Genomic DNA, 57671 nt, shown 5'->3' with positions numbered 1-57671 from the left:
CCACAACCAATAGCAAAGCCGCCATAGCTGCCATAGGTAAATAAGCCAATACCGGCGCCAATACCAACAAGGCCAATAACACCACCAGCGCATGGATCATGCCTGCTATGGGCGACTGAGCACCTGCCCGCACATTAGCTGCCGAGCGGGCTAAAGCAGCTGTTGCAGTAAAGCCGCCTAAAAAAGGCGCTACTATATTGCCTATGCCCTGGCCCAATAATTCACTGTTAGCGCTGTGTCTGCGCCCTGTCATACCATCCAAAACTACGGCACAAAGCAAAGACTCAATAGCGCCTAACATGGCCATTGCAAAAGCTGCAGCCAATAAGTCTTTTACCATTTGGGTGCTGAACTGCAGTGCCTGGCCATCAGGGCCTGCCTGTAACCAGGGCCAGGTCAGCTCGGGTAATACAGCGGGAATGCCCTGTCCTTGCGAGCCATCAGGCAACAGATAACTAAATCGACTGCCTATGGTATCCATCTCCAATCCAAAATGAGCCAGCGCTAAAGCCAAAGCTGTCGCTATCACTATGGCTGGTAAATGCGGTGGCAAGGGTAATTTGAGTTTTGGCCAGAGCCACATCACAGCTAAAGTAACAGCAGCGACCAGCAAGGACGGCCAGTGCAGTTCAGGCATAGCTAAAGACAGCTGCTGTAATTTTTCCAGATAATGTTGTGACAGCTTGTCTATCGGTAAACCAAAGACGTCTTTCATTTGCAAAGTAGCAATGACCACAGCAATACCGCTGGTAAAACCTAAAGTCACAGCTTCAGGGATGTATTCAATAAAACGGCCAAAACGCATGGCCGCCATGATAATCAGCATCACTCCAGACAAAATGGTGGCAAGCAGCAAGCCCGCTAAACCATAACTTTGGGCTACAGGGTACAAAATAACCACAAAAGCGGCAGTAGGCCCGCTGATGCTGTAGCGCGAGCCACCGGTCAGGGCTATCAGAAAACCTGCGATTACAGCGGTATACAAACCATATTGCGGCGGCACGCCACTGGCAATAGCGAGCGCCATCGCCAGCGGAATAGCAATAATACCCACTGTGATACCAGCCAGCAGATCCAGCTTAAAAGCACCAAAGCTATAACCTTCGGCCAGACATTCCCGCAGCGCATGACCGATACGCAAAGAAAACAAATAAGAGCGGTGCGACATCTGAATCCGTCCGGTAGTAAAACACAAGCTGAGTGTAACTAAGTCTAGCTGCTAAGGTGTTGATCTAGTGTAAAGATTCAGGCCTTTGGGACTAAAGTATAAGTCTGAACCGGCTGATAGAGGACACCCTGTTCAGTGCTGATGGAATGGTACAAAGCCACTTCTGTACAAAGCAGGCTTAAAGGTTTAACCGCAAATGGGAAAACAGCTGCAGACTGAAACTTACGTGCAAGGGTGACATGAGGCACAAAAATTTCCGGTGCAGGGGCATTCAGAAAAGGCAAAGCCAGCTGCTGCAGTTGCTGTTGTAATAAAGTCAGAGTTTCAGTAGGTTGAGAGATAGCCAGATATAATACTTTGGCCTGCCTGAACTGATCCAGCGCGTCAAAACAGAGCTCAAAAGGCGGCAGCTGGCGCAGCAATTTCAGGCTTTGTGACCATAACTGCTGTTGCACAGCTAAAGGTTGCTGGCCTAAAAACACCAGCGTCAGATGCAGATTGTTAATCGGGTGCCATTTGGCATCTGCACTCAGTTCAGGCTGCTGATAATGCTGTAATAGCTGTTGTTGTTCCGTGCTGAACTTCAGACTTAAAAAACATCTGTCAGTTATGTTGCCTGTCATCTTATTCATACAAAAACGCCAGCTATGGATGCTGGCGTTAGTTTAACTCTGTGGATCAGATCACGCGACTGCGACCTGAGGTCTTACACCTAACAAATGACAAATAGCATAACTCAATTCGCAGCGGTTTAAGGTGTAGAAGTGGAAATGATTCACTCCCTCACGGCTTAATACTTTCACCATATCCATGGCTATATTGGCAGCCACCAGATTACGGGTGGTTGCGTCTTGATCCAATCCTTCATAGGCTTTGTTCATCCAGCCAGGTATAGCTACATTGGTCATGGTGGCGAATTTGGTCAGTTGCTGGAAGTTCGTCACAGGTAAAATGCCCGGTACAATTTCCACATCTATACCAATAGCGGCACAGCGGTCGCGGTAGCGTAAGTATTTTTCCGGTTCAAAAAAGAACTGGGTAATAGCACGGGATGCACCGGCATCAATTTTGCGTTTTAAGTTCAGTAAATCAAACTGAGCATTCGGCGATTCAGGGTGTACTTCAGGGTATGCCGCCACTGAAATATCAAAATCCGCCACTGAACGTAAAATTTCGACTAAATCCGCGGCGTACAAAGCTGGTTTTTCTTTATTGCCAGGCGGCAAATCACCACGCAAAGCGACAATATGACGAATGCCATTGTCCCAGTAGTCTTTGGCAATACGCTCAAGTTCGCTACGGCTGGCATCGACGCAGGTTAAATGCGGTGCCGCTATTAAACCGGTACGCTGTTTAATCGACTTAATAATGTCGTGTGTACGGTCACGTTCACCTGAGTTTGCGCCATAAGTCACAGAAACAAAAGAAGGTGCCAAAGGCGCTAAACGTTCAATCGATTGCCATAAAGTGTTTTCCATCTGCTCTGTTTTTGGCGGGAAAAACTCAAAGCTGACGTTGACCTTGCCTGCAACATCCTGCAGGTTGCGGTTAATAGATTCTAAATACTGTGCGCTGACAAAAGACATATTATTTCTCACTTCACCCAGGCTGCGGCCTGAGCCTGACTATGTTTAGCTGCTTTGGCAGCGGCAATTTTTTGTTTGGCTAAAATGGCTAAATCGGCATGTACACCACCAGCCGTCACCTGACGACCAGCGCCAGGGCCTTTTAACACTAATGGATTCTGTTGATACCAGTCGGACTCAATGACAAAAATATTGTCACAAGGCAAAATGGCCGCCAGCGGGTCAGTCTGCTCTACAGCTACTAAAGACACCTGTGCTTTGGCCTTGCCTGCTTCTATTCTTAAATCGGCGACATAACGTAACACTTTACCCGCCGCCTGAGCTTTGTGCTGTAGCGTAGCTAATTCCTGATCAAGAACTTCACGCCCGGCCCAGAAGCCTTCAATACTGCCACCACTTAAAGAAGCGGGTAACAAAGGCTCCAATTCAATCTGATCAATATCCAAAGCTAAATCCAGTTCACGGGCCAGCACCAGCAATTTACGTTGTACATCTTTACCTGATAAATCGTCCCGTGGATCAGGTTCAGTTAAACCTAAGTGTTGAGCTTCCAACACAAAGTCGGAAAAAGCTTTGCTGCCGTCAAATTTCGCCAGTAACCAGGATAAAGTACCGGAGAAAATACCGCTGATGCGATGCACTGTATCGCCGCTGCTTCTCAATTCCTGCAATAAACGTTGTACAGGTAAACCGGCTCCTACTGTGGTATTACTTAGCCACTGCACCTGCTGCTGTTCCGCCGCTTGTTTGATCTGCTGATACTGCGCCAAAGGCAAAGTCACCCCTTGTTTATTGGCACTGATTAAATCTAAACCTGCATGAATAAACTGCGGATAACGTTCGGCAAAAGCACGGCTTGGGGTTAAATCCACAAGCACTTTAGGTTCAGGCAACTGCGTAAGTGCCAATTCCAGCTCTGCTTCAGTATAAGCAGGAGCCAAAGACAGTGCCTGTTGCCAGTGATGGATATCAATTTTTTCAGCAAAAAGCGCCTGACGGGAATTAAATAAACCAGCCAGTTTTAAATTGATCTGACCAGAAAAAGCTTGTTGCTGCTTCGCCAATAAAGCTAAAAACTCAGCGCCCACATTACCAGTGCCTGCCACGACTATATTCAGTTGTACTTGAGTTGGCAGTAATAATTGATGTAGCTCAGTCAGTTCCAAAGATGTTAAAGCGCTTTGGAACAACCACAACGCCAGCTGTTCGTCTTCAAAACTAAAAGTTGCTTGCTGACGGTCTAACCAACGACCAGCTGCAGCATTGACTTGTTTTTGCTGGCGGGCTGCAGGTTTCACCCAAACCACTGCATGAAAGGCCTGAGGATTCACCCGTGCAAAGACCTGCTGACCGGCCAGATAACTTAACAAGGTATCCACCTGATTGCTGGCCACTATCCACTGATCCGCAGCTTTAGGTGCTGCAAAGACGGTAATTTGTAAGGCGGAAGCCACAGCTGCAGCACTTAATTTACAACTTGCAGGAACAGTGACTAAAGCAGCCTGTGCTAAGTCAGTTAAAAATTGTACTTCAATAGCGGCTTGCTGGCTGACTTTACAGCCTGGATGATTTGGCTCAAAACTGCTGCGAACTATTAAATCGGCAGGCGCATCCAATAAAGGACTCAAAGTTTTGGCATGCAATACCGGATTACCCAACTGGGCCAAAGTTAAGGCCTGTTGCCATGGCACCTGACGGTAAGCCCGGGCCGAAGGCACTTTACGAGGGTCAGCACTGTAAATTGCATCCACATCAGTCCAGATATGAATAGCCTGAGCTTTAACAAGGCGGCCTACAATAGTAGCGGAGTAGTCGCTACCATTACGGCCTAAGGTGATGCTGTTGCCTTGTAAATCACGGGCTATATAACCAGTCACTACTTTAATGCCAGAGGTTTCAAAAGGCGCCAGCCATGAAGAAGACACTTCGTAGTGCACTTCACTGCCGTCCAGACGTAAAAAATCACGGGCATCTATAGCGCATGCTTTTAAGCCTTGCTGACTCAATAAAGCCGCCAATAGTTGACTGGATAAACGCTCACCTATCGCCAATACATCGTTAAACTGAGCACTAGCTAAAAAGCCAGGCACTTCCGCTAACCAACTTTGTACTCTGCCGGTTAGAGTCGCAGCATTCTGTTCATTTAAAGTACGCTGAATGAGCAGGCTCAGCTTTTCAGTCAGTTGCTGTAACAATGTCGCAAAAAGCTCTGGCTGCTCACGGCTGTCGATTAAAGCCAATAACTCATCTGTGGTGTCACCAGGTGCGGATACCACCACCCAGGCTTCTGGTTCTTTTGCCACAATAGCGGCGACTGCAGAAAAACGCTCAGCACTGGCTAAGCTGCTGCCGCCAAATTTATGCACTGTGTTTTGATTCTTCACTGTACTGCTCATAAAATTCACCATAAAACACTAAGTGCCGGATTTAATCTGAATTGTTGCTGTTCGTTTTTTGCTAAGGCTGCATCTGCTGTTGCTGGCTCTGACTGAACTTTTTCTGTTGGGTTGTTTTGCTTTATAGCTGCATCTACTGCAGCAAAAGCCTGTGCCAGATCGGCGATCAAATCCTGAATATCTTCAATACCCACAGATAAACGAATTAAGGTTGGGCCTATGCCAGCCGCTTTTTGTGTGGCGGCATCTAAAGAGGCGTGAGTCATAGAACCAGGGTGGCAAATTAAGCTTTCAATGCCACCTAAAGACTGTGCCAGAGTGAAACACTGCAGGGCTTCAAAAAATACAGCTAAGTAGACTTCATCGGCGGCCAGATCAAAACTCAGCATGGAACCAAAACCATGTTGCTGTGCTTTGGCAATGGCATGACCCGGATGATCTTTTAAGCCAGGGTAATAGACACGGTCAACCAGCGGCTGTTTTTGCAAGAAATCGACCACCAGCTCTGCATTGTGCTGATGTTGTTTAATACGAGGCAATAAAGTCCGCAGGCCACGTAAAGTCTGGTAGGCATCAAAAGCACCACCAGTTACACCTAAACAATTCGCCCACCATTTCAGCTCATCACCTACGGCAGCGTCTTTGGTGATTAAAGCACCACCTACTATGTCGCTATGGCCATTAATAAATTTAGTGGTTGAATGAACCACTATGTCAGCACCTAAGGCTATAGGGTTTTGCAAAGCAGGTGATAAGAAGGTGTTATCCACCACCAGGATAGCATTTAGTGTTTTTGCCAATTCAGCCGTAGCTTTGACATCGGTAATTTGCAGCAGCGGATTACTTGGGGTTTCGACCCAAATCATTTTAGGCTGTGCTGCTTTAATTTGTTCTGCCCAGTCAGCTTGCTGGAAATTAACCACTACCAGTTGAAAGGCTTTTTTGCGAGTGGCCAAATTCAGGAATAAACGATAGCTGCCACCATAACAATCATGGGGGATCACTAAGGTATCTTCCGGGCTAATCAATTGCAGCGCCAGCAGGCAGGCTGACATGCCAGTGCCAGTGATTAAACCTTTAGCACCGCCTTCCAGTTCTGCCAGGGCATCACCTAATAAATCCCGTGTTGGGTTATTCGAGCGCGAATAATCATATTTGCCCGGCTGCTTAAAGGCTTTGAGTTCATAAGTTGAGGTTAAATACAAAGGTGGCGTAACAGCACCATAAGCAGAGTCCTGCGCTATTCCGGCACGGGCAGCTACTGTGGCTGAGTGTTGTTTGCTCATAAAAAACCTCAAATTTAGATGTTTAGACGTCTAAAAGTATACTCAGCAAAACTAAGAAGTCAAAACATTTAGACGTCTATACGATTAAATCTTGCACAGTGTTTGTACTCGGGAGTATAAAGAAGTAAAATTTCGTTTAATTACGTGTACGTGCGCGACAACGTAGCAAAGGTCAACAGACCATATAACTAAATTCAATCAAGGTATCCCTATGGCAAAGTGGAATGGTGAGTATGTTCACCCTTATGCGGAACACGGAAAGAAGTCCGAACAGGTGAAAAAGATTACAGTCTCTATCCCGTTGAACGTATTAAAAGTGTTAACAGATGAAAGAACCCGCCGTCAGGTAAATAACCTGCGTCATGCCACCAACAGCGAATTATTGTGCGAAGCTTTTCTGCATGCCTTCACTGGTCAGCCTTTGCCTGCCGATGAAGATTTACGCAAAGACAATCCACACCAAATTCCTGTGGAAGTGCGTAATATTTTAACCAGTATGGGTAAGCCAATTCCTGTGATCCAGGAAGCGGAATCAGACGAAGAATAAATAAAACTGGGGCCTGAGTTCTGACTCAGGCCCCAGGTATACCCAAAGTAATTGGAGTTGCAGGGAGGCGACAAGAGTGTGAGACCCCAGGAGCATAGTTTACCTATGTGACTGGGGCGAGAGCTCGAAGTCAACAAAGCTGCAGCTTCAAGTACGAAGGGTATTACTGCATATAATTTTCAGGCATGGGCAAACGAGCCACTCCTGAGGCCACGGCCGCTTCTGCGACTGCGCGGGCAACGCGGGATAATAAACGTGGGTCCATTGGCTTTGGAATAATATAGTCTGCACCAAACTCCAGTGTATCAACCTGAGCAGCTGTTAACACAGCCTGCGATACCGGCTCTTTAGCGATAGAGCGAATAGCCTGCACTGCAGCAAGTTTCATTTCGTCGTTAATCACCTTGGCGCGAACATCCAAAGCACCACGGAAAATGAAAGGGAAACACAAGACATTGTTGACCTGATTCGGATAATCAGAGCGGCCTGTCGCCATAATTAAATCACTACGCTGAGCATGCGCCAGTTCAGGCTTAATTTCCGGATCCGGGTTAGAGCAGGCAAAAATAACAGGTTTATCAGCCATTAGTTTTAAGGCTGCTGCTGGCAGAGCATCTGGTCCTGACACACCAACAAACACATCGGCGCCTTCCATTGCCTCTTCCAGTGTGCGCTTGTCCGTGTTATTAGCAAACAGCTCTTTGTATTTGTTTAAATCGTTACGGCGGGTGTGGATCACACCTTTGGTATCGAGCATATAAATATGTTCACGCTTAGCGCCACATTTGATCAACAGCTCCATACAGGCAATAGCGGCTGCACCAGCACCTAAACAAACGATCACCACTTTGCTGATGTCTTTACCCTGAATTTCCAAAGCGTTCAGCAAACCTGCGGCTGTGACTATGGCTGTGCCGTGTTGGTCATCATGAAATACCGGAATATTGCAACGCCGGATCAGCTCTTTTTCAATCTCAAAGCACTCAGGCGATTTAATGTCTTCAAGATTAATGCCACCAAAGGTATCGGCTATATTGGCTACGGTATCAATAAACTCTTCAGTAGTACGGTGAGTGACTTCAATATCGATGGAGTCTAATCCGGCAAAACGCTTAAACAGCAGAGCTTTACCTTCCATCACTGGTTTAGAGGCCATAGGGCCTAAGTTACCTAAACCTAAAATGGCAGTGCCATTGGTGATCACAGCCACCAGATTGCCTTTGCCTGTGTACTTGTAGACATCATCAATGTTATTCGCTATTTCACGCACAGGCTCAGCCACACCTGGGCTGTAAGCCAAAGCGAGATCTCTGACTGTTTCAGCAGGTTTACTGATTTCAATACTGATTTTGCCTGGTTTAGGCTCGGCGTGATACTTAAGCGCCTGTTCTCGAAAGTCTGACATAGGTAAGAGGTTCCATGAGTAAGTATGCCCTGTGGGCTGTTATCTTCTATTTGCCATGAGCTGTGGTGCAACCCAAAAAGGTGGCTCATTCTAAAGAGCAAGCCTGTCCTTTAGAACCACTAATTTTCAGATCGTACCAGTGAGACACCACAGTACTGCAGAACTCATTCCAATGTTTTCACCGTGCCGTCAGGCGCTTTTGTAGGGTATGCCTGTCCGGCTCAGACTGCTGAAAACTTCAACAACAGAGCTCTACACGTCTGTTATAACAAGTTTTATGCAGTGCGCCAAGCGCTAAAATCAAACTGATCTGACCAGAGGCAGGCAAAATGATAAAGCATGCAGTTTTATGCCATCTTTAGCCGGATAATTTTGATAAAAAACTGCTTAGCCATGCAAGCAAGGAGAAAGGATTTTAGATAAATCGAATAAAATCAAATAGATAATCAAGAATGCGAGCAAATAATAAGCAAACAGTTTATGCAGAATAAATCTTTATTTCTGTTTCAAAAAAGAAAGGCCGGAAACCGGCCTTTCTTGACAGCTATAATCCCGTCATTAAAGCGAAGGAGTATTCTCACCTTCTTTTTCAATCACTTCAGGTAATAAATCTTCACGGCATGCGCCTAACAACACAGCAACAGAACTTGCTACGTAAATTGAAGAATAAGTACCAATGGCAATACCAAACAACAAGGCGGCAGCAAAACCATGCAACAAAGGGCCGCCTAAATAAAACAGTGCAACCAGCGACAAAGCTGTGGTACCTGATGTAATAGTAGTACGGCTCAATGTGGAGGTAATAGCTTCATTCACCGTCTCTTCGACTGTAGCTTCACGCAGTTTACGGAACATCTCCCGGATACGGTCAAATACCACTATGGTGTCGTTGATTGAGTAACCCACCAGCGCTAATAAGGCCGCTAATACGGTTAAATCAAACTCCATACCTGTGATCGAAAACATACCTACAGTGATGATCACGTCGTGAATTAACGCCACAACGGAGCCTACTGAATACCGCCATTCAAAGCGGAAGGCCACATACATCATGATGCCGATAAAAGAGGCTAATAAAGCCAACATACCGTCATCTTTCAGTTCATCACCTATAGCAGCACCAACAACCTCCACACGGCGCTTGGTGACTTCACCTTCTTCCACTTTCTGGATAGAAGCAATAATCTGCTCACCCACCACAGCCTGGTCTACATCGTCGCGTGGTGCGATACGGATCATCACTTCAGTCGAGGTACCAAAATACTGCACCACCGCATCAGGAAAACCATCAGCAGCTAAGGCAGTTCGTATTTTTGGCAAGTCAGCCTGTTGCTCAAAACCAGCCTCAACCACTATACCGCCGGTAAAATCCAGACCAAAGTTAATGCCTTTGGTGAAAATACTGAATAACGCACCAACGACCAGCAACAAAGAAAATATGATGGCTGGCGATTTGAAACGCATAAAGTTAAGCGGTTCTTTAAAATCAAGAAACTTCATCATAATTCCTTATATAGGTAGTTTTTCAACTTTACGGCCACCCCAAATCAGATTGACAAACAATCTGGACACGGTCACAGCAGTAAAGATAGAGGTGATAATACCTATGGCTAAAGTCACGGCAAAACCTTTGACCGGGCCAGAACCTAAACCAAACAGAATCAACGCCACTAAAAAGGTGGTGAAGTTGGAGTCGGTAATAGTGGCAAAAGCTCTGTTATAGCCTTCATGAATGGCTTGTTGTACGGAACGACCATTGGCCAGTTCTTCACGAATGCGCTCGTTAATCAGTACGTTGGCATCAATAGCCATACCTATGGTTAATAAGATACCGGCCATACCAGGCAAGGTCAGAGTAGCGCCAGGCACCATAGACAACACACCAATCAACAGTACCACATTGCTGGCTAATGCCAGGTTAGCGACCACCCCTACCCACTTGTAGTAGAAGGCTATAAAAATAACAGTCAGCAACATACCCACCATAATAGCGTTGGTACCCAGCTCAATGTTTTCCTGACCCAGGCTTGGGCCTATGGTGCGTTCTTCGACAATCTGAATAGGAGCAATCAAAGCACCGGCACGTAATAACAAGGCCAGGTTTTGTGCTTCAGCCGGGCTGTCTACACCAGTAATACGGAAACTGCGACCTAAACGCGCCTGAATAGTAGCCACGTTGATCACTTCTTCTTTTTTCTCAAGGATAGTGCGTCCCTGTGCATCTTTTTTGTCGGTAGGCTTGTATTCAATAAAAACAGTAGCCATCGACTTACCAATAGCTTCTTTGGTCGCCTGCGAGAAGGTATTGCCGCCTTTGGCATCCAGATCAATATTCACCTGAGGACGGCTGTATTCATCGAAGCTGCTGTTGGCACCAATAATATGGTTACCTGTCAGCATCACTCGTTTTTGCAGCAACACGGGACGTCCAGCACGGTCATTGTACAACTGCGCATTAGGTGGCACACGGCCTTCTATCGCACTTTGCAAATCCCCAGCTTCGTCTACCATACGGAATTCAAGAGTGGCAGTTGCACCTAAAATTTCTTTGGCGCGGGCAGTGTCCTGCACACCTGGCAATTGAACCACAATACGTTCAGCGCCCTGACGTTGCACTAAAGGTTCAGCCACCCCAATAGCATTAACACGGTTGCGAATAATAGTGATGTTTTGGGCTACCGCATCTTCACGTAATGCTTTTACTTTGATTTCACTAAAACCGGCGGTCAATGTCAGATCATCGGTTTCAGTAAAAGTCATGTCGCGGTCTTTACCACTTAACAAGGTTCTGGCCGCAGCTAAATCGTCAGCGGTACGGAAACTCAGATTCACCTTTAAATTAGGCACATCAGCAGTCACAGCGCGGTAACGAATTTTGGCTTCACGCAGATCAGTACGGTACACCAGCACTAAATCATTGACGTTTTTTTCCATAGCGGTTTTCATATCCACTTCCATCAGGAAGTGCACACCACCACGCAAGTCCAGACCCAACTTCATTGGAGCTGCACCTATAGCATCCAGCCAGGCTGGTGTTGCCGGAGCGAGATTTAATGCAGTAACGAAGTTGTCGCCTAACGTCTTATTGGCAACTTCACGTGCTTTTAACTGATCTTCAGTGTTTAAAAAGCGAACCAGCACCTGGCCTTTTTCCAATACAGCTGACTTAGGTGTTAACCCTTGTTCAGTAAAAGCTTTTTGCAATTCATCCACGGTTTGCTGAGTGACATCAGCACCACGGCTTGCATTGATTTGTATGGACGGATCATTGGGATACAAATTCGGCAGGGCGTACAGCATGCTGACGCCCATCACGATGATCACCACTAAGTACCGCCAGATGGAATTCTGGTTTAACACATTAAAATCCTTTTACAGTGATTTCATCGTGCCTTTCGGCAGTACGGCAGCGATAGCAGATTTCTGCACTGTGACTTCGGTGGTCTCGTTTAATGCGATAGCAACAAAATCTTTATCGTCAGCAATTTTTGCAATACGGCCAACTAAACCACCTTGGGTTAAGACTTCATCGCCTTTGCCTAACGCAGACATCAGATTTTTATGCTCTTTTACACGTTTAGCTTGCGGGCGGTAGATCAGGAAATAAAAGATCAAACCAAAGGCAGCTAACATAATCAGTAAATCCCAACCACCACCTGCAGGTGCTGTAGCTGGTGCGTTGGCGTATGCATTGGAAATAAATAAACTCATCACATGTCCCCTAAAGTTTTAAATTAAAAGTTTTAAAAATGAAATCTTATTGTTCTAAAAGGCTTGCTTCCAGCGGCGGCACATCCATGCCCCTTTTCTGGTAAAACTCAGCCACAAATTCTTCCAGCTTTTGTTCAGCAATAGCTGCACGCAAACTTTGCATTAATTTCTGGTAATGATGCAGATTGTGGATGGTATTCAGGCGCGCACCCAAAATCTCATTGCATCTGTCCAGATGATGTAGATATGACCGGGAATAATTTTTACAAGTGTAGCAATCACATTCTGCATCTAAAGTAGAGGGATCGTCCTTGTGTTTTGCATTGCGGATCTTAATCACACCGGTACTGACAAACAAATGGCCATTACGGGCATTACGGGTTGGCATGACACAGTCAAACATATCTATACCACGACGCACCGCTTCCACTATGTCTTCCGGTTTGCCTACCCCCATCAAATAACGAGGCTTGTGCTGTGGCATCTGACCTGTGGTGTGGTTAAGGATTTTAATCATATCCTCTTTCGGCTCACCCACAGACAAACCACCAATGGCATAACCATCAAAACCAATATCTTCAAGACCTTGCAAGGAGATGTCACGCAGTTCAGGGTACATACCGCCCTGAATAATGCCAAACAAAGCGGATGGGTTATCACCGTGTTCATCTTTGCTGCGTTTAGCCCAGCGCAGAGACATTTCCATCGACTTTTTCGCTTGCTGCTCTGTGGCAGGGTACGGCGTACATTCGTCAAAAATCATCACTATGTCTGAGCCTAAATCACGTTGCACCTGCATAGAACGCTCAGGAGTTAACAGGATTTTTTCGCCGTTCAAAGGCGAACGAAAGGTCACACCTTCTTCTTTTATTTTGCGTAGCTCACCTAAACTGAACACCTGAAAACCACCAGAGTCAGTCAAAATAGGTTTGTGCCAGTGCATAAAATCATGCAAATCACCGTGTTTTTTGATGATTTCAGTGCCAGGACGCAGCATTAAATGGAAGGTATTGCCTAAGCAGATTTGTGCACCAGTGGCTTCCAGTTCTTCAGGCGTCATGCCTTTGACTGTGCCATAAGTGCCCACAGGCATAAATGCAGGAGTTTCAACAATGCCGCGCTCGAATACAAGACGGCCACGACGGGCTTTGCCGTCGGTTTTTAATAATTCAAATTTCACGTTCTACCTCAGTCTCTGCCAGAAAAACAGTCCGGCTTTTTTCGCGCCCGATTGTAGCAGAACAAAAGGCCAAACCCCACCTTTAAGCAGCACCGCCCTGTCATTGAAGCCTGAGTATCAATGACCAGAGGCGACATTAAGGAGGATTTAGAGGATCAGCATCGCATCGCCATAGGAATAAAAACGATACTCCTGCTCTATCGCAGTTTGATAGGCCTGCATTACATAGTCTTTTTGACTAAAAGCACTGACCAGCATAATCAATGTGGATTCTGGCAAATGAAAGTTAGTGACCAAACCATCAATCACCTGAAACTGGTAACCCGGGTAGATAAATATTTTAGTGTCGCCGCTGTATGGCTGTAAGTCTTTGCCTTGCTGTAATGCAATTTGAGCCGCAGATTCCAGAGAACGCACCGATGTAGTCCCCACAGCCACTACTCTGTTACCACGCGCTTTACAGGCATGAATAGCATCTACCACGGCCTGCTCGACTTCGATGTATTCAGCATGCATCTGGTGATCCAGCACATTATCCACCCGCACCGGCTGAAAAGTACCAGCCCCAACATGCAAAGTGACATAAGCGAACTCTATGCCTTTGGCTTTCAGCTCTGCCAGTAAAGGCTCATCAAAATGCAAACCCGCTGTTGGCGCTGCTACAGCACCAGGTTTCTGGTTATAAACAGTCTGATAACGCTGCTTGTCTTCGTCGCTGTCTGGTCTGTCTATGTAAGGTGGCAACGGCATATGGCCCAACCTGTCTAACATAGTCAATAAAGGCTCTTCCCCTAACAGCTCCAGCTCAAACAAGGTATCGTGGCGCTGCAGCATTTTTAGGTGGGTGTTGTCATCGACCAGAATAATGCTATCTGGCTTAGGGGCCTTACTGGCGCGTACATGCGCCAAAAAGCGCTGAGTATCGAGCACCCGCTCCACCAGAATTTCTACTTTGCCACCCGATTCTTTTTGACCGAATAAGCGGGCTGGGATCACCCGGGTATTGTTAAATACCAATAAATCGCCGCTATTGAGTTGTCCAGGCAAATCAGTGAACACCAGATGGGATAACTCACCAGTCCGGCGCTGCATTTTTAATAAACGACTGCTGGAACGTTCTGCTTTAGGAAAACGTGCGATTAGCTGCTCTGGCAGCTCAAAAGAAAAGTCTTTAACTTGCATAAATATAATCCGCTAGTCCGCTTTACCGACAAACTTTAAAAACCGGCATCTACACCGATACGAAATGCACTTTGCAGCGCGGCGGCAGTCTACAAAGATGTTTTTTTCAATACAAGCTATTTTTCGCCACAACAGCAATGAGCAAAATTTCAGCTAAGCTTTGGAAAAGCTCAAGGACAAAACCGCATGATGTATCGCCTTACTGTACTTTTGTTTTGCTTTTTCATAGTGCAATCCGCCGTGGCGGAGCAAAAAGCACAGTCACAGCTTCAGATCAGCACCCCTGTCTGGCCTGGTTTTACGAATGCTGATGGTACTGGTGCTTATGCAGATTTGTTTCAGCTGATTTACCCAAAAGATCAGACAGAACTGGTGTGGCATTTCAGTAACTTTGGTCGCGCCATCCATCTGGTGCAGCAAGGTAAACATCATGTGGTACCAGGCTTGTCCGCCTATGAAGCCGGCAATGAGCATCAAGGATTACTGCTGTCTGCCCACCCCTTTGATTTTGATTTAATAGTTGCCATTTACGATCCAACACATACGGCGCTGCCGCAACTGGAGCTGCTGAAACAGCATAAACTGGCCTGGGATTTAGCATACGACTTACATCTGGTATTAGGCCTGCCGGAAAAAGGCTATGAGGTACTGGATATCAAGCAAGGCCTGGAGCTGGTTAAAAATCGCCGGGTTGATATTTATCTGGCGGAAAAAAGTGAATTGCATCAGTACTTAAGAGGTGAAAGTGCTGTGCAGCTGCAACCTTTGCGTTATCAGGAACTGTTGCGTGATCCCATTTATCTGGCCTTTGCTGACACTGAATCAGGCCGTTTATTTAAAGCCTTGTGGGATAAGCGTTTTCTTTCGCTGTACAAAACAGGTCAGCTGAAACAGTTTTATCAAACCTATCCCCAACTGACCTTGCCTCAATTGCCCTGAACTTAGAGAAAACCTGTCTTTAGTCACCGCATTTTTGTTGCAGTACTTCAGAGATTAACTGCGCCATCTGACGGTAACTGCGTAACTTGCTGGACGTAGGACGCCAGGCGACACCAATATCACGGTAGGCTTGGCCAGAGCCTGGTTTCTGAGCCACTAACTCAGTGCCACGCAACAAACCGCTGTTAATCGCCATCTGCGGCATAAAAGTCACACCCAGTTTGTTATTGACCATCTGACTTAAGGTATGCAGGCTAGTGGCAAAAAAAGGATTTACTTTGCGATTGTCATCCAGCTCGCAGGCTTTTACTGCATGGCCTGTCATACAATGCTCACGCTCCAACAGAAAAATACTTTCATCCGGCCACTGGCTGATGTCTTGCTGAAAACCACGGTCCAGCCAGTCTTTATGCAATACCAGCTTAAAAGGGTCTTGTGCCAGCACTTCGGTATGCAAAGTGCCAGTGTCATAAGGCAGAGCCAGTAACACTAAGTCTAACCGCCCTTCAATCAACGACTGTAACGAGTTTTCAGTGGTGTCTTCCCGCAGTAATAACTGCAGTTCAGGAAAACGTTCACGCGATAGCGCCATCACTTCACTCAATACAAAAGGCGCAATGGTAGGGATACAACCTAAACGCAAAGGACCCGCCATCGGCTTACCCTGACATTTGGCAAATTCGGTCAGCTCTTCACACTGTTCCACTATATAACGGGCCTGGCGCACCACATCTTCACCCAAAGGGGTGAAAATAAAGGTTTTATGATCACGCTCCAGCAACTGCGCGTTCATGGTTTCTTCTAAGTTGGCGATGGCCGCACTTAAGGTGGACTGACCTATATAACAAGCTTCAGCAGCACGACCAAAATGCTGGTGTTCATGCAAAGCCAGAAGGTATTGCAATTGCTTAATACTGGGCACACGTTTCATCTTTTATTCCGATGATCAAAATCAATTAAAACCAATTTAATCGAATAAAACCCAAAAGCAAAGCGACAAGCTGTTAATTTGCGACAGAACCCCAGAAGCTGCGAAGTATAGCCTGGCAATGTTTAAGTGAGCTGCAAAGGAGTTTTACGGGTATAAAAAATCCCGGGAAAAGCCGGGATTTTTGATCAAACAACAGAAGGGATCAGACGCTAAATATCGCTTTGATAATATAGAAAAATACGATAGCCAAAGCGGCGCCCACAGGTAAAGTCACTACCCAGGAAATAAAGATATTACGCACTACACCTAAATTCAGCGCAGCAATACCACGTGCTAAACCTACACCTAATACAGCACCCACTAAAGTTTGAGTGGTCGAGATAGGTAAACCAGTACCTGAAGCTATCACCACAGTAGTAGCGGCAGACAACTCAGCAGCAAAACCACGGCTTGGGGTTAAATGAGTAATAGCAGTGCCCACAGTTTTAATGACTTTGGCGCCTAAAGTGGCTAAACCAATCACAATACCTACAGCACCTAAAGGTAAAATCCACCAGTCCAGTTTGGCTTTACCTGCAATTTCACCACCAGACTGGATCACGCTGACAACAGCAGCCAAAGGTCCAATAGCATTAGCTACATCGTTAGAACCGTGTGCAAAGGCCATACAACAAGCCGTGGTGATCATCAGAATACCGAAGATTTTTTCCACGTTAGTAAAATGCATTTCTTTATCAGCTTGTGGGTCTATATGCACCCTGCTAATCGCTACTTTACCAATGACCCCCACCACCAGAGCTATGCCACCACAAATCCAGATGTTTTGCTCAGTGGTTAAATTTAACCCAACATGAGTTAAACCTTTAGTCACAGTCACCAAAGCCATCATCAGCGCTGCAAAAGCCATATAAAAAGGCACATATTTTTTTGCATTAGCCAGCGGATTATCGGTATCAAAAATTAAACGCTGGGCACTCATAAAAATTAAGTAGGCCAGAATACCTGCCAGTACAGGGGTAACCACCCAACTGCCCACTATACCGCCTACTTTGCCCCACTCCACTGCATCTACACCCACGCCTACAGCGGCAAAACCAATAATGGCACCAACAATAGAGTGGGTCGTGGACACAGGCCAGCCATAATAAGAGGCCACCAGCAACCAGGTGCCTGCAGCCAACAAGGCTGCTATCATGCCAAATACCATTAACTCTGGCGCTGACGCAAAGTGAACAGGATCAACAATGCCACTGCGAATGGTAGAAGTTACAGAACCACCCGCTAAATAGGCGCCGGCAAACTCAAAAATAGCAGCAATAAAAATCGCTTGTTTCACAGTTAAAGCTTTGGATCCTACTGAGGTCCCCATGGCGTTTGCCACGTCGTTGGCACCTACACCATAAGCCATAATAAAGCCAAATACAGCGGCTACGATAATCAGCGTATAGCCGTACGTAGTTAAAATATCCATGTTTGAATTACCTTAAGAATTAACGAGCCAACATGATTTCAAGACGTGAACCTACTTTCAAAGCAGAGTCAGCCAAATCGCCAACCCACTCCAGAGTGCGGTACAGAAACATCACATCAACCGGATTCATTTCGGCTTCAGATTTACGCACAAATTTACGCAAACTGATCTGCAACTGGTCGGTATCATGCTCGATTTCATCGATACGTTCGACCATTTTGATCACTAAGTCGACTTCGCGGCCACGAAAACCAGTTTCCAACAGCTCATCCAGTTCATTGATTGCTTCACATGCAAGTTCGACAGCATCGATACAGCGCTGCAGATAAGCTTTAAATTCCGCCTGAATAGGAGCAGGAATTTCCAGCTCACGACCTAAAACACGGCCTGTGATGTCTTTGGCTTTGTTGGCAATTTTATCCTGCTGCGAAACCAGCTCCAATAAGTCCGTTCTTTCAACAGGTAAAAACAGCCCACGTGGCAAATGCACACGGATATCACGTTTTAAATTGTCGGCATCCTTTTCCAACGTCACAATAGATTTGCGAACTTCAGCCGCTTTATCCCAATCCTTCAAAAACACTGCATCAAAAAATGGCAGCAGCAACAAGCTGGCATCAAATACCTTTTTGATATGTTCTTCCAATGGCTTGATAGGGGATTTTGCGAAAACCGCCAAAAAGTGATTTGGCATAATGAGTGTGCCTCTTGTTGTTGAGTTGACGAAAGTCGGCGCGCATTGTACTGCAATCAAAGTGTAATAAAAACGACTTAAAAGGCCAGAGTATAAAAAGCCTGATAAAACATAGGTTTTATCAGGCTTTTATGACAACTAAATGCTGAAAATTTTTAACTGCGGGCGTCTTGCTCTAATTTTTCATCATCACTGTGGCGCACGTCTTTGCCTTTGACCAGGAAGACTATGTATTCAGCCACGTTTTTACAACGGTCGCCAATACGTTCCATAGAACGGGCAGACCACAATACATTCATGATCTTAGGAATAGAACGTGGATCTTCCATCATGTAGGTCATTAATTGACGGGTGATGGCTTCGTATTCACGGTCTACTTTTTTGTCTTCGCGGTGCACTGCTAAAGCGGCTTCCACGTCCATACGGGCAAAAGCGTCCAATACATCGTGCAACATCTGAGCGACATGGCGGCCCATATTATCCAGATTCACCAGTAAATCCTGCTGAGCACTGTTAAAGGACTCCAATGCAACTTTAGCGATACGTTCGGCTTCATCACCAATACGTTCTAAGTCAGAAATGGTTTTGATAATAGCCATAATCAGGCGTAAATCGCTGGCTGCAGGCTGGCGTTTGGCAATGATACGAGTGCATTCGTGGTCAATTTTAATTTCCCAGTCGTTTACTTTCACATCATTGGCGATCACCTGACGGGCTAAATCAGCATCACTGCTGGCAATAGCATTCAGCGCATCAGCCAGTTGTTGCTCAATTAAGCCACCCATTGCCATCACATGGTTACGGACTTGCTCAATTTCTTCATTAAACTGACTGGAAATGTGCTTCGTTAAATTCATTTTGTCCATCGCTCTCTCCTCGTGGGGGCTAATCCGTTAACCAAAACGGCCTGTGATGTAATCTTCAGTTTGTTGCTGCGATGGATTGGTGAACATCTTATTGGTGGCATCAAACTCAATTAAATCACCCATATACATAAATGCAGTATAGTCGGATACACGGGCTGCCTGCTGCATATTGTGGGTAACAATCACGATAGTGTATTTATCTTTGAGCTCATAAATCAGTTCTTCAATTTTCAGCGTGGAAATTGGATCCAAAGCTGAAGCCGGCTCATCGAGTAATAGCACTTCAGGTTCAATCGCAATAGCTCGTGCTATGACTAAACGTTGTTGCTGACCACCAGATAAACCAAAGGCATTGTCATGCAAACGGTCTTTCACTTCGTTCCACAAAGCTGCGCCTTTTAATGAAGTTTCGACCACCTCATCCAGGATACGTTTATCTTTGACGCCTTGCAGACGCAGGCCATAAGCCACGTTTTCATAAATGCTTTTTGGGAATGGGTTAGGTTTCTGGAATACCATGCCGACCTGACGGCGTAACTCAGCCACGTCAATTTTCGGGTCATAGATATTCTGACCATCCATTAAAATCTGCCCTTCAATGCGGCAGATATCCACTAAGTCGTTCATCCGGTTAAAACAGCGCAGCAAGGTGGATTTACCACAACCTGAAGGGCCGATAAAAGCCGTGACGCGTTTTTCCGGGATCGTCATATTGACGCTTTTTAATGCCAGCGAATCTGCGTAATAGAGTTTCAGATCATTGACCTGAAGTTTGATTTTTTCTTCCGACAGTTTCAATTCATTTTCTACCGGTGGAGCAGTTAATTTATCTTGATTCATCTTCGTTACCATTCTATGAAATTCTGTGACTAAAGGCCTGCCACGCAGGCCTGCTGCTATCTAATCTGTATCGCTGCGGTATTTCTCACGTAATCTGTTACGCATATATATAGCCGCCATATTCAGCACCACAATCAATAACACCAGCACCAGTGCTGTGGCATAGAGCAACGGACGCGAAGCTTCAACGTTTGGACTCTGGAAACCCACATCAAAGACGTGGAAACCTAAGTGCATGATCTTCTGGTCTAAATGAATAAATGGGAAATTGCCATCTATAGGTAAAGTAGGCGCCAGTTTCACTACACCTACCAGCATCAGAGGTGCAACTTCACCGGCAGCACGGGCCACTGCTAAGATTAAACCCGTCATCATAGCCGGAGTGGCCAGCGGCACTACCACTTTCCATAAAGTTTCAGATTTGGTCGCACCTAAGGCCAAACTACCCATACGAATAGTACTTGGAATACGGGATAAGCCCTCTTCTGTCGATACAATGACGACAGGCAGAGTTAACAATGCCAGGGTCAAAGACGCCCAGAATAAACCCGGAGTACCAAAAGTCGGGCTTGGTAAAGCTTCAGGGTAAAACAGCTGATCGATGCTGCCGCCCATAATGTACACAAAGAAACCTAAACCAAAAACACCGTACACAATAGAAGGGACACCAGCCAGGTTATAGACCGAAATCCGGATGATCTTCAGCAGTGGCCCTTGTTTTGCGTATTCACGCAGATAAATGGCCGCCAGCACACCAAAAGGCGTGACGATAATAGCCATCAGTATGACCATAGTGACAGTACCAAAAATAGCAGGGAATATACCGCCTTCGGTATTGGCTTCCCGTGGCTCTTCCGTCAGAAAAGTGCCAATGCCACTAAAGTAATGTCTGGTTTTTTGCCAGACAGACATATCGTTTGGTGCAAAAGCATTGACGATATTCGCCAGTGAAATGGTTACTTCCCTACCTTCTGCAGAACGCGCCACTAAGTTGTCACGATTAGACTCCGCACGCAGTTGATCCAGTTTTTGTTGGATCACGGCGTATTCATCGTTCAGAATTTTGTTTTCTGCTTCGGCCTGAGCTTTGAATTCTGCCATTTTAGCGTCAGACACCTTATCCAGAACCAGACGACGTTCGGTTAAACGTAACTTCTCAATCTGGTTATTGATGCGGCTGATGTCATTTTTTTCGATATCTTTCATCTGCTGAAAAATACCGTTAGCGCGTTTTACCCGTTTTAACAACTCAGGCCACATAGCGTCGCCTTCAGCAATCAGGGTATCGCCTTCATTCAGCTTCAGTGGAAAACCATAAAAATTACCACGCTCACGACGCTCCAGCGCAATAGCGCCTTGAGGTGCTGTCCAGCCGGTGATTTCATAATCCATATACCAGGAGAAATCCCGGCCATACAGATCGCGGTTACCTACTTTGACCAGATAACGGGTGACAGCTTCCAGTTCTGCCGGCACAGTAGCACCAGATTCACGCAGCATCACAGCAGACACTGTTTCAGCACGAACCAGCTCACCCATAATGACTTTTTTCTGACCAGACTCAGGCGACCATTCAGTCTGCTGTATATCCGCTGGCCAGAAGTGACTGCCACCACGCACGACAATCAGACCCAACACACCTATCACCATCACCAGACATAAAGCAATGGCACCAGCGTTTAACCAAATCCAGGGAGTCCCTGATCTGAACCAGGCTCTTACGCCAAATAAAGATTTCATCAAAGTGCCCCTTAATTACAGATTGCTGAAGCGTTGACGCAAACGCTGCCGTATGACTTCGGCGAGGGTATTAAATACAAAGGTAAAGACAAACAACACCAAAGCAGCAAGGAACAACACACGGAAGTGAGTGCTGCCAACGGCTGTCTCAGGTAACTCCACCGCTATATTGGCGGATAAAGTACGCATACCTTCGAAGATATTAAAGTTCACTACCGGGCTGTTGCCCGTGGCCATCAGCACTATCATGGTTTCACCCACAGCACGGCCAAAACCCACCATCACTGCAGCAAAAACACCAGGACTGGCTGTGGGTAATACCACACCCACCATGGTTTGCCATGGTGTCGCCCCCAAAGCTAAAGAACCCTGAGTTAAATGGCGAGGTACGTTAAAAATGGCATCTTCAGCAATAGAGAAGATATTTGGGATTACAGCAAAGCCCATAGCTATACCAACAATCAGCGCATTACGCTGGTCATAGTTAATGCCATTGTCGGTAAACCACTGGCGTAAGCTGCCATCAAAAAAGGCGTTGTCGATGACAGGACTTGCACTGACAGCCAGATAACCAAATAAGATAATTACAGGAACTAAAAACGCAGCTTCCCAGCCCAAACCAAAACGATTGCGAATAGATTCAGGCATATAACGCCACAAATAAGCAGCTGCAAGCATCATAAAAGGCATCAGAAACAGGATAGCGAACACAGCGCTTAAATACTCTTCCACAAAAGGTGCCAACCATAAACCAGCTAAAAAGCCGAGGATCACTGTTGGTAAGGCCGCCATAATTTCGATGGTAGGTTTCACTTTGCCACGCAGTACAGGCGTCATAAAGTAAGCGACATAAATAGCGCTCATGATGGCCAGAGGGGTAGCAAACAACATGGCAAAAAATGCGGCTTTTAAAGTACCTAAAGCTAAAGGCACCATGCTCATTTTGGCTTCAAATTCATCTGAACCGGCAGAAGCTTGCCAAATGTATTTGGCTTCATCACGGCCTTCGTACCAGACTTCATTCCACAGCGCTCTGTAAGACACGTCCGGATGAGCATTATCCAAATCAAACTTATGCATCAGACCTTTGTTGTCCAGCAACAGGAAATTGGTATTGATAGGAGAAATAGCAATTTGTTTTGCCATCAGCTCATCATCAAAAGCATCTAAAAACAAAGTGCGGGCTGAAGTGCCGTAATGAATGCCCAGATGACCTTTGTCATCTATGGCCATAAAACCTTTACGGGAATATTCAGCTTCAATCTGAGTAATAGCACCAGGGTGTCGCTTAAAATCACGAATTTGTTTTAAGTCGAAGTTATTGTGCTGGTCCCGCACTAAAAACCACTGGGTTAATTCACCTTTGGATGACCCCACAATCAAAGACACAGTACCGACCAGAAACTCAATGGCGGTGATCTGTTCACCTGACTTCACCGCATTGACGCTTTGTACTAAACGCGCCTGCTCCGGATTGTTGATGGCATAATAATGAATTTGGCCTGTCTTATCCGCAACAAACAGATTCTGAAAGGTATTGTCGATCAAGATTCTGTTGGCTGAAGCTGGTGCATCAGGCAAGGTGTAATCGGTGCGAACCACTGTAGTTTCACCGGTCAGAAATACAGTTTCTGCCACCATATTTGACAACACTAAACGACCGTCAGCCGTATAAGCGCTCAACATCCGGTTTTCGTCTTTTTCCTGTATGGCAATAGCCACTAAAGCCTGACCTTGAGCATCGACCTGCACAGGTGCTTCACCTAAGGGGTAACTGACCTTCGGATTGATTTGACGTTTATCATTTGGATAACTCAACAGATATTCATGTTTGGCAATCAGTGCCTGACCGTTGGATAAGCCCAAAATGATAGTGCCGGTACGAGGGTCAGCTTTAGCAAAGGTAGTTACAGTGACATCAGCGGGTAAAGCCAATTGCACTTGTTGCTTCAGCTCACCTGTGTCCGCGTTAAAAAACTGCAGCTTTGCATCTGCTGTCACAGTTAAGCCTATCTCACCATAACGCTCTATATTGCTATACAGAGGTTCTGCAGATGGACTTTGATAGCTGGCTTTCTGATCCACTGAGGCTGAGGAAAACAAAGGCCCCACTTCAGAAAACAGATAAACAAATATAGTGGCAAAAGCCAGCACCACACTGATGCCGGCAAAGCTGATGCCATATTTGGAGATTTTATCTTTAACAGAGCGCCAGCGCCGTAAACGGGCACGACGTTCACCAGTTGGCAGTAAAGAACGCGGCGAATCACCGGCTGACTGCTGACTTGGATGGGTTGAGTGCATAGTTGCTATACCACCAGTTACTTTTAGATGCAGGCAACTATAGTAGAGTTTTATGACGGAAATATTACAGAGTGGTTTTTTGTCATATAAATGACACAAACAGAGCTAAGCGGGAAAGATCACACTATTGTTTTCAATAGAAAAAACAAGGCACCCTGAAGGTGCCTTGTTTTAATTAATAGAACTTATTTTATACCCAGGTCAGCCAGAGCTTTAGCTGCTACTGAAGCTGGTACCGGAACATAACCGTCGTGTGCTACTACGTCCTGACCATTTTTTGACATCACAAAACGCACGAACTCACGCTCTAAAGGTAACATTTCTTTGTTTGGGTGCTTGTTCACATAGACATACAGGAAACGTGATAAAGGGTATTTACCGTCTAAAGCGTGATCCGCATTTGGCGCATAAAACGGCTCGCCTTCTTTTTTCGCCAAAGGTAAAGCTTTTACGCTTGAGGTGATATAGCCAATACCTGAGTAACCAATACCGTTGATAGACTCGCTGATCCCCTGCACTACAGAAGCAGAACCTGGTTGTTCGTTGATGCTGGATTTAAAGTCGCCGCCACATAAGGCCACATCTTTAAAGTAACCGTAAGTTCCTGATACTGCATTGCGGCTGTACATTGTGAAATCACGGTTGGCCCATGCGCCTTCCATACCTAACTGGCCCCAGCGTGTCACATCTTCTTTATAACCACATTTACGGGTTGCAGAGAAAATGGCATCTACCTGAGCAATAGTCAGACCTTTTAAAGGGTTGTCTTTGTTCACATACACAGCCAATAAGTCGATAGCCACTGGAATAGCCATTGGTTTGTAGCCGTATTTGGCTTCAAATTCCTGCACTTCTGATGGCTTCATAGCACGGCTCATAGGGCCAAAGTTAGAGGTGCCTTCAGTTAAAGCTGTAGGAGCAGTAGAAGAACCTGCGCCCTGGATTTGGATATTCACGTTTGGATATTGTTTACGGAATTCTTCAGCCCATTTCGTCATCAGGTTGTTTAACGTATCAGAACCTATGCTGGAAATGTTGCCTGAAACACCAGTAGATTTTACGTAAGCAGGCAAATTCGGGTCTGCTTCGATAATGGCAGCCTGGGCTGTCAGGCCTAAAGTGGCTGCAATAAGACTGATTGAAGTTAATAATTTTGCTACTTTCACGTTGCTCTCCTCACAACAGACAAAGGCCTGTTCGTGGTTCAGGTTGTTTTCTGGGTCCTATCATAAGAAAGAAATATGACACTAATATGACGAAACAAAAGAACATCTTTTGAGCTACAACAATTTTTTTTTACTCAACAGGGAGATTTGCGACGACTTGACTGTCAAAAACTGGCCGGACGTCTACAATGGGGTAAGCCAAATCTGGCTAACTCACTGTTTTTTCAAAGGTGTTTTGCATTTTTATCAGTTTTCAGATGTTTCCGGGAGTAAGGTTGTATGAAGCAGTTAATTTTAACCGTTATAGGTCGGGATAAAGCAGGTTTAGTCGAACAACTGGCTACAGTGATCACCAGTCATCAAGGCAACTGGATGGCCAGTAATTTAAGTCATTTAGGGGGCTACTTCGCTGGTATATTGCAACTGGAAGTGTCTGAAGATCATGTATTTGCGTTAACAACAGAGCTTGAACGCATGTCAGACCTGGATATAAAAATTCAGCAAGGTTTAGACTGTGCAATTCATCCGGATAAACAGCTGCAATTTGTGATTACAGGCAACGACAGACCAGGCATAGTGCGAGAGCTATCCAGCGTGATGAAACACAAAGGCGCCAACATTATTCATTTTGAAAGTTCTAAACAAAGTGCACCCAACTGGGGTGTGCCGTTGTTTCACGCTATAGCCACAGTAGAGCTGCCTGCCGATCTGAATAAAGATGAAGTGGTCAAAGCGCTGGAAGCTATAGCTTCGGACGTAGTGGTTGATATTGAACACTAACCCTGCTGAAAAAAATATCCCTGTATTAAAGGATCAGACCCTTGATCCTTTCATCAGTCTGTCATAAAACTGCCATAGAGTAGCTCCCGAACCCGATCAGGAGCGCGTTATGGTCTTTGCAGAGTTAAAACATACTGTGAGCGATACGAATTATTTTCCCCGCGAATTAAGCTGGCTGGCCTTTAATGGCCGTGTGCTGCAGGAAGCTGCAGATGAACGCAACCCACTGATTGAACGGTTGCGTTTTTTAGGTATCTATTCCAACAACATGGATGAGTTTTTCCGGGTTCGGGTGGCTGATGTTAAGCGCCGTATTTTACTGAAAAAATACCACGCCAATGAGCAGGAAGATGCCGAACAGTTGCTGCATGATATTCAACATATAGTGATGAAGCTGGGCGAACGTTTTAATAAAATTTATGACGACTTACTGCAAGCACTGCGCAAATACAACATTGAGCTGATTGACAACTACAAGCTGACCGACGCCCAGGCTCAGTGGGTTCGTAGTTTCTACCGCAGTGAAGTACAGCGTCATATTTCTCCTATTATTTTATCCGCTGAAGAAGTCAAACTGGCTAAACATTTACAAGACAATGCCACTTACCTGATGGTGGAAATGACTGGCTCCAATAAAGCTGAGTACGCCATAGTGCAGGTACCTACCGACGTGATGTCACGTTTTGTTGAGTTGCCGCTGCATTTAAATAAAAGCAAAAAGAAAGGCCGCTACCGTCGCCAGATCATTTTGCTTGACGACATCATCATGTACTGCCTGAAAGACTTATTTGATGGATTTTTTGATTTTTGTGAAATTCAGGCATTTTCACTGAAACTGACCCGCGACGCTGAATACAATATCAGCGATACACTGGACCAGTCGTTAATAGACAAAATGTCCAAGGGCATTAAACAGCGGCTGAAATCAGAGCCAGTGCGTATGGTTTATGATGCACATATGCCTGAACATATGCTAAAAATGCTGAAAAAATTGCTGGGCTACAGCTCCTATGACTCTTTAATACCTGGTGGTAAGTACCGTAATTTTAAAGACTTTATTGGTTTTCCAAACATAGGCCACCCGTCTTTAGAATTCCCGCCTATGCCAGTGCTGAAAAGCCCGGAGTTTGAACGCCATACCACAAGTTTTGAAGCCATTCGAACTTCGGATATTTTGCTGTATTACCCTTATCACAGCTTCAGTTATTTCACTGAATGGGTACGTCAGGCTTCTTTTGATCCAAAAGTCAGCAGCATCAAAATGACGATGTATCGTGTCGCTAAAAATTCACGAGTCATTAACTCACTGCTTGATGCGGTGCGTAATGGCAAAAAAGTGACTGTAGTGGTGGAATTAAAAGCCCGTTTTGATGAAGAAAATAATATCAACTGGGCACGCCGCATGACGGAGGCAGGCATTGAAGTGATCTTTGGCCTGCAAACCTTAAAAATCCACTCTAAGCTGTGTTTAATCACCAGACAGGAAAAAGGCAAAACCGTGAAGTTTGCCCATATAGGCACTGGTAACTTTAACGAAAAAACCGCCCGTATTTATACCGACATGAGCTTGTTCACCTGCCATAGTGAAATTTGTGATGAAGTGGATCAGGTATTTGAATTTATTCAGTACAGCTACAAAGCATTTCAGTTTAACCACTTGATGGTATCACCAACCTGGAGCCGGCCTAAACTTTGTGCCTTAATAGAACGGGAAACCAGTTTTGCCACATCAGGCAGAAAAGCTGAAATCACATTAAAAATCAACAACCTGGTTGACAATCAAATTGTTGATTTACTCTATAAAGCCAGTATGGCCGGAGTGAAAATCCGCATTATAGTACGGGGTATGTGCTCGCTTATTCCTGGTGTTAAAGGCATGAGTGACAATATTCATGTCATTAGTGTACTGGACAGATTCCTTGAACATGCCCGGATTTATGTGTTTAACAATGGCGGCGATACTGATCTGTATATCTCGTCGGCTGACTGGATGACCCGTAATCTGGATCAACGCGTCGAAGTGGGTGTGCCTATTTATGATGCAGCCATTAAACAGCAAATTATGACGACCCTGGATATTCAGTGGCATGACAATGTCAAAGCGCGCATTATCGATAAAGAGCAAAGCAACCACTATGTAAAAAGAGGCAATAAGCGTAGCATTCGCTCCCAACAGGAAATCTACGATTATTTTGCTCAGTTGCAGCAATCCACTCAGGCCAGCTTATGACCCACTGGACCAGCACAGACACGACAGATGCACAAAAAGCCGCTTATATGGCGGCCGTTGATTTAGGCTCTAACAGCTTTCATATGGTCATAGCTCGTGTGGTCGATGGCGCTTTGCAGCTGTTGCACCGCGAAAAGCAAAAAGTGCAGCTGGCTGAAGGTTTAACAGAAGAGTTATTGTTAACCGAAGAAGCCATGTTGCGTGGTTTGGCTGTACTGAGTCAGTTTGCCGATACCTTAAAGCCTGTACCCATTGAATCGGTGCGGGTTATCGCGACTTACACCTTAAGGCGTGCAAAAAACAGCGCTATGTTTTTACGCCGGGCTCAGGAGGTTTTCCCTTTTCCTATCGAAGTGATTTCAGGTCAGGAAGAAGCCCGTTTTATTTATCAGGGTGTGGCGCATTTTGAGCATTATCAGGGGCGTCGACTGGTGATGGACATTGGGGGTGGCAGTACCGAATTTGCCATAGGCGAAGGCTTTTTACCGATCAGGCTGGCCAGTCGCAATATGGGTTGTGTCAGTTATGCCCAGTTTCATTTCCCCAATGGTCGCATCAGTGCAAAAAAGTTCGAACGATCTATTTTACAAGCCGAACAGGAACTGGAGCCTATAGTCTCAGCTTACCGCGAAACCGGCTGGCAACAAGCGGTCGGCACTTCAGGTACTATCAAAACCATTCGCGATATTATTATTGGTTTAGGCTGGCATCCGGCCTGCATTGAGCTCGAACACCTGCTGCAATTAAAAGACTTGCTGATCGCTCAGGAAAACAGTTTGCAGCTGGATTTACCTGGTTTAGCAGATGATCGTAAGTTACTGATTTGCTCTGGTTTAGCTATTTTAATTGCCGCTTTTAATATGCTTGGCATTTCTCAGATGTATTATGTCGACGCAGCGCTTCGTGAAGGGGTGTTGTATGAAATGAGTGACAGGCTGCATCACCATGACATTCGTGAACACACTATTCAGAGTCTGATTAAAAGATACAGCATTGATACCAGTCAGGCTGACAGAGTTCGAAACACAGCTTTGGAATTGTTTGCTCAGCTGCGCCATAGTTGGCAGTTGACCGATGAACTGGCTGACTTATTAAGCTGGGCAGCCACAGTTTACGAAATAGGCCTGCATATCAATTCGTCCAGCGTACAGCGGCACTCGTCTTACATTTTAAAAAATGCCAACTTACCGGGGTTTAACCAGGAACAACAGCAGTTAATAGCCACGCTGGTGCGCTCGCATCGTCGCAAAATTAAAACTGAAGATCTGTCGCAGTTTTATCTGTACAGCTCAAGTACAGTGGTGTCTTTACTGGTGTTGTTGCGTCTGGCTGTGTTACTGAATCAAAAACGCCGTAACGACTTCTTGCCTGAACTTAGAGCTCAAGGGAAAAATCAGCAATTAACGCTGCAATTACCTAAAGAATGGCTGGAGCAACAAGCTTTATTGGTCGCTGATCTGCAACAGGAGCAATTACATCTGAAAAAGATTGCCTTTGTACTCGACTGTCCGTATTTAGTAGAGTGCAGTTTACAAAGTCCGGGTTTTGATTCATCCAGTGCGGATGAAGAGTAGTTATTTCATACCCGGGGTCCAGAGACAGAAAGGAACAGTTACAGATGCCACAGATTTTTAGTAACGACGCCATTAGCAGAGCTTTATTGCTGATTATCCTCGGTGCAGGAGTATTCTTTTTTATAGGTTTTCTGGTTCCTGTACTGGCAGCTCTCATTATTTGCTTTGCCAGCTGGCCTTTGTATCGCCACTTGCTGAACTATTGCCGCAATAACTCCACTTTAGCCGCCAGTGTGGCCATCATTGCTATCGTTTTAGGTCTGGTGATCCCGCTGGTGATGGTGTTTAGTTATGCCATGGACGAGATACGAGCCTGGATTGAGTGGTTAAAACACGCCAATGAACATGGCGCCGCCGTACCTGAATGGCTCAGAGCTTTGCCCGGCGTCGGTGAAACCTTAGCTGTCTATTGGCAAACCTACTTAGCTGAACCTCATCAATTGGGGCAAATAGTGAGTTTAGTCAGCGGTGAACAAATCAGTGGTATATCCAAATGGGTATTAAATTTCAGCTGGACTGCAGCCGGCTTAATGCTGACCTTATTATTTATGCTGATCACTTTGTTTTTTTTATATAAAGACGGTGAGCGCATCGCCTGGCAACTGGATACTGTAGGTGAACGCATTTTACCTGAGCGCTGGAACCGCTTCTCCCGCGTGGTACCTGCGACTGTCAGCTCAACTGTCATTGGCATGACTATTATTGCGATTGGTGAAGGGGTGATCTTAGGCATTGCCTACTGGATAGCTGGTGTGCCCTCTCCTGTAGCTTTTGGGGTCTTAACAGGCTTTATGGCACTTATTCCGGGTGGCGCACCTTTGTCTTTTACCTTAATTTCGATTTATCTGGTGGGCACTGGTGATTTAACAGCTGGTGTTGGTTTGTTTTTATGGGGCAGTATCGAACTTTTTATTGTTGATAAAACCATCAGACCAACTCTGGTCGGTGGGCCAGTCAAACTGCCTTTTTTACCGACCTTTTTTGGTTTAATTGGCGGCGTGCAAACTATGGGCATGGTGGGTCTGTTTGTTGGCCCTGTACTGATGGCTTTGCTGGTTGCGATCTGGCGGGAATGGCTCAGAGCACCACAGTACGAAGAATCCTCACTGACAGAGCAGGTGAAATCAGAGCAAAGCTGATAGCTATAGTGCCCTTTTAGTGAAACATCAGATCATTTTTCTATTGAGCCTGGGCTTAGCCCAGCTTTTGTTAGACATAACAGCTGTCCGACCTTAAACTGCGTGCGATTTTAATCATCTGTATGGACCCATATGACTATTCTGGAAATTATTGTATTAGCTTTACTGCAAGGCTTTACCGAATTTTTACCTATTTCAAGTTCAGCTCATCTGATTTTACCTTCACAGTTACTCGGCTGGAGTGATCAGGGGCTGGCGTTTGATGTGGCAGTGCATTTAGGCACACTGGCTGCTGTACTGCATTATTTTCGCCGTGATGTAGGTCTTATCAGTGTCAGTTGGGTTGGCAGCCTTAAAGGGCAACACGACCAACACAGCCGCTTGGGCTGGCTGATTATTCTGGCCACTATACCTGCAGCTTTGTTTGGGTTGCTGATCAAAGACTTTATTGAAATCTATGCCCGCTCCTCTTTGGTTATAGCAAGTACAACTATTATCTTTGGTTTGTTGTTGTGGTACGCCGATGCAAAAGCCAAACAAATCAAACAAACTGACCAGTTGACGGTAAGAGATGTGATTATTATTGGTCTGGCCCAGGCTATAGCCCTGATCCCCGGAACCTCACGTTCAGGTATTACCATGACAGCAGGTCTGCTGCTGGGATTAACCCGACAAGCGGCAGCACGTTTCTCTTTTTTGATTTCTATCCCTATCATTCTGCTGGCCGGTGGTTATCAAACACTGAAATTACTGAAAAGCGAACAGGCTGTCGACTGGACAGCTTTAGGTTTAGGAACTGTGCTTAGCTTTATCTCGGCTTACGTCTGTATTCATTTTTTTCTTAAAGTGATAGAAAAAATGGGCATGATGCCTTTTGTGATCTACCGTTTAGCTTTAGGTGTGTTTCTGCTGGCCTTTGTGTTTTATTTCTGATCGCTGATTTCTGTTTCCGGCAAAGTGTCGCAAGGCACTTTGCTTTTTAAGCTTCAGCCAGTATGGTAGTGACTTCACCCAGAAGGAACTCCCATGTTGCGAACTGTTTTTTGTGTTCTGCTGGCCAGCACTTTTTCAGCTCAGGCCAGCACAGATTTAAAACCCCGGACCGAAACTGCTATTCAAAAAATCCAGCCAGAAATGCTGCAATGGCGCCGTCATTTCCATCAATACCCTGAGTTGTCGAACCGCGAAGTCAATACAGCGAAGAAAGTAGCAGCACATTTAAAATCTCTTGGTTTAGAAGTACAAACCGGCATAGCTCATCATGGCGTCCTGGGCGTATTAAAAGGCGCTAAACCTGGCCCGACAGTGGCTTTGCGCGCAGATATGGATGCGCTGCCTGTGACAGAGCAGGTGGATTTACCTTTTGCCTCTAAAGTACGCAGCACTTTTAATGGTCAGGACGTAGGTGTGATGCATGCCTGTGGTCACGATGCTCATACGGCTATGCTGATGGCGACTGCCTCAGTGTTGACAGAGCTTAGAGCTGAACTGGCCGGTACTATTCTGTTTGTGTTTCAGCCCGCCGAAGAAGGCCCGCCTGCTGGTGAAGAAGGTGGCGCTAAGCTGATGCTCAAAGAAGGCGTCTTTGCCACATACAAACCTGATGCCATTTTTGGTCTGCATGTCTGGCCTGGTCCTGCCGGCCAGTTACAGGTGAAAAGTGAAGGCATAATGGCGGCGGCAGACAGTTTTAATATCATTGTCAAAGGCAAGCAGGTGCATGGTTCAAGCCCCTGGCGTGGAGTGGATCCTATAGCTGTGACAGGACAATTGATCACTGCTTTACACCAGATCCCAGCCCGCCAGCTGGATGTGACCCAGGCCCCTGCCGTGCTGTCTGTTGGTCAGGTGCATGGCGGTGTGCGTTGGAACATTATTCCGGATGATGTGAAACTCGAGGGCACTATCCGGACTTTTGATCCACAAATGCGCGAGCAGCTACTGCAAAAAATGCAGCATACCTCTGAACATATAGCAGCCGCCAGCGGTGCCACAGCTGAATTTCATAACCATAGCTTTGCAGCTGTGACCTGGAATGATGCCACACTGACTGAATGGGCTATGCCAAGCTTACGCTGGGCAGCAGGCAAGGCCGGGGTTGCGCCAATTAAACCTATTACTGCCTCGGAAGACTTTTCGTTTTTCCAGCAAGAAGTACCGGGCGTGTTTTTCTTTTTAGGCATAGCCCCGGAAAATACTCCGGTGGAACAAACAGCGCCTAACCATTCGCCACTGTTTCAGGTGAATGAACAAGCACTGGAAAATGGCGTTCGGGCGTTAACAGCTCTGGCGCTTGACTATCTGGCTAACCCGGCAAAAACAGATAAGAAAGACTAAACAGTAAGCTCATCACCACAGCGGCAAAAGCAAAAACTTTGCCGCTGCATTGTTTTAGATCCTGCCAACAGGTTAAAAGTCCAGTCACCAGCATGGCGAAAATCAGACAACTTTGCGACAACAGCACAGCGGCCTGACTGAACCAGACAGGTACTGAAAAAACCATGGTCAGCAGCAGAACAGCCACAAAAACCAAAACAAACCAGGGAAAGACAAAACCCTCCTTGTTTTTACTGTTAACACTGAGCAGCAGCAAAAATGGCACCAGTAAACAGACCCTGAATAACTTGGCGATCACCGCCTGTGGCGCATCCTGCCCTAACTGACTGCCTGCGGCCACAGCCTGTGAGACTTCAGGTGCTGTGCTGCCAATCAGCCAGGCCAATTGCGCTTCCGGCAACCAGCCACTTTGCATCAGCACCGCATAGGCCAGCAACGACAGCAACCCCATCAACAGCACCATGGCCAGACTTTGAGTTAAAGTCGCCTGCCCGCTTTGCCGTACAGACCAGGTGGCAAAAATAGCTGAAGTACCACAAAAACTTAAGCCACAACTAATCAAAAGCACCAGCTCTTTCGGTAGTTTTAATACTTTGACCCCAAGCCAGAGCGCAGCGCTCAGCACCAGCAGAACTAAAACAACCAGCTGCACTAAAGCCAGCGGACTGGTGTGCATTACCAGTTCAGGCTCAACACTAAAGGCAAACAGAACTATGCCCAAACGTAAAGCCTTTTGCTGCCAACTGCCGATCGTATCCAGCCTGGACGCCAGTAACCGACGGGGCTGAATGGAGAATAGTGGCAACACAAAAGCAGCCACTAAGCCCAGTATCAAAGCGACAAAAACCGGACTGATCAGATGCTGTAACTCAGGCACAGCCAAATAACATACATGCAGTAACAAGCTAAGCAGCAATACGACCAGCATAGGAATTCATCTTAGTGTAAGTGACAGCGCTATTGTACTGAGTGTTAAAAATAAGAATAATGGATTAATCTTATTCATCAAATTAGATAAACAAATGAATTATCCCAGTCCACGCCACTGGTTATTGTTGGATGCAATTTGCCGGCAGCATAGTTTAACCAAAGCAGCCGACCAACTGGCATTAAGCCAGTCAGCGGCCAGCCAGGCATTAAAAGAGCTGGAACAACGACTGGGCCATCAGCTATTTCTGCGTCAGGGACGGCAGTTAATCCCAACCCAACATACGCTGGATCTGTTACCAAAATTACAGCTGTTGCTTGAACTGCAGCAAGAACTGGTTCACTCAAACCCCGACAAAGGTCAGCTACGGCTGGTCGCCAGTGAAACAGTAGGTTGTTATTTATTGCCCGCTTTATTGGCACAATTTACTGCCTTGCACCCTCAGATTGATTTTACACTGCGACTTTGCAACAGCAGTGAAGTGCTGCATCTGATGCATCAACAGCAAGCGCAACTGGGTTTTATCGAAGGACCAGTGTTGAGTGCTGAATTTGATATCCGCCACTGGCGGCAGGATCTGACGGTACTCATAGGCCACCCTAAGCTGCATCAGAATTTATCAGCAGAGCAATTACTGGCTGAGCGCTGGATAGTGCGGGAACAAGGTTCCGGCACCCGCGCCGTACTAGAACATGAACTGGCCCGTTTACATTGGGCACCGAACACCCTGCTGGAACTGGAACGGCCTGAAGCTATTAAGCAGGCGGTAAAACAAGGTTTGGGTATAGGCTGTTTGCCTATGCTGGCTGTACAGGACGAAATCAAAGCAGGACAGTTGGTTTTACTGCAAAGTCCTTTGCGGCTGCAACGGCATTTCAGACTGGTTCAACATAAACATTATCAGCCTGCACTGCTGCAAAAGTTTCTGCACTTTCTGCAGCAGGCAGTACCTGCTAACGAACTTTAATAGCTTTACGTTTTGGCAGGTTTTCAGCAGGTAAACTAAACGAGAAGCTGCTGCCTTTTTTCGGCTCACTGAAAATCATCAATTTGCTGTTATGGCGTTGCAACACATGCTTCACGATAGCTAAACCTAAACCTGTGCCGCCTGTAGCACGGGCTCTGGCCTGATCAACCCGGTAAAAACGTTCGGTCAGCCGTTTCACATGCTGAGGTGCTATACCTTCTCCATTGTCACTGACACTAAACACAGCTTTTTGATGCTGCCGCACCCAACTGACCTGGATCTCTCCGCCATTGGGGGTGTATTTAATCGCATTGGTGATCAGGTTAGAAAAAGCACTACGTAACTCTTCACGAATACCGGAGACCAACAAACCAGGTTCAATTGAAAAACTGATCTGATGCTGCTTTTCCCGATTTAAGGTGTTTGACTCCTGCTCCAGCATCGCCAGCATGGCAGGCACATCAATGTGATCTTCAAACTGCACTTTGGCTGCGGCTTCAATACGTGACAAGGTCAGTAATTGCTGCACCAGAGCATCCATACGTTTGGTTTGCTCCAGCATCACAGTATGGGCCTTTAACCAAATACCCTCATTCGGCAGATTGTCTGCGTCCATCACTTCCAGATAGCCCTGCAATACGGTGAGCGGCGTACGTAATTCATGCGAGACATTGGCCACAAAATCTTTGCGTACCTGCTCCAGCAGTTTTAACTGGGTGACATCCCGCACTATCAGTAAGTGCTGATCGTCGCCGTATTGCAGCATACGGTATTCCAGCACCAAATCTTCATTAACCGGAGAAGACAACTCCAGTGGCTGATCAAATTGTTTTTGCTGAATATAAGTCTGAAATTCCGGGTTACGGATCAGGTTATCAATACGCTGACGTTCATCCTGCGGCCAGCGTAAACCAACCAACTGCTGCGCCAGTTTATTACACCAGATAATGGTCCAGTCACTGTTGAGCACCACTATGGCATCAGGCAAGGCTTCAGCGCCATCCCGAAAACGGCGGATCAGAGCACGTAACTCTTTATTTTTTTTGCGGGCTTTGCGCTGACGATAATAAATGCCATCAAAAACTTGCTGCCAGCTGCCATCACCTGCTGGTGGCGTGAGTTTTTTATCGCGCCATAGCCATTTATCCAATACAAAAATATGCCGGTAATTCCAGCCAAGCAGTAAGACAGAGGCGGTAAATAAAGCAGGAAACAGCAGGTCAAACAGCCAGCCGATTAATGCAACAATAAAAAATAAAAGGAAGATTTTACTGAAAATCTTCCTTTTAGATAATAACAAACGCATAACACTCACTTATAGGTTATTTGGCAGAGAAACGATAACCCGAACCCCGTACAGTTTGCACTAAACGGTCATGCCCAGCCAGCGAAATGGCTTTACGTAAACGGCGTATATGCACATCTACTGTTCTGTCTTCGACATACACATTAGTACCCCAGACATGATCCAGCAACTGTTCACGGCTGTAAACACGCTCAGGATGGGTCATAAAAAAGTGTAATAAACGGAATTCGGTAGGCCCCATATCTACAGCTTGCTCAGCCGCAGTGACACGGTGTGATACAGGGTCCAGCTTTAAGCCCTGCACTTCAATCACATCGTCCAGGCTGGTTGGCGCAACACGGCGGATCACAGCTTTAATGCGAGCCATCAGCTCTTTTGGTGAAAATGGCTTGGTGACATAGTCATCAGCGCCCACTTCCAGACCGCGGACCTTATCTTCTTCTTCACCACGGGCTGTGATCATAATGATCGGAATAGTACGGGTCAGTTCGTGTCCTTTCATTTTTTTTGCAAACTGAATACCGCTGCCACCAGGCAACATCCAATCCAGCAACACTAAATCCGGATAAGGTTCTACTAACATATTCACAGCCGAATCAAAATCTTCAGCTGTACTGGCCTGATAGCCATTTTGTTCCAGCACAAAACACAACATGTCACGGATCGGTGCTTCATCTTCTACAACCAGGATTTTTCTAGACATAACCCTCTACCAATTCAAGCCAATTTACTGATTGTGACCAGTATGGCGTTAGTTTATGACATTTTTATGAAAGAGAAACAAGCATTCTGCCTTGTACTGACCAGCTCAGCTGTTCATTACACAAAGCTGCTCTGGTTTTACCAGCTGTTTTCAATGGAAATAAAAAACAATCAATCTGCTTACATTTTTCTAATCCAGAAAAATGTCTTTCAGATGACACTTTGATGAACCTTTTTTGACGAGACTGCCGCTAGTCCGCGCCAGCCGTGGCCTGCACTGAAAGTTCAATCTCTTTGTCTGTCACTGTAATAAAACAGTCATTAAGCCTGAGTATGGTTGGCCCCAGCTTTTTATAACAACAGCATTCCTGTTCGTACTTATTGGAGATTGAGTAATGGCTTTACGTAAATTTTTAAAATTGAGCGCAATCGCCTCAGCTTTAGTATTGGCTGGTTGCGGTGGCGGTGATATCAATATCAACACTGGCAATGGTAACAACGGCAACAACGGTGGCGGTACTCCTCCACCTCCAACCAGTGCTTGCCCTGCCTTTGCAACTCAGGCCTCAGCGTTAGCCGGTGTAACCACTCCAGTCTGTGAAATTAAAGGCACAATCACCAGTGATATCACTTTAACAGCAGATATCGCCTGGTCTTTGTCTGGCAAAGTGACTGTGGGTAACGACAACGCTAACAGCGCCACTTTAACTATTCAGCCAGGCACTAAAGTTTTTGGTAAAAGTGGCGCTGACTATTTAGTAGTAGCCCGTGGTTCAAAAATTCAGGCTGTTGGTACTGCGACTAGCCCAATCATCATGACGTCAGTCAACGACATGTTAGGTTTATCTGATGACGAATCCACAGCTGAATGGGGTGGCTTAGTTTTATTAGGTAAAGCTCCAACCAATAAATGTGATCAGGCCAACCTCGCAACCTGCCAGGTTGAATCTGAAGGTGAAGCTGGTCCATACGGCGGCAATAACCCTGACGATAGCAGCGGTGCATTAAAATACGTACAGGTACGTTACGCTGGTTTTGAAGTTATCCCGGACAACGAATTAAACGGTATTACTTTTGCGGGTGTAGGTCGTGGCACTAAGGTTGAATACATTCAGGTTCACAACAACCTGGATGACGGTGTAGAGTTTTTCGGCGGTACAGTCGATGCTAAATATGTAGTGTTAACAGGTAACCGTGATGACTCTTTAGACTGGGCTGACGGCTGGACTGGCCGTATGCAACACGTATTAATCCGTCATAACCCAAACAATACCAAGGCTAACCGTGGTATTGAAGCGGATAACCAGTCAGGCAATTTTACCGCAACACCTATCAGCAAACCGAAGATTGCCAACGTCACTATTATTGGTAATAACTTTGATGGTGATGAAGATTCAGAAGGTATTTTATTACGAGCTGGTACTTCGGCTGAGCTGTATAACATCATCGTCACTGGCCCGGAAAAAATGGGTGAGTGTTTTGAAATTAATACTACAGAAACAGCTAACTTCGCCAATAGCGGTGATTTAATTTTCCGCAACTCCATTATCGATTGTGCAGAACCTTTTGCCAATATCAGAGATTCAGCCGGTAATGTCACTTTTAACGCCAGAACCTGGTTTGAATCTCAACCAAATAACTTAGTGGGCGACGCTTTATTAGGTGGTTATATCCCGGCACCTAACTCTCCTGCTTTAGGCAATGGTTACAATGTATCTAACTTCGTTGATGGTTGGTTTGACAACGTCAATTACATAGGTGCATTTGATGGCACCACGGACTGGACAAAGGGCTGGACAGTTTCTTTGCATCAGGACGATGGTATCAACTTAAAATCCTGCCCAACAGGTACTACTGAAGTCGCCAGCTTAACGGGTCGTTTAAACTGCCAGTTAACAGGTGATGTCACCACCAACGTCACTTTAGCAGCTGGCGCTGACTATGTACTAAGCGGCCGCGTACGTATTGGTACTGATAACGCTATCAGCGCGACTTTAACAGTGCAGCCTGGCGTAACTATTTACGGTAAATCAGGTGCTGATTTCCTGGTGGTTACCCGTGGCTCAAAAATTATGGCCGAAGGTACTGCAGCTAACCCTATCACTATGACTTCTGTACAGGATGTGATTGGTTCACCCACAGAAGCAGGTCAGTGGGGCGGCTTAGTGCTTTTAGGCAAAGCACCAACCAACAAATGTAATCAGGCTGATTTAGCCAACTGTTCAGTAGAATCTGAAGGTGATGCAGGCCCATACGGTGGTCCTAATTCAGCAGATAGCAGCGGTTCTCTGAACTATGTCATTGTTAAACATGCTGGTTATGAAGTTATACCGGATAACGAATTAAACGGTATTACTTTTGGTGGTGTAGGTTCAGGCACTAAGTGCTCAAACATTCAGGTGCACCAGAACGTTGATGACGGTGTGGAGTTCTTCGGTGGTAGCGTCAGCTGTAAAAACGTAGTACTGACGGATAACGGCGACGACTCTTTAGACTGGGCTGATGGCTGGAACGGTAAAATGCAGTTTGTGTTAGTAAAACATGCAGCTGATGGCGCTAAAGCGAACCGTGGTATTGAAGGAGATAACCAGTCAGGTAACTTCACTGCTCTGCCAGTATCTAACCCTATCATTGCCAATATGACCATTATCGGCAACACCTTCGACGGTGACGATGATTCAGAAGGTGTCTTGCTGCGTGCCGGTACTAACGCTCAGTTAGCCAACTTTGTCATCACTGGCCCGGCTGGCATGGGTGAATGTCTGGAAATAGAGTCAAACGAATCTCGTGCTTTAGCAGCAGCTGGCAGCTTAACCATGACCAACTCTGTTATTGCCTGCCCGACTGAAGCAGTGAAAGGCACTGTTGCAACAGGCGTCACTACAGAAGCCTGGTTCCTGGGACAAACAGCCAACAAACTGGCGGCAAGTCAGGCTGACGTATTAAAAGGCATTTTCACCATAGATACGACTCCGGCGAAAGATATGAAAACTGTTGATGCCTTCTTCGACACGGTCAACTTTGTTGGTGCCGTATCAGAAAGCAATAACTGGACTGCTGGCTGGGCTGTAGGTCTGGACGACTAAGACCACCATAAACTGCCGGCTCGCTGGCAGTTTTGAATTCACTTAGTGCCGGGCCTCCCTTGGATAAGCCCGGCACATTGATGTACGAATTAGCTGATAGGACCAAGTTCAAATGAGCAGCAAGCAAAGTTTTAAAATCAGTCAGGTTGGCCGTAGCGTGCTTCTGGCTTTAGCCGCCACAGCAAGCATAGTGCCTGTATCTGCCCAGGAAACTCCTGCACAACCAGCAGAACAGGAACAGGCCGTTGAGCGTATTGAAGTATCAGGTCGTCTGATGAGTTCAGCCGCTTCCGCTGCTGCAGAGCGCCGTGAACAACCTTATGTCGCAGAATTATTGGGCATGGAGCAAATCTCCAGAGCAGGCGACAGCAATGCAGCTACGGCTCTTCGCCGGGTGACAGGTTTAACTTTAGTTAAAGACAAATTTATTTATGTGCGTGGTTTAGGGGAACGTTATTCCAGTACCTTATTAAACGGCGCTATGGTACCAAGCCCGGATCCAACCCGGAACGTTATTCCGCTGGATATGTTCCCGGCCGGTATTATTGAAAGTTTAGTAGTGCAAAAAGCCTATTCACCTGAACTGCCAGCTGCTTTTGGTGGTGGTAATGTTAATATCCGTACCGCTGCCATTCCATTGCAACCGAGCTTTAATGTCTCTGTAGGCACAGGCTACAGCAGTCTGAATAGCGGTAAAGCCTATAGCTACAAAGGCGGTGGTGATGACTGGATGGGCAGCGATGATGGTACCCGTGCTATGTCTCCGGATCTGCGCGCAGCTTTGGATCAATACGGCACTATTAACCAGATTAATATAGCTGAAGCTTTAGGTGGCATTAATGCCGGCAACCTGGCTAAAGCCGGAACTATAGTGCGTGAACTGGGTTTAGCTTTTAACCGCGATATAGACGTACAACGCGAAAGCATCAAGCCTGACTTTGATGGCGGTGTATCTTTTGGTAATAAATTTGATATTGGTTCATCGGTTTTTGGTGTCATGGCTGGTGTCAGCTATGACAGATCCACTCAGAATATCGAAGAGCAGGAAAGGTATTTTTCAGTTTCTGGCGATAATTTAGTCCCATTGAATTTATATGATGATATCAAGGGCACAGAGCATCAGGTGAAATTGTCTGGTATGCTGAACTTTGGTTTAGAACTGGATGAAAACCACCGTTTTGAAACAGCGTCTATTTATCTGCGTGATACCAAAGATGAAATCAAAGTAAAAAACGGTGACAGCATTGAAACCATCAATGAAGCCAACCGTTTTAACACAGACACCTCCCTGCGTTACGAAGAACGTTCAATGTTCAGTAACCAAATCCGTGGCCGCCATATGCTGCCATGGTTATACGATATCAGTCTTGACTGGCAGTACACGGACGCTAAAGCAGAACGTGATGCGCCAGGCGAGGTTGAATACCGTTATCTGAACGAAACTCAGGCTGATGGCTCTGTGACCTCTTTCCTGCGCCGCAACCAGAATGCGGTTAACTACAGCTTCGGCAAAATGGAAGATAACACTGAAAATGCCAGCTGGAATGCCAAACTGCCCTTTACTTTAGGTAAAGCGGAGATGACGCTGAACGGCGGTTATTCATACTTTGAGCGGACCCGTGAATCTGAAACCAACCTGTTTAACTTCAATACAGTAGGTTATAGCCTGCAACAACTAGGGCAGAATTTCTCAGAGATCTTCTCTGATGCAAACATACGTAACACCGCCAATGGTTTTCAGGTATCTAACGTCACCACTCAGGCCGATGACTATATAGCAGCGCAGATGATCGATGCAGCTTACATTGGCATGGAAATGAACTATGACTACCTGTACCGCTTAAACTTTGGTGTACGTTATGAAGACTTCCGTCAGATTTCTGTTCCATTAGATGGGAAAGGGGAAGTCAGTGGCAATATCGAAGATTTCCCGTTAGAAGAAGACGGCTTTTATCCGTCTTTATCCTTAACCTGGTTTGCCAGTGAAGATTTACAGGCCCGTTTTGGTTACAGCAAAACCGTAGTACGCCCTGACTTACGTGAAGTCACGCCAGTCCTCTTTATCGACCCATTGACGGACTTCAAAGTCACAGGTTTTTCAGGCCTGCAAACAACAGACATCAGTAGTTATGATGCCCGTTTAGAGTGGTATTACGACGAAAGTAACTACAGTGTGGGTGTGTTCTACAAAGATCTGGACAAACCAATTGAATCCATTGAATTAAGTGGTTCAGACGGTAACTTACTGATGTCGTTCCGGAACGGTGACACAGGTAAAGTTTACGGTGTGGAAGCGGAATTCCTGCAGCAGTTGAATATGCTTGAAGGCAATAACTGGCTGGATAACTTCTTTGTGGCCGGTAACTTTACCTACAGCGAGTCTGAAATTACCATTCAGCCTTTTGCCGGTACTAACCTGACCAATCTGAAGCGCCCATTAAGTGGTCACTCCAAACATGTAGTGAACTTCCAGTTAGGCTTCGATTCTGACGACGATAAGCACAACGCGACTTTAACTTACAACGTGTTCGGCAAACGTATCGCTTTTGCCGGTGTGAACTCGAAAGATGATGCCTATGAGCAACCCTTTAACTCACTGGATTTTGTCTATTCATACACGCCGTTTGAATCCACATCAATCAAACTGTCAATGAAAAACCTGTTGGATGAAGATGTTGAAATCACTCAGCAAGGCGAGTTATTACAGCGCCGGGTTGAAGGCCAAAGCTACGGTTTAAGCTTCAGCTATAAATACTAAGTTATTGTTTTGAAGTCTGAAAAAGGGCAGAACGTCAGTTCTGCCTTTTTTTATTAACTGACATTAGTGCATCAGTTGTTCTATCGCTTCCGGCTTATTATGAATAGCAAACTTATCCACTAAAGTTGCACTGGCATGATTGAGCCCTATCACTTCAACCTCAACCCCTGCTTTACGGAATTTTAAAATCACTTTATCCAACGAACTGACGGCTGTGATATCCCAAAAATGCGCATGAGTTAAGTCAACTTGCACTGTCCGAAGTGGCTCTTTAAAATCAAAAGCCGCGACAAAAGGTTCTGCCGATGTGAAAAACACTTGCCCTGTTACCAAATAACGACGACTGTTGCCATCCGCTGATAATTCAGACTGTATCGCCAGTAATTGCCCAACTTTATTGGCAAAAAATAACGCGCTCATCAGTACACCAACAAAAACACCGTAAGCCAGATTATGAGTAAACACCACCACCAATACGGTAATAATCATTACCAGACTGGAGCTTTTTGGATTGGTTGTCAAATCCATCACAGACTGCCAGTTAAAGGTGCCTACAGACACCATAATCATCACAGCCACTAAAGCAGCCATAGGGATCATCCCCACCCATTCACCTAAAAACACGGCAAAAATAAGCAGTAAAACACCGGCTAATAAAGTGGATAAACGCGTACGACCGCCGGACTTTACGTTAATCACCGACTGACCAATCATGGCACAACCTGCCATACCGCCTAATAAACCAGATCCTATATTGGCGATGCCCTGGCCTATACACTCACGGTTTTTATTGCTGTTGGTGTCTGTCATATCATCAACAATAGTGGCGGTCATCAGGGATTCCAGAATACCAACCAGCGCCAGACCTAAAGCGTAAGGGAAAATAATCTGCAGCGTTTCCAGAGTCAAAGGAACATCTGGCCATAAAAAGATAGGTAAACTATCCGGCAATGCCCCCATATCCGACACAGTACGTACATCAATCTGGAAATACAAAGCAATAGAGGTCAATACCACTATACACACCAGAGGCGAAGGCACGGTTTTGGTGACATAAGGAAACAAATAAATAATGGCTAAGCCCGCAGCTGTCATGGCATAAACATGCCAGGTGACATCCGTCAGCTCAGGCAATTGCGCCATAAAAATCAGAATAGCCAGCGCATTAACAAAACCTGTCACCACAGAGCGTGAGACAAACCGCATTAGCTCACCTAGTTTGCATAAACCAAACAGAATTTGCAGCATACCGGTCAGCAAAGTAGCCAGCAATAAGTACTGCAACCCATGTTCTTTTACCAGGGTGATCATCAAAAGCGCCATAGCACCGGTTGCGGCAGAAATCATCGCAGGGCGACCACCGGCAAAAGCAGTGATCACAGCAATGGCAAAAGAAGCGTATAAACCTACTTTAGGATCTACACCGGCAATAATAGAAAAGGCTATAGCTTCTGGAATAAGTGCCAGAGCAACCACTATGGCAGACAACACATCGCCACGAACATTAGACAGCCATTGCTGTCGTATGGATTGAAACATCAGGAATTCCTTTGTGTGGTTCTATTGACTAAACGCATTTTTTTCCGGCATAAAAGCAGTCACGCCCCAGTTTGCGTTTTTACTTTTACAGATAGAAAAAACGGTTTAACAACTACATCGGCGACAAAGTTCCTTATGGCAAGCGGCTTGGAGACTACAAAAACAGCGCTATTCTAGCCTAAAACCCCTTTGACTGAAACCTTAATGGTTCGGCCAGGGGTTTTCTGTCAGGGGTTTTCCTCTGGCAACACCTCACCAGGCAGTGGATAAAAGTGAGCACCTGCCCCTTGTGCCGCCAACTTATCCTCTGGATTACGCAGCGGGCAATGCGCCATAGATAAACAACCACAACCTATACACATGCTCAACTGATCCCTTAAATCCGTCAGTTGAGCTATACGAGCATCCAGCTCAGCTTTCCATTGCTCCGACATTTGCTGCCAGTGGTGTTGATCGGCATTCTGGCCTGGTGGCAATACCGACAAGGCCTTACCTATTTGCTCCAGCGGAATACCTGTGCGCTGCGCTACTTTAATAATAGCGACACGGCGCAATACATCCCGCGAATAACGACGCTGATTACCTGCATTGCGCTGGCTATGGATCAAACCTTTTTGTTCATAAAAATGCAAAGTAGCAACTGATACCCCTGTCCGTTTTGCCACTTCACCCACTGATAACACTGTTTTTAGTTGCTGCATAAAAAAACTGTTGACCTTAACCTAACTTGAGGTTTTAGCATAACCGCAATTTAAACCAAAAGGGGATTTTTATGTTGGAACAGGCCGTATACAGAATTGGAGCAAATGTTCAGTCCAACCTACAGCATGCGGAACAATTATTAGTGCTTTTACAAAGTGCTGTTAATCAGCGTAACTGGCCATTATTCCGTAGTTGCTTTAGTGAAGATGCTGTAATGGTTAATTTATTTGGCCAACGCCTGACAGGGCCAGCGCAGCTTATAGACTATCAACAGCAGTTAATAGACAGGCACCAGGACAGGGTTTGGATTTATCAGTTGCTGCATCTGCAGCAGCTGGATCTGGATACTTTTTTAATCAATGCAGAACAGCAGTGGTATCAGAGAGGACGACAGCACAAAGTGGGTCTGAGCTGTACACCCCTTTATGTGGCGAAACGGCAAGGTGAAAAATGGCAGATCTGTGCGGGAAATATGCTTTAAATAGACGAATGTTTCCAGCGCTGCAGCGCTTTTTTCATCACGCCCTGTTGTTGCATCAAGCCAAGCTGCTGCTGAATTTGCTGCACCAACAGCGTATTTTTTGGATTCAATGCACAATAAACGGCGGCAGGCTCGGCCCAGAGCGGATCCACCGCCAGTTTTGAGGTATCAAACTGTTGTTGGTAGTGACCATAACTTAAGTCTACAGTCATCACCAGGTCCAGCCGTCCCTGCTCCAGACGCTGAATGTTTTTCTCCAGCGATTCGGCATCGTCACGCACCGCAGTCTGGCTATCAAATAAAGGCTGCAACTCAGGGTAACTAAAGCCTCTGGTTGTGCCTATACGCTTGCGAACCAAATCCTGATGAGAACGCACCGGGCTATTTTCAATACGGCGCACTATATATTGCCTGGTGTGAAACAAGACAGGAGTCCAGTTTAGCTTATAGGTGGCAGGCACCCATTCGGGATTCAGAAAACAACTGATATCAGCCTGATCCGTGACTAACCATTCCACGACCCTGCCTCGGGGTAAATCAAGATACAACACTGGTTTTTTTAACCGCGCAGCCAGGGTATCCAGTAATTCTTTGGCCACACCACCCGCCAATTGGTTGTGTTGATCAAAGATGGCATAAGGTGCAGTATTGGTTTGACTGACCACAGCTCTTAATGGCTCAACCGACCATGTCAGGCAAGGCCACAACAAAACCCCCCACTTCCACATCAGAACCTACTTTTTGTGTGCTACGGCTTTGTATTCATCATAACCAAGCATTTACAATTTAAGTAGTCACTTAGCGCTCAAACTATGGTTTTTATCTCAGACAACAAAAAGGCAGCCACCTGGCTGCCTTGCCTATTTAATATTGGGCTCAGAACTTATGTTCGATACCCACAGCCAGATAATCGCTGTCGACTTTGCTGTCAAAATCAAAACTGGTATACCAGCCAAATAACTTGGTGTTTTTACCCAATTTATAATCAGCACCAACGGAAATACCATGGTCATCTTCTAAGGTCTGGTATTGAGCTTTTAACTCCCACTTATTCAGCGGGTAAGCCAGACTTGCCAAATAACCGTCAGATTTTTCACCTGTTGCTACTGCTTTCTGCTGTTGCACCATGGCACCCAACTTAAAATCAGCGACTTTAAACTGCACTGTGCCCCGGGTTGTATCATAACCATTGATTTCACTATCCAGGGCTACTGCTGCATACCAACTGGAGTCTTTTAAACTGTCGTCGCCGTACACTAAAGCATAAGACTGCGCATCCTCGGCATCAGCGTCATCTTCCATCACATAACTGAGCACCAGCTTAAAACCCTGAAAAGACGGTGAGGTATAAGCCAGCGAATCGCTCATCCGGTTTTCGCCTTTCCACAAGGTTTTGATATCGGCTTCATAGTCACCGAATAAATCGACTTTGCCTTGTGATACTTTCAGTGCTGTATCATGACGACCTGCAGTTACAGTACCAAAAGCACCGGCCAGGCCAATAAACTGGTCCCGGGATTTGATATTTTTTTCGTTGGCTTCATCTGAAGGGTCAACTTCCCACTCCAGTTGGTACACCAGGGTTAAATCGCCGTCCAAAGCATAATCACCTTTAATACCAAAACGGGAAGCATTACTTTTTAATTCACCGAACGATCCTTCGCCCTCATCGGACTGTTGTGCTGAGACGTTAATTTTTCCGTAGATTTCCCAGTCTTTTGCCTGGGCGGTAGCAACACAACTTAAAGCCAATGCAATACTTATAAAAGTTTTTGCAAACATGATTTTATCCTTTTCAGGTAGGGACTTAGGGCTAACAACAGAAGCTCTGTTTAGCTGAATTATAACCATTGGGCGCAGAAATCCAGCCGCTGAGCCCATTTATTTATTCATCGTCCATCGTGGGCTATTGAAATATGACAATAAAGCTTCCGATACATGACGTTTCGGAGTCTATTTTATGACTTTTAAATGACAGTATTATGACAGTCATTCAGGAGCTTTAAGCTCCTGACAAACTCCTACCCTTTTGGCTTTATCAAAATCCAGTCCCTGCTGCAGCAGCCGTGGAGATACACGCCATTCAGAATTTACCCAGCTTCTGCTAAGCCTTTGATCCGGATATTGAATATCTGCAAGGTCAAGCAAGCTATGAAAAATACTGCTGGTCATTAAGGGTTGCTGGCGACGTTGCTCAGCCAGTGCTTTTTTCTGAGGATAAAGTTGATTGTATTCATCAGAGGTCCAGAGCAGAGACGCCACTCTGTAATCACGTTCGGTATTATGACCATGGCCACTTTTGTCACACTGACCATCAAAAATATTTTCACCGTGATCCGATACGTAAAACAAAGTACTGATACTTTGAGTTTGCTCTAACTGCTTAATCAGAGTGAACAAAATAAAGTCGGTGTAAGCCACACTATTGTCGTAGGCATTGTTCAGCAGCACTTTGGATTTTTTATTGTGCATACTGATAGCTTGCCCTTTGCCCGAAGGTGTAAACAAATCAAAAGCTTCAGGGTAACGGTCAGCATAACTAAAATGACTGCCAAGGGTATGCAGCACGATCAGCTGTCTGGCATGGTTTTGTTTTAATACAAGTTCCACTGCAGGCAAGAGTATCTCGTCGTAAAAACCTTCTTGTTTATAGCCTACAGGGTTTAAATACTGAAGCTGATCAGCTTCGCTGGCGTGCAAAGCGATGGATGAGTCATGCACTCCCAAAGGACTTTGAGTAGACAGCCAGGCCGTACTGAAACCAGCTTCTTTGAAGGCTGCGACCAGAGAGCTTTCTGTCGGAAAATAACGCTGGTCCACAGGGCTTTTCCTGGAAATAATCACCGGCACAGACATGCGGGTCCAGGCCCATGGACTGACCATATCAGTGAAACTGATCACATTTTTTATGCCAGCCAGACGGGGCGTAGTGGCTCTGTTGTAGCCATTGAGCTGCAATCTGTCCGGCCTTAAGGTTTCCCCTATCACCAGTACATAAATTTGACGGGCCTGTGGTACTTCAGTTTGTTTCGCGGAAAATTTAAACAAAGCAGTGCTGTCTGCAACATCCGCCACAGCTTGTTTTTGTTTGGCAAATTCGTTCAGCGCCAGCAACATATTCAGCGGATAAGTGGCATGAAACTTTTCATAGCTGTAAGGCAAAGGCCGTTGCATAAACACATTTTCTTCCGGATTGCTACGCTGTTTGGCTTTATTGATTTGCTGATACTGCCACTCATTCCAGCCCAGACTTGCCAGCACACCACTACCTATCAGCCAGACGACAGGGCGCACACCAGCTTCCCAGCGCCAGTGACGTTGCCAGGCGCTGCGCACCAGATACCACCACAACAGCAGAATAGCGAGCACAGCCAAAGCTAAAAAAACACCAACCCCGGTCAGATAGCCCAAAGCTTCACTCAGGTCGGTTTCTGCCACTATGGCAATGACATGAGCATCGGTATTTTTCTGATAGGTCAAAAGGTAAAACACTTCCTGCGGTACCAGCACAGCCGCAGGCAAGAGCAAGACTAAAGCTGGCCATAAAGAACGGAATAACGATAACACCAACAGGTAACACCAGACCGCCGCTATCAGTTTCCACTGCAAATAAGGCACAAAATCCTGTTCTGGCCATTGCACCAGCACAGGCGACAACAACACCAAAGCAAAGAGTGTGAGTCCAAAAACACGAAACAACGAATGCAGTAACGACGAGTTCACCAAAAAGCCTCCTGGCTTAAAAATCAAAATGCAGCTGGTCTTAAAAAAATGGATTCTGAGCGTATTTTGTAGTTCTTACCAGAACTGTTGCAAAGGAAAAGGCAGTGAAGTCAGTTGAAGTAATTCCAGTCTCCGAAGCCTTTTAACACACAAATCAGATCATTTTACAGACAGAAAAAACACCACAAAAACACAGTTATTACATAAATTACACCTTATTACCCCATTTACAAACGGAGTCCGTTTGTACTATATCTAGGACGCTCGCTTTGTCGGGTACTTATAACACTTATAAAGAATGCAACTACTAAAATCCAGCTAGGAAGCCAGAAAACATGAAGAATAACAAAATCATACAATTAAGCCGTTGCGCTATAGCCGTCAGTGCTGTGTTATTCAGCGGACATAGTTTTGCTAAGCAAGCTGAAGAAGGTAAAGAGGTCGAACGTATAGCAGTAACCGGTTCTCATATTAAAAGAACGGATCTGGAAGGCCCTTCACCTGTCACCATTATAAGCCGTGATGATATCGACAAATCAGGTTTTGATAACCTGCAACAGTTACTGGAACGCCTTCCGTCTGCAGGCTCAGGTAGTTTTTCGACCAGAGGTAACAGTCAGGACTCTACGGCCAACGGTGCTGCAGCTGTCAGTTTAAGAGGTTTTGGCGCTGATGCGACCCTGGTGTTAATTAATGGCCGTCGTGTAGCCAGCAGCCCTTTTGCTGAAGGTATAGTCAACAGCTTTGTGGATATTAACAGCATCCCAATGGCTGCCATTGAGCGTATTGATATCTTAAAAGACGGCGCATCTGCCATTTATGGCTCTGACGCAGTGGCTGGTGTAATCAATATTATCTTGCGTAAAGACTATACAGGCACAGATTTAACCGCAGGTTATGGTGGCACTACAGGTCCTAATTATCATGAAAAAACTTTTTCTGTAGTCTGGGGGGCAGGCGATGACAAAAGTAATGCAACGCTGATCCTGGACTATTTTAATAACTCGCAAATCGACAACTATGAATTAGGCCGTTTTGGCACCGCCAATCAAACCCCTTATGGCGGCATGGATTTCCGCTCATCAATGGGTTATCCCGGTCGTTTTATTGTCGATGGCGTGGTGACTATAGACCCAGGTTGCCCTGCAGCTCAGCGCAATGGAGCCACCTGTGTGTATGACTATGGTCCGCACTCTATTGCGGTGCCCGAAGCAGAGCGGATTGGTGCCATCCTCAGTATGAATCGTGATATCAACAACGACGTTGAGCTTTTTACTGAAATTGCAGCCCAGCACAATATCTCAGCTGCTGGTGGCGCAGCCACACCTCTAAATGAAGGCGCAGGTTTAACTGTGCCAGGCACTCACCCAAATAACCCTTTTGGCCGGGATGTGCAAATCAGCCGCTACCGCACTGCAGATGCAGGCAACAGACGTTGGGATATCACCTCGGATACATTACGTGTATTAGCAGGGGTACGCGGCAACATCAACAACTGGGACTGGGAAACCGCTGTACAAAAAGGCCGTAGCGCGTCCACTCAAACCGGTGATAAGTCACAAGGCTGGATCCGTACCGACTACCTGCAGCAAGAAATCAATGCGGGCCGCTATAACCCTTTTGGTGGGGTGCAAAACCCACAATCTGTCATTGATGCTATTACGACAAATTTAGTGCGTCGTGGTAAATCCCATATGACTTCAGCCGATGCCCGCATCAGTGGTGAATTATTTGACGTCAGCCATGGTGCTGTGTCTTTGGCCGCTGGTATTGAATACCGCAAAGAAGACGCCTCAGATGTTCCGGACGATCAATTCCAGCGCGGTTTGATTTTTGGCACTGAATCTGTATCAGCTGCAGCCAGCCGTTCACAAAAAGCGGCTTATATCGAAATTTCTGTGCCTCTGTTAGAAAATCTGGAAATGCAGCTGGCTGAACGTTACGACCATTACAGTGATTTTGGTGGTACAGCCAATCCAAAAATAGCATTTCACTTTACACCAACGGATGACTGGTCACTGCGGGCTTCCTGGAGTCAGGGTTTCCGCGCCCCATCGCTGGCTCAAGTTGGTTTAGGCCCATCAGAGGAATCTCAGTTCTTTACCGACACCTTCCGCTGCCCAACACCTGATGTAACAAATCCGGCTTGTGCTTCAACGGATTACACCATTTTGTTTGCTGGTAACCCGGATTTAGAAGCAGAAGAGTCTGAAAGCTGGAATATAGGTGCCATCTGGCAAGTCACTGATGATTTGGACTTCAGTGTGGATGTCTGGAGTATTACGCAAGACAACAAAATTGACGAAGTTCCGTTTGGTGATGTTTATGCCGCAGAATGTGGTAACCAGAACAGCACCATCTGCGTGCGCCGCGCTCCGCTGCCAGGCCAGACACTGGGTGAACTGGACAGAATTAACAATACCTTCTTTAACGTCAGCTCTCAGGAAGCAGAAGGTATCGACTTATCCGCTCGCTACAAGATGGATTTAGAGAGCATGGGTAAACTGAAATTTAATCTGGAATACACCTATCTGAGCAACTTTGAAAAAGATGGTCAGGACTACACCGGGGAATACCGCTACCCACAACACCGCTGGACAGGCACAGCGGACTGGTCGTTAAACGACTGGGGCGTATCGACAGTGCTGAGCTATATTGGTGAGTTTGAGGATACACCTGATATCGACTTTGACGGCACCTTAGACTTTGAAAGCAACGAATCACGCAAAGTCAAAGCCCAGTTGCTGGTAGACGTTCAGGGGTATTACAACCTGAATGAAAAAACTAAACTAACCATAGGTATTAATAACCTGTTTGATAAGGAACCTCCTTTTGCCATAGGTGATGGCGATGGTGACTTGTATGGTTATGTCACCAGTATGTACAACCCTCGTGGTCAGTACATTTACGGTAAAGTAAATTACAAGTTCTAAAGTCTGACACTAAACAAGGGCCTGCGGGCCCTTTTGTCAAAAAGACAAAAAGACAAAAAGACAAAAAGTATCAAAACGCATTATTCGCTTAAAAGAGCAAACAACTCAGCTCTGTTGCGACCATTACGTTTGGCCATATAAAGCGCTGAATCGGCCTGCAAATACAACTCCTCAAAATTGCTTTCGCCGTGAGTTAACGCAATACCAATAGAGGTAGTTACACATAACTCAGCACTGCCCGCTTTTATCGGATAATCTGCCAGGATCACCCTTACTCGTTCAGCCACATGCAGCGCTGTTGCCGGATCCGTTTCCGATAAAAACACTGCAAACTCTTCCCCGCCTATCCGGCCAAAAATATCGTATTCACGCAATGCTTTTTTAACGCGGTTGGCAGTGGCCTTGAGTACTTCATCTCCGGCCTGATGACCGTAAGTGTCATTCACTGATTTAAAAAAATCTAAGTCCAGCAGTAACAAAGCGGCAGGTTGCTCATTACGCTGGCAGCGCGCCAACTCGGCTTCCACTGAATCTACAAAACAACGGCGATTCGCGACTTTGGTCAGCTCGTCTGTCAGAGCTAACTCACTTAAGCTGGCGACTTTGCTGTACAGTTGATGCTCCAGCACTTTCTGCTTGGTTATTTCTTTGGCCTGGATCAGCATTTCACCTGAAGGCAAAATTTGTTCAGAGAACAAAAACCAGCGGCCATCCGTTAAATCCACTTCAAACAATCGAAAAGGGTTTTGCCGCCGTTTTTGCTGCGCCTGAGCCAGCCACTCTTCTATGTTGTCTGCCTCAATCCGGATGCCTTTACGCTCTTCAAAAGCAAGCCGCATCAGATCGTCAAACGAAATACCAAGCATCTTGCGCTGATCCTGATAAAAAATATCGCAGAAAGCCTGATTGCATCCCAGCATTTTGTCGTCGGCCGTTAAAACGGCATAACCGTCAGTACAGACGTCTATAAATTCCAGTAGCTTTTGCTGAAACTGCGGCGAAGAGAATGGCATAACAACCTCAGGCGCGGGTTTTGATTGTTAAACACTAGCAGAGGTGTAAAGGAGTGCCAACGAAGATGATATAACTTGATTTTGATAAGAGATTTAAATAACAAAGGGACATTAAATGTCCCTTTGTATCAAGCTGTATCCATTAAAACTCTGGCCGTTTACCAGGCCAGGCAGCAAGTACGGTTTCTGCTACCTGCTTTAACTCAGCGCAATTAGCACCACTGGTGGCCTGCACTGCCATGCCCTGAAGTACGGCAAGTATATAACGTGCCAAAGCAGCAGGTTCAGCATTAGCTGGCAAATCGCCTTCTGCTTTCGCCTGCTCCAGACGAGAGCATAAAGCCACTTCGCCAGCACGACGTTTGGCAATCAGCGCTTCTTTGACAAAAGTGGCGGATTCGCTGCAGGCCAAAGCCCCCTGCACTATGACACAGCCCGGAGGATTATCCGGATCAGCATTGGTGCTGGCTGCACCACAGAGCATATGCTGCACCACTTCATAAGAAGTAGCCCGCTCCAATGCCGGGTAGAAAAACGCGCAAGGGCGGTTTTCATACAGTTCAATAGTTTTTAAAAACAGCTGTTCTTTATTGCCAAAAGCGGCATACAAACTGGGTTTGTTAATGCCCATGGCTTCACATAAATCGGGCAAGGATGCGCCTTCATAACCTTTACGCCAGAAAACTTCCAATGCCTTTTGTAAGGCCTTCTCCATGTCAAAAGCGCGCGGGCGTCCCACTGTAGGCGCTGGTGTTACCCCTGTTGCTGACATTTCAAACTCCGGATTAAAAACGATGACCTAGCTTAAACTGCTTGGCAGTACTTGTCCAGAAAGGAATACTTACCAGTCGGTACATTATTGTATAGAATAGCAACTTATCTTGACAGACCAGTTATCTGGCCTGCTTCTGACTTCGTAACCCTGGGTAGTTTTAGGCAATACAGCGCGGCTTTTGGATATTCAGTAAACACTGCACAGATTTTATGCTGTACCTGCGTGAACAAAGCTTCCGGCAGCAGTACTGCTCACCAACAAAACTGCAGCTTATAACCAAAGTTTTTCTGCTCAGTCCAAAAGGTTCTTTAGTTTTTTACCAACCAGTACAAAATAATGATTGACTCTGAATTGAACTTCTATATATTTACCGACCAGTACAAAACTAACAGATGAAACTAGTTTGTACAACATTAAGTTGAAACCAAATCTCTTTATTGACCCAATTGAACGAGGAAAACGTCATGAGCAACAACACTATCCGAACCTTTGTACTGGGAAGCATAGCCGCCTTAGTGTTATCAGCTTGTGGCACGCCGGAAGCTGCAGCACCTGGCGCTATGGCAGCACCAGAAGTCAATGTGGCGACAGTAGTACATGAAAAAATTACTGAATGGGATGAGTTTACCGGTCGCTTACAGGCGCCTGAAACCGTCACTCTAGTACCAAGGGTATCAGGTTATATCGAACAGGTGTTTTTCACTGAAGGCGCTTTAGTCAAACAAGGCGACCTGCTGTTCCAGATTGATGCTCGTCCTTTTGCCACTGAAGTCGCACGCTTAAAAGCTGAATTAACCAATGCTGAAACAGCGCAAAAACTGGCCGACAATGATTACCGTCGTGCTGAAGCCTTGAAAAAACAACGGGCTATTTCTGAAGAAGTATTGGATACCCGCTTAAGCCGTAAATTGCAATCAGCTGCCACTGTGGCCTCTGTCAAAGCCGCATTACAGCGCGCTGAACTGGACTTGTCTTTTACCCAGGTTAAAGCCCCTATTTCAGGCCGTGTTTCTTATGCACAAATCACGGCGGGTAACTTTGTGCAGGCTGGCAGCAGCCAACTGACGACTTTAGTCAGCACCAGCACTATGTATGCGTACTTTGATGCAGACGAACAAACCTATCTGAAGTATGTGCAACTGGCCGCTGATGGCAACAGAGCAGAACAACGCACAGCCCACAATACGGTGTATATGGCACTGGCAGGTGACAGCGACTTTGGTTATGTCGGCAGCATCGACTTTATCGACAACAGCATCAATGCTCAGACCGGAACCATCCGTGCCCGCGCCACCTTTGAAAATGTGGATAACAAATTAATCCCTGGTTTATTCGCCCGTTTAAAACTGGTCGGCAGCAATGCGTATCAGGGCATTTTGATCGACGACAAAGCCATAGGCACAGACTTAAGCAATAAATTTGTACTGGTGGTCAATAACGAAAACCAACTGGAATACCGCGCTGTCACTTTAGGTGAAAAGGTCAATGGCCTGCGTATTATCAGCAAAGGTTTAAATGCCTCAGATCGTATTGTGGTCAATGGCCTGCAACGTGTACGTCCTGCCATGACCATTCAGCCGAAACAGGTAGAAATGGCCACTGCACAACAACTTTCCGCTTTAAAAGCAGAGCAACAGCAGTTAGAAGCAGACAGCAAGCTGGAGCTTACCGCTGCGGCTGAGCAAGTAACTGCTGCAGAACAAACAGTGAACAAGGGTTAAGGAACGGCTATGTTATCGCAATTTTTTATCAAAAGACCTATCTTTGCCGCTGTGCTGTCGCTGCTGATTTTTATCGGCGGCGCTCTGGCAGTCTGGCAACTCCCCATCACTGAATACCCTGAAGTGGTGCCACCTACTGTGGTAGTGACGGCCAACTATCCGGGTGCTAACCCAAAAGTCATAGCAGAGACTGTCGCCTCGCCTTTAGAGCAGGAAATTAATGGTGTCGAAGACATGCTGTATATGTCTTCGCAGGCCACATCTGATGGCCGTATGACCTTGACCATCACCTTTGCTATAGGCACAGATGTAGACCGGGCTCAGACACAAGTGCAAAGCCGGGTTGACAGAGCCAGGCCTCGCCTGCCGCAGGAAGTACAACGTTTAGGTGTAGTGACCGAAAAGTCATCACCAGACTTAACCATGGTGGTGCATTTAACCTCACCGGACGACAGATACGATATGTTGTATTTATCGAACTATGCGGCGCTGAACGTCAAAGACGAATTAGCCCGCATTGAAGGTGTAGGCGCTGTACAATTATTTGGTGCCAGCGAATACAGTTTACGCATTTGGCTGGACCCAAATAAAGTTTCAGCTGTAGGTTTATCGCCTGCGCAAATTATTGCGTCTATTCGTGAACAAAACCAACAGGCTGCAGCAGGTTCTTTAGGTGCTCAACCTGCAGGTGACAGTGATTTCCAAATTCTGATCAATGTGAAAGGCCGTTTAACCACAGAACAGGAATTTGCAGACATTATCGTCAAAGTAGGCGAAGACGGCGAAGTGACCCGTATCCGTGATATTGGCCGGGTGGAATTGGGTGCTCAGTCTTATGCTTTGCGTTCTTTACTGAACAATAAAGACGCAGTCGCTCTTCCTATTTTCCAGGCATCTGGTTCAAACGCTATTCAGATTTCTGATGACGTGCGCGCCACTATGGCTGAACTGTCCAAAGGTTTCCCTGAAGGTTTAACTTACGATATCGTCTACGACCCTACTGTATTCGTGCGTGGTTCTATTGAAGCTGTCGTAAAAACCTTGCTGGAAGCTGTGTTGCTGGTTGTGCTGGTGGTGGTGTTATTCCTGCAAACCTGGCGCGCTTCAATTATTCCTTTAGTGGCAGTGCCTGTGTCTCTGGTCGGTACCTTTGCCTTTATGCATCTGCTGGGCTTTTCACTGAACGCTTTATCCTTATTTGGTCTGGTATTAGCCATAGGTATAGTGGTGGATGACGCCATAGTAGTAGTAGAAAACGTTGAGCGTAATATTGCTGATGGTTTATCTCCTATGGCCGCCACGCAAAAAGCCATGAAAGAAGTGACAGGCCCTATAGTTGCAACTACCTTAGTGCTGGCCGCTGTGTTTATTCCTACAGCTTTTATGTCAGGTTTAACAGGCCAGTTTTATAAGCAATTTGCCTTAACTATCACTATATCCACCTTTATCTCAGCACTGAACTCATTAACCTTAAGCCCTGCTTTGGCGGCTCTGTTGTTAAAACCTCATGGCTCTAAACCTGATGCCTTAACCCTTGTACTGAACAAAGCTTTTGGCAGCTGGTT

General features: G+C 46.0%; 44 protein-coding genes (2 of these 44 only partly in view). 15 read left to right on the top strand and 29 right to left on the bottom strand.

Annotated elements, in window-relative coordinates; translation table 11 throughout:
* The 5 genes from dauA to metB form a co-directional block, all read right to left on the bottom strand.
* On the bottom strand, positions 1 to 1168 hold the 5' portion of the coding sequence (gene dauA, locus J2W69_RS05945) for a C4-dicarboxylic acid transporter DauA (protein WP_310275574.1). It extends 587 nt beyond the left edge of the window; only the first 1168 of its 1755 coding nucleotides appear in the window; the start codon lies at positions 1166 to 1168; the stop codon falls past the left edge of the window.
* A 77-nt stretch (positions 1169 to 1245) separates the two neighbouring features.
* Complete coding sequence (gene thpR, locus J2W69_RS05940; protein WP_310275573.1) at positions 1246 to 1800, bottom strand: RNA 2',3'-cyclic phosphodiesterase; 555 nt, start codon at positions 1798 to 1800, stop codon at positions 1246 to 1248.
* Between the two features lie 51 nt (positions 1801 to 1851).
* Positions 1852 to 2754 (bottom strand): methylenetetrahydrofolate reductase, encoded by a 903-nt coding sequence (metF, locus tag J2W69_RS05935; protein WP_310275572.1) that lies wholly within the window; start codon positions 2752 to 2754, stop codon positions 1852 to 1854.
* 8 nt (positions 2755 to 2762) lie between these two features.
* Positions 2763 to 5150 (bottom strand): bifunctional aspartate kinase/homoserine dehydrogenase II, encoded by a 2388-nt coding sequence (gene metL, locus J2W69_RS05930; RefSeq protein WP_310275570.1) that lies wholly within the window; start codon positions 5148 to 5150, stop codon positions 2763 to 2765.
* Positions 5151 to 5155: 5 nt separating this feature from the next.
* Positions 5156 to 6436 (bottom strand): cystathionine gamma-synthase, encoded by a 1281-nt coding sequence (gene metB, locus J2W69_RS05925; protein ID WP_310275567.1) that lies wholly within the window; start codon positions 6434 to 6436, stop codon positions 5156 to 5158.
* Between the two features lie 211 nt (positions 6437 to 6647).
* Between metB and metJ the strand changes: the two genes are divergently transcribed.
* Entirely contained in the window at positions 6648 to 6983 is a 336-nt protein-coding gene (gene metJ, locus J2W69_RS05920; RefSeq protein WP_260655934.1) for a met regulon transcriptional regulator MetJ, read from the top strand.
* Between the two features lie 163 nt (positions 6984 to 7146).
* On the opposite strand, the gene J2W69_RS05915 is transcribed toward metJ, so the two are convergent.
* From J2W69_RS05915 to queA, 6 genes are all read right to left on the bottom strand, one after another.
* The gene (locus J2W69_RS05915) at positions 7147 to 8388 is read right to left on the bottom strand and encodes a malic enzyme-like NAD(P)-binding protein (RefSeq protein WP_310275565.1); all 1242 of its coding nucleotides are present in this window, start codon (positions 8386 to 8388) and stop codon (positions 7147 to 7149) included.
* Between the two features lie 558 nt (positions 8389 to 8946).
* Positions 8947 to 9888 carry a protein translocase subunit SecF gene (secF, locus tag J2W69_RS05910; RefSeq protein WP_310275563.1) on the bottom strand — a complete coding sequence of 314 codons (942 nt, stop codon included), beginning with the start codon at positions 9886 to 9888 and terminating at the stop codon, positions 8947 to 8949.
* 9 nt (positions 9889 to 9897) lie between these two features.
* Entirely contained in the window at positions 9898 to 11748 is a 1851-nt protein-coding gene (secD, locus tag J2W69_RS05905; protein WP_310275561.1) for a protein translocase subunit SecD, read from the bottom strand.
* A gap of 12 nt (positions 11749 to 11760) precedes the next feature.
* Positions 11761 to 12099: a preprotein translocase subunit YajC gene (gene yajC, locus J2W69_RS05900; RefSeq protein ID WP_008900444.1), complete on the bottom strand. Its 339-nt coding sequence runs from the start codon at positions 12097 to 12099 to the stop codon at positions 11761 to 11763.
* A 46-nt stretch (positions 12100 to 12145) separates the two neighbouring features.
* Complete coding sequence (gene tgt, locus J2W69_RS05895) at positions 12146 to 13279, bottom strand: tRNA guanosine(34) transglycosylase Tgt (RefSeq protein ID WP_310275559.1); 1134 nt, start codon at positions 13277 to 13279, stop codon at positions 12146 to 12148.
* Positions 13280 to 13426: 147 nt separating this feature from the next.
* Positions 13427 to 14461, bottom strand: a complete 1035-nt coding sequence (gene queA, locus J2W69_RS05890; protein WP_310275557.1) for a tRNA preQ1(34) S-adenosylmethionine ribosyltransferase-isomerase QueA — start codon at positions 14459 to 14461, stop codon at positions 13427 to 13429.
* A gap of 186 nt (positions 14462 to 14647) precedes the next feature.
* Between queA and J2W69_RS05885 the strand changes: the two genes are divergently transcribed.
* Positions 14648 to 15400 carry a hypothetical protein gene (locus J2W69_RS05885; RefSeq protein ID WP_310275555.1) on the top strand — a complete coding sequence of 251 codons (753 nt, stop codon included), beginning with the start codon at positions 14648 to 14650 and terminating at the stop codon, positions 15398 to 15400.
* A 19-nt stretch (positions 15401 to 15419) separates the two neighbouring features.
* On the opposite strand, the gene J2W69_RS05880 is transcribed toward J2W69_RS05885, so the two are convergent.
* The 8 genes from J2W69_RS05880 to J2W69_RS05845 all read right to left on the bottom strand — a co-directional run bounded on the left by J2W69_RS05880 (position 15420) and on the right by J2W69_RS05845 (position 25412).
* Positions 15420 to 16331, bottom strand: coding sequence for a hydrogen peroxide-inducible genes activator (locus J2W69_RS05880; RefSeq protein WP_310275553.1), 912 nt, complete (start codon positions 16329 to 16331; stop codon positions 15420 to 15422).
* A gap of 202 nt (positions 16332 to 16533) precedes the next feature.
* Complete coding sequence (locus J2W69_RS05875; RefSeq protein ID WP_310275551.1) at positions 16534 to 17802, bottom strand: inorganic phosphate transporter; 1269 nt, start codon at positions 17800 to 17802, stop codon at positions 16534 to 16536.
* A gap of 19 nt (positions 17803 to 17821) precedes the next feature.
* Positions 17822 to 18496: a TIGR00153 family protein gene (locus tag J2W69_RS05870; RefSeq protein WP_310275549.1), complete on the bottom strand. Its 675-nt coding sequence runs from the start codon at positions 18494 to 18496 to the stop codon at positions 17822 to 17824.
* Positions 18497 to 18651: 155 nt separating this feature from the next.
* Positions 18652 to 19362 (bottom strand): phosphate signaling complex protein PhoU, encoded by a 711-nt coding sequence (gene phoU / locus J2W69_RS05865; protein ID WP_310275547.1) that lies wholly within the window; start codon positions 19360 to 19362, stop codon positions 18652 to 18654.
* Between the two features lie 27 nt (positions 19363 to 19389).
* A complete protein-coding gene (gene pstB, locus J2W69_RS05860; protein ID WP_405047872.1) occupies positions 19390 to 20202 on the bottom strand; it encodes a phosphate ABC transporter ATP-binding protein PstB in 813 nt (270 codons plus the stop codon).
* Between the two features lie 60 nt (positions 20203 to 20262).
* The gene (gene pstA, locus J2W69_RS05855) at positions 20263 to 21942 is read right to left on the bottom strand and encodes a phosphate ABC transporter permease PstA (RefSeq protein WP_310275543.1); all 1680 of its coding nucleotides are present in this window, start codon (positions 21940 to 21942) and stop codon (positions 20263 to 20265) included.
* Between the two features lie 15 nt (positions 21943 to 21957).
* Positions 21958 to 24246, bottom strand: coding sequence for an ABC transporter permease subunit (locus J2W69_RS05850; RefSeq protein ID WP_310275541.1), 2289 nt, complete (start codon positions 24244 to 24246; stop codon positions 21958 to 21960).
* A 185-nt stretch (positions 24247 to 24431) separates the two neighbouring features.
* Positions 24432 to 25412 carry a PstS family phosphate ABC transporter substrate-binding protein gene (locus tag J2W69_RS05845; protein ID WP_405047871.1) on the bottom strand — a complete coding sequence of 327 codons (981 nt, stop codon included), beginning with the start codon at positions 25410 to 25412 and terminating at the stop codon, positions 24432 to 24434.
* A gap of 279 nt (positions 25413 to 25691) precedes the next feature.
* On the opposite strand from J2W69_RS05845, the gene J2W69_RS05840 reads away from it, so the two are divergent.
* The 6 genes from J2W69_RS05840 to J2W69_RS05815 all read left to right on the top strand — a co-directional run bounded on the left by J2W69_RS05840 (position 25692) and on the right by J2W69_RS05815 (position 33472).
* A complete protein-coding gene (locus J2W69_RS05840) occupies positions 25692 to 26192 on the top strand; it encodes a glycine cleavage system transcriptional repressor (RefSeq protein WP_310275538.1) in 501 nt (166 codons plus the stop codon).
* 109 nt (positions 26193 to 26301) lie between these two features.
* Positions 26302 to 28422 (top strand): polyphosphate kinase 1, encoded by a 2121-nt coding sequence (gene ppk1 / locus J2W69_RS05835; RefSeq protein WP_310275535.1) that lies wholly within the window; start codon positions 26302 to 26304, stop codon positions 28420 to 28422.
* Positions 28419 to 29996, top strand: coding sequence for a Ppx/GppA phosphatase family protein (locus J2W69_RS05830; protein ID WP_310275533.1), 1578 nt, complete (start codon positions 28419 to 28421; stop codon positions 29994 to 29996). The genes ppk1 and J2W69_RS05830 overlap by 4 nt, the downstream gene beginning before the upstream one ends.
* Positions 29997 to 30040: 44 nt before the next feature.
* The gene (locus tag J2W69_RS05825; protein ID WP_310275531.1) at positions 30041 to 31135 is read left to right on the top strand and encodes an AI-2E family transporter; all 1095 of its coding nucleotides are present in this window, start codon (positions 30041 to 30043) and stop codon (positions 31133 to 31135) included.
* A 132-nt stretch (positions 31136 to 31267) separates the two neighbouring features.
* Entirely contained in the window at positions 31268 to 32068 is an 801-nt protein-coding gene (locus J2W69_RS05820; protein WP_310275529.1) for an undecaprenyl-diphosphate phosphatase, read from the top strand.
* Positions 32069 to 32161: 93 nt separating this feature from the next.
* A complete protein-coding gene (locus tag J2W69_RS05815; RefSeq protein WP_310275527.1) occupies positions 32162 to 33472 on the top strand; it encodes an amidohydrolase in 1311 nt (436 codons plus the stop codon).
* Here the strand turns inward: J2W69_RS05815 and J2W69_RS05810 are convergent.
* Entirely contained in the window at positions 33441 to 34400 is a 960-nt protein-coding gene (locus J2W69_RS05810) for a putative sulfate exporter family transporter (protein WP_310275525.1), read from the bottom strand. The two genes, J2W69_RS05815 and J2W69_RS05810, sit on opposite strands and share 32 nt — an antisense overlap.
* Before the next feature lie 94 nt (positions 34401 to 34494).
* Between J2W69_RS05810 and J2W69_RS05805 the strand changes: the two genes are divergently transcribed.
* A complete protein-coding gene (locus tag J2W69_RS05805; RefSeq protein WP_310275523.1) occupies positions 34495 to 35367 on the top strand; it encodes a LysR family transcriptional regulator in 873 nt (290 codons plus the stop codon).
* On the opposite strand, the gene phoR is transcribed toward J2W69_RS05805, so the two are convergent.
* Positions 35354 to 36673: a phosphate regulon sensor histidine kinase PhoR gene (gene phoR / locus J2W69_RS05800; protein ID WP_310275521.1), complete on the bottom strand. Its 1320-nt coding sequence runs from the start codon at positions 36671 to 36673 to the stop codon at positions 35354 to 35356. The genes J2W69_RS05805 and phoR overlap by 14 nt on opposite strands.
* 16 nt (positions 36674 to 36689) lie before the next feature.
* The gene (gene phoB / locus J2W69_RS05795; RefSeq protein WP_008900420.1) at positions 36690 to 37376 is read right to left on the bottom strand and encodes a phosphate regulon transcriptional regulator PhoB; all 687 of its coding nucleotides are present in this window, start codon (positions 37374 to 37376) and stop codon (positions 36690 to 36692) included.
* A 394-nt stretch (positions 37377 to 37770) separates the two neighbouring features.
* Between phoB and J2W69_RS05790 the strand changes: the two genes are divergently transcribed.
* Both J2W69_RS05790 and J2W69_RS05785 read left to right on the top strand, forming a co-directional pair.
* Positions 37771 to 40461 (top strand): hypothetical protein, encoded by a 2691-nt coding sequence (locus J2W69_RS05790; protein ID WP_310275512.1) that lies wholly within the window; start codon positions 37771 to 37773, stop codon positions 40459 to 40461.
* A 112-nt stretch (positions 40462 to 40573) separates the two neighbouring features.
* Positions 40574 to 43219 carry a TonB-dependent receptor domain-containing protein gene (locus tag J2W69_RS05785; RefSeq protein ID WP_310275510.1) on the top strand — a complete coding sequence of 882 codons (2646 nt, stop codon included), beginning with the start codon at positions 40574 to 40576 and terminating at the stop codon, positions 43217 to 43219.
* A 63-nt stretch (positions 43220 to 43282) separates the two neighbouring features.
* Here J2W69_RS05785 and J2W69_RS05780 read toward each other — a convergent pair whose 3' ends face one another.
* Both J2W69_RS05780 and soxR read right to left on the bottom strand, forming a co-directional pair.
* Positions 43283 to 44758 (bottom strand): SulP family inorganic anion transporter, encoded by a 1476-nt coding sequence (locus tag J2W69_RS05780; protein ID WP_310275508.1) that lies wholly within the window; start codon positions 44756 to 44758, stop codon positions 43283 to 43285.
* A gap of 227 nt (positions 44759 to 44985) precedes the next feature.
* Positions 44986 to 45459, bottom strand: a complete 474-nt coding sequence (soxR, locus tag J2W69_RS05775) for a redox-sensitive transcriptional activator SoxR (protein WP_310275506.1) — start codon at positions 45457 to 45459, stop codon at positions 44986 to 44988.
* 71 nt (positions 45460 to 45530) lie between these two features.
* Between soxR and J2W69_RS05770 the strand changes: the two genes are divergently transcribed.
* Positions 45531 to 45941: a DUF4440 domain-containing protein gene (locus tag J2W69_RS05770; RefSeq protein WP_310275504.1), complete on the top strand. Its 411-nt coding sequence runs from the start codon at positions 45531 to 45533 to the stop codon at positions 45939 to 45941.
* On the opposite strand, the gene J2W69_RS05765 is transcribed toward J2W69_RS05770, so the two are convergent.
* The 3 genes from J2W69_RS05765 to J2W69_RS05755 all read right to left on the bottom strand — a co-directional run bounded on the left by J2W69_RS05765 (position 45938) and on the right by J2W69_RS05755 (position 49664).
* Entirely contained in the window at positions 45938 to 46669 is a 732-nt protein-coding gene (locus tag J2W69_RS05765; protein WP_310275502.1) for a substrate-binding periplasmic protein, read from the bottom strand. The two genes, J2W69_RS05770 and J2W69_RS05765, sit on opposite strands and share 4 nt — an antisense overlap.
* Positions 46670 to 46817: 148 nt before the next feature.
* Positions 46818 to 47723, bottom strand: a complete 906-nt coding sequence (locus J2W69_RS05760; protein ID WP_310275500.1) for a porin — start codon at positions 47721 to 47723, stop codon at positions 46818 to 46820.
* Between the two features lie 207 nt (positions 47724 to 47930).
* Positions 47931 to 49664, bottom strand: a complete 1734-nt coding sequence (locus J2W69_RS05755) for a phosphoethanolamine transferase family protein (RefSeq protein WP_310275498.1) — start codon at positions 49662 to 49664, stop codon at positions 47931 to 47933.
* 335 nt (positions 49665 to 49999) lie between these two features.
* Between J2W69_RS05755 and J2W69_RS05750 the strand changes: the two genes are divergently transcribed.
* Positions 50000 to 52597 carry a TonB-dependent receptor gene (locus J2W69_RS05750; RefSeq protein ID WP_310275496.1) on the top strand — a complete coding sequence of 866 codons (2598 nt, stop codon included), beginning with the start codon at positions 50000 to 50002 and terminating at the stop codon, positions 52595 to 52597.
* A gap of 80 nt (positions 52598 to 52677) precedes the next feature.
* Here the strand turns inward: J2W69_RS05750 and J2W69_RS05745 are convergent, their stop codons facing one another.
* Positions 52678 to 53610: a sensor domain-containing diguanylate cyclase gene (locus J2W69_RS05745; protein ID WP_310275495.1), complete on the bottom strand. Its 933-nt coding sequence runs from the start codon at positions 53608 to 53610 to the stop codon at positions 52678 to 52680.
* 142 nt (positions 53611 to 53752) lie between these two features.
* On the bottom strand, positions 53753 to 54382 hold the full coding sequence (locus J2W69_RS05740; RefSeq protein WP_310275493.1) for a TetR/AcrR family transcriptional regulator: 630 nt from the start codon (positions 54380 to 54382) through the stop codon (positions 53753 to 53755).
* Positions 54383 to 54849: 467 nt separating this feature from the next.
* Here J2W69_RS05740 and J2W69_RS05735 point away from each other — a divergent pair, with 467 nt between their 5' ends.
* Together J2W69_RS05735 and J2W69_RS05730 are read left to right on the top strand one after the other, a co-directional pair.
* Entirely contained in the window at positions 54850 to 56106 is a 1257-nt protein-coding gene (locus tag J2W69_RS05735; RefSeq protein WP_310275491.1) for an efflux RND transporter periplasmic adaptor subunit, read from the top strand.
* A gap of 9 nt (positions 56107 to 56115) precedes the next feature.
* Positions 56116 to 57671: the 5' portion of an efflux RND transporter permease subunit gene (locus J2W69_RS05730; protein ID WP_310275488.1), read on the top strand. It continues 1624 nt past the right edge of the window; only the first 1556 of its 3180 coding nucleotides appear in the window; its start codon is at positions 56116 to 56118; its stop codon lies beyond the right edge, outside the window.

It is taken from the genome of Rheinheimera soli (assembly GCF_031457405.1).
GTDB lineage: Bacteria > Pseudomonadota > Gammaproteobacteria > Enterobacterales > Alteromonadaceae > Pararheinheimera > Pararheinheimera soli_A.
This window is presented reverse-complemented; position numbering and strand designations above follow the sequence as displayed.

What these genes read in the sequence shown, in the direction of transcription:
- thpR (WP_310275573.1), bottom strand. Translation starts at nt 1,800, where the DNA reads ATGAATAAGATGACAGGCAACATAACTGACAGATGTTTTTTAAGTCTG.
- metF (WP_310275572.1), bottom strand. Translation starts at nt 2,754, where the DNA reads ATGTCTTTTGTCAGCGCACAGTATTTAGAATCTATTAACCGCAACCTG.
- metL (WP_310275570.1), bottom strand. Translation starts at nt 5,150, where the DNA reads ATGAGCAGTACAGTGAAGAATCAAAACACAGTGCATAAATTTGGCGGC.
- metB (WP_310275567.1), bottom strand. Translation starts at nt 6,436, where the DNA reads ATGAGCAAACAACACTCAGCCACAGTAGCTGCCCGTGCCGGAATAGCG.
- metJ (WP_260655934.1), top strand. Translation starts at nt 6,648, where the DNA reads ATGGCAAAGTGGAATGGTGAGTATGTTCACCCTTATGCGGAACACGGA.
- J2W69_RS05915 (WP_310275565.1), bottom strand. Translation starts at nt 8,388, where the DNA reads ATGTCAGACTTTCGAGAACAGGCGCTTAAGTATCACGCCGAGCCTAAA.
- secF (WP_310275563.1), bottom strand. Translation starts at nt 9,888, where the DNA reads ATGAAGTTTCTTGATTTTAAAGAACCGCTTAACTTTATGCGTTTCAAA.
- yajC (WP_008900444.1), bottom strand. Translation starts at nt 12,099, where the DNA reads ATGAGTTTATTTATTTCCAATGCATACGCCAACGCACCAGCTACAGCA.
- queA (WP_310275557.1), bottom strand. Translation starts at nt 14,461, where the DNA reads ATGCAAGTTAAAGACTTTTCTTTTGAGCTGCCAGAGCAGCTAATCGCA.
- J2W69_RS05885 (WP_310275555.1), top strand. Translation starts at nt 14,648, where the DNA reads ATGATGTATCGCCTTACTGTACTTTTGTTTTGCTTTTTCATAGTGCAA.
- J2W69_RS05880 (WP_310275553.1), bottom strand. Translation starts at nt 16,331, where the DNA reads ATGAAACGTGTGCCCAGTATTAAGCAATTGCAATACCTTCTGGCTTTG.
- J2W69_RS05875 (WP_310275551.1), bottom strand. Translation starts at nt 17,802, where the DNA reads ATGGATATTTTAACTACGTACGGCTATACGCTGATTATCGTAGCCGCT.
- J2W69_RS05870 (WP_310275549.1), bottom strand. Translation starts at nt 18,496, where the DNA reads ATGCCAAATCACTTTTTGGCGGTTTTCGCAAAATCCCCTATCAAGCCA.
- phoU (WP_310275547.1), bottom strand. Translation starts at nt 19,362, where the DNA reads ATGGACAAAATGAATTTAACGAAGCACATTTCCAGTCAGTTTAATGAA.
- pstB (WP_405047872.1), bottom strand. Translation starts at nt 20,202, where the DNA reads ATGAATCAAGATAAATTAACTGCTCCACCGGTAGAAAATGAATTGAAA.
- pstA (WP_310275543.1), bottom strand. Translation starts at nt 21,942, where the DNA reads ATGAAATCTTTATTTGGCGTAAGAGCCTGGTTCAGATCAGGGACTCCC.
- J2W69_RS05850 (WP_310275541.1), bottom strand. Translation starts at nt 24,246, where the DNA reads ATGCACTCAACCCATCCAAGTCAGCAGTCAGCCGGTGATTCGCCGCGT.
- J2W69_RS05840 (WP_310275538.1), top strand. Translation starts at nt 25,692, where the DNA reads ATGAAGCAGTTAATTTTAACCGTTATAGGTCGGGATAAAGCAGGTTTA.
- ppk1 (WP_310275535.1), top strand. Translation starts at nt 26,302, where the DNA reads ATGGTCTTTGCAGAGTTAAAACATACTGTGAGCGATACGAATTATTTT.
- J2W69_RS05830 (WP_310275533.1), top strand. Translation starts at nt 28,419, where the DNA reads ATGACCCACTGGACCAGCACAGACACGACAGATGCACAAAAAGCCGCT.
- J2W69_RS05825 (WP_310275531.1), top strand. Translation starts at nt 30,041, where the DNA reads ATGCCACAGATTTTTAGTAACGACGCCATTAGCAGAGCTTTATTGCTG.
- J2W69_RS05820 (WP_310275529.1), top strand. Translation starts at nt 31,268, where the DNA reads ATGACTATTCTGGAAATTATTGTATTAGCTTTACTGCAAGGCTTTACC.
- J2W69_RS05815 (WP_310275527.1), top strand. Translation starts at nt 32,162, where the DNA reads ATGTTGCGAACTGTTTTTTGTGTTCTGCTGGCCAGCACTTTTTCAGCT.
- J2W69_RS05810 (WP_310275525.1), bottom strand. Translation starts at nt 34,400, where the DNA reads ATGCTGGTCGTATTGCTGCTTAGCTTGTTACTGCATGTATGTTATTTG.
- J2W69_RS05805 (WP_310275523.1), top strand. Translation starts at nt 34,495, where the DNA reads ATGAATTATCCCAGTCCACGCCACTGGTTATTGTTGGATGCAATTTGC.
- phoR (WP_310275521.1), bottom strand. Translation starts at nt 36,673, where the DNA reads ATGCGTTTGTTATTATCTAAAAGGAAGATTTTCAGTAAAATCTTCCTT.
- phoB (WP_008900420.1), bottom strand. Translation starts at nt 37,376, where the DNA reads ATGTCTAGAAAAATCCTGGTTGTAGAAGATGAAGCACCGATCCGTGAC.
- J2W69_RS05790 (WP_310275512.1), top strand. Translation starts at nt 37,771, where the DNA reads ATGGCTTTACGTAAATTTTTAAAATTGAGCGCAATCGCCTCAGCTTTA.
- J2W69_RS05785 (WP_310275510.1), top strand. Translation starts at nt 40,574, where the DNA reads ATGAGCAGCAAGCAAAGTTTTAAAATCAGTCAGGTTGGCCGTAGCGTG.
- J2W69_RS05780 (WP_310275508.1), bottom strand. Translation starts at nt 44,758, where the DNA reads ATGTTTCAATCCATACGACAGCAATGGCTGTCTAATGTTCGTGGCGAT.
- soxR (WP_310275506.1), bottom strand. Translation starts at nt 45,459, where the DNA reads ATGCAGCAACTAAAAACAGTGTTATCAGTGGGTGAAGTGGCAAAACGG.
- J2W69_RS05770 (WP_310275504.1), top strand. Translation starts at nt 45,531, where the DNA reads ATGTTGGAACAGGCCGTATACAGAATTGGAGCAAATGTTCAGTCCAAC.
- J2W69_RS05765 (WP_310275502.1), bottom strand. Translation starts at nt 46,669, where the DNA reads ATGTGGAAGTGGGGGGTTTTGTTGTGGCCTTGCCTGACATGGTCGGTT.
- J2W69_RS05760 (WP_310275500.1), bottom strand. Translation starts at nt 47,723, where the DNA reads ATGTTTGCAAAAACTTTTATAAGTATTGCATTGGCTTTAAGTTGTGTT.
- J2W69_RS05750 (WP_310275496.1), top strand. Translation starts at nt 50,000, where the DNA reads ATGAAGAATAACAAAATCATACAATTAAGCCGTTGCGCTATAGCCGTC.
- J2W69_RS05745 (WP_310275495.1), bottom strand. Translation starts at nt 53,610, where the DNA reads ATGCCATTCTCTTCGCCGCAGTTTCAGCAAAAGCTACTGGAATTTATA.
- J2W69_RS05740 (WP_310275493.1), bottom strand. Translation starts at nt 54,382, where the DNA reads ATGTCAGCAACAGGGGTAACACCAGCGCCTACAGTGGGACGCCCGCGC.
- J2W69_RS05735 (WP_310275491.1), top strand. Translation starts at nt 54,850, where the DNA reads ATGAGCAACAACACTATCCGAACCTTTGTACTGGGAAGCATAGCCGCC.